The 57,671-nt window shown below is 48.4% G+C and carries 48 protein-coding genes and 1 pseudogene (2 of these 49 cut by a window edge); 22 read left to right on the top strand and 27 right to left on the bottom strand.

Annotated elements, in window-relative coordinates:
- The 6 genes and pseudogenes from JFC05_RS00450 to pilG form a co-directional block, all read right to left on the bottom strand.
- A protein-coding gene (locus tag JFC05_RS00450) for an Hpt domain-containing protein (RefSeq protein WP_198335310.1) crosses the window boundary here: on the bottom strand, nucleotides 1-3,266 show its start. The gene continues 3,721 nt to the left of window position 1, outside the view; only the first 3,266 of its 6,987 coding nucleotides appear in the window; its start codon is at nucleotides 3,264-3,266; its stop codon lies off the left edge, out of view.
- Between the two features lie 55 nt (nucleotides 3,267-3,321).
- Nucleotides 3,322-4,302 carry a CheR family methyltransferase gene (locus JFC05_RS00445; protein WP_198335309.1) on the bottom strand — a complete coding sequence of 327 codons (981 nt, stop codon included), beginning with the start codon at nucleotides 4,300-4,302 and terminating at the stop codon, nucleotides 3,322-3,324.
- Nucleotides 4,303-4,359: 57 nt separating this feature from the next.
- Nucleotides 4,360-5,433, bottom strand: a pseudogene (locus tag JFC05_RS00440) (methyl-accepting chemotaxis protein); the annotation flags it as partial.
- A 516-nt stretch (nucleotides 5,434-5,949) separates the two neighbouring features.
- On the bottom strand, nucleotides 5,950-6,480 hold the full coding sequence (locus JFC05_RS00435; RefSeq protein WP_198335307.1) for a chemotaxis protein CheW: 531 nt from the start codon (nucleotides 6,478-6,480) through the stop codon (nucleotides 5,950-5,952).
- 3 nt (nucleotides 6,481-6,483) lie between these two features.
- Nucleotides 6,484-6,846, bottom strand: coding sequence for a response regulator (locus JFC05_RS00430; RefSeq protein ID WP_192994920.1), 363 nt, complete (start codon nucleotides 6,844-6,846; stop codon nucleotides 6,484-6,486).
- 219 nt (nucleotides 6,847-7,065) lie between these two features.
- Nucleotides 7,066-7,443, bottom strand: a complete 378-nt coding sequence (gene pilG, locus JFC05_RS00425) for a twitching motility response regulator PilG (protein WP_075100386.1) — start codon at nucleotides 7,441-7,443, stop codon at nucleotides 7,066-7,068.
- A gap of 775 nt (nucleotides 7,444-8,218) precedes the next feature.
- On the opposite strand from pilG, the gene JFC05_RS00420 reads away from it, so the two are divergent.
- From JFC05_RS00420 to JFC05_RS00390, 7 genes are all read left to right on the top strand, one after another.
- Entirely contained in the window at nucleotides 8,219-9,517 is a 1,299-nt protein-coding gene (locus JFC05_RS00420) for an efflux RND transporter periplasmic adaptor subunit (protein WP_198335306.1), read from the top strand.
- Nucleotides 9,518-9,834: 317 nt separating this feature from the next.
- Nucleotides 9,835-10,557, top strand: coding sequence for a response regulator transcription factor (locus tag JFC05_RS00415; protein ID WP_058025471.1), 723 nt, complete (start codon nucleotides 9,835-9,837; stop codon nucleotides 10,555-10,557).
- Nucleotides 10,558-10,655: 98 nt separating this feature from the next.
- A complete protein-coding gene (locus tag JFC05_RS00410; RefSeq protein WP_198335305.1) occupies nucleotides 10,656-12,941 on the top strand; it encodes a sensor histidine kinase in 2,286 nt (761 codons plus the stop codon).
- A 287-nt stretch (nucleotides 12,942-13,228) separates the two neighbouring features.
- Nucleotides 13,229-13,999, top strand: a complete 771-nt coding sequence (locus tag JFC05_RS00405; protein WP_172953126.1) for a methionine ABC transporter ATP-binding protein — start codon at nucleotides 13,229-13,231, stop codon at nucleotides 13,997-13,999.
- Nucleotides 14,000-14,017: 18 nt separating this feature from the next.
- Entirely contained in the window at nucleotides 14,018-14,704 is a 687-nt protein-coding gene (locus JFC05_RS00400) for a methionine ABC transporter permease (RefSeq protein WP_198335304.1), read from the top strand.
- Nucleotides 14,705-14,872: 168 nt separating this feature from the next.
- Entirely contained in the window at nucleotides 14,873-15,832 is a 960-nt protein-coding gene (locus JFC05_RS00395) for a MetQ/NlpA family ABC transporter substrate-binding protein (protein ID WP_198335303.1), read from the top strand.
- Between the two features lie 511 nt (nucleotides 15,833-16,343).
- Nucleotides 16,344-17,192 carry an aldo/keto reductase gene (locus tag JFC05_RS00390; protein WP_105244133.1) on the top strand — a complete coding sequence of 283 codons (849 nt, stop codon included), beginning with the start codon at nucleotides 16,344-16,346 and terminating at the stop codon, nucleotides 17,190-17,192.
- A gap of 256 nt (nucleotides 17,193-17,448) precedes the next feature.
- On the opposite strand, the gene ccmE is transcribed toward JFC05_RS00390, so the two are convergent.
- The 5 genes from ccmE to ccmA form a co-directional block, all read right to left on the bottom strand.
- On the bottom strand, nucleotides 17,449-17,949 hold the full coding sequence (gene ccmE / locus JFC05_RS00385) for a cytochrome c maturation protein CcmE (protein WP_075100381.1): 501 nt from the start codon (nucleotides 17,947-17,949) through the stop codon (nucleotides 17,449-17,451).
- A gap of 392 nt (nucleotides 17,950-18,341) precedes the next feature.
- Entirely contained in the window at nucleotides 18,342-18,554 is a 213-nt protein-coding gene (ccmD, locus tag JFC05_RS00380) for a heme exporter protein CcmD (RefSeq protein WP_192994910.1), read from the bottom strand.
- Nucleotides 18,555-18,570: 16 nt separating this feature from the next.
- Entirely contained in the window at nucleotides 18,571-19,359 is a 789-nt protein-coding gene (gene ccmC, locus JFC05_RS00375; protein ID WP_198335302.1) for a heme ABC transporter permease CcmC, read from the bottom strand.
- Between the two features lie 197 nt (nucleotides 19,360-19,556).
- Nucleotides 19,557-20,270: a heme exporter protein CcmB gene (locus JFC05_RS00370; protein ID WP_420850540.1), complete on the bottom strand. Its 714-nt coding sequence runs from the start codon at nucleotides 20,268-20,270 to the stop codon at nucleotides 19,557-19,559.
- 60 nt (nucleotides 20,271-20,330) lie between these two features.
- A complete protein-coding gene (ccmA, locus tag JFC05_RS00365; protein WP_198335301.1) occupies nucleotides 20,331-20,960 on the bottom strand; it encodes a heme ABC exporter ATP-binding protein CcmA in 630 nt (209 codons plus the stop codon).
- A gap of 212 nt (nucleotides 20,961-21,172) precedes the next feature.
- On the opposite strand from ccmA, the gene JFC05_RS00360 reads away from it, so the two are divergent.
- The 4 genes from JFC05_RS00360 to JFC05_RS00345 all read left to right on the top strand — a co-directional run bounded on the left by JFC05_RS00360 (nucleotide 21,173) and on the right by JFC05_RS00345 (nucleotide 24,541).
- Nucleotides 21,173-22,288 carry a hypothetical protein gene (locus JFC05_RS00360; RefSeq protein WP_227697331.1) on the top strand — a complete coding sequence of 372 codons (1,116 nt, stop codon included), beginning with the start codon at nucleotides 21,173-21,175 and terminating at the stop codon, nucleotides 22,286-22,288.
- 141 nt (nucleotides 22,289-22,429) lie between these two features.
- Nucleotides 22,430-23,242: a YbjN domain-containing protein gene (locus tag JFC05_RS00355; protein WP_198335299.1), complete on the top strand. Its 813-nt coding sequence runs from the start codon at nucleotides 22,430-22,432 to the stop codon at nucleotides 23,240-23,242.
- Between the two features lie 118 nt (nucleotides 23,243-23,360).
- Nucleotides 23,361-24,278, top strand: a complete 918-nt coding sequence (locus tag JFC05_RS00350) for a histone deacetylase family protein (RefSeq protein WP_198335298.1) — start codon at nucleotides 23,361-23,363, stop codon at nucleotides 24,276-24,278.
- A gap of 56 nt (nucleotides 24,279-24,334) precedes the next feature.
- On the top strand, nucleotides 24,335-24,541 hold the full coding sequence (locus JFC05_RS00345; protein ID WP_198335297.1) for a DUF2905 domain-containing protein: 207 nt from the start codon (nucleotides 24,335-24,337) through the stop codon (nucleotides 24,539-24,541).
- Nucleotides 24,542-24,696: 155 nt separating this feature from the next.
- On the opposite strand, the gene JFC05_RS00340 is transcribed toward JFC05_RS00345, so the two are convergent.
- On the bottom strand, nucleotides 24,697-25,470 hold the full coding sequence (locus tag JFC05_RS00340; RefSeq protein WP_198335296.1) for a sulfite exporter TauE/SafE family protein: 774 nt from the start codon (nucleotides 25,468-25,470) through the stop codon (nucleotides 24,697-24,699).
- A gap of 93 nt (nucleotides 25,471-25,563) precedes the next feature.
- On the bottom strand, nucleotides 25,564-26,955 hold the full coding sequence (coaBC, locus tag JFC05_RS00335; RefSeq protein ID WP_198335295.1) for a bifunctional phosphopantothenoylcysteine decarboxylase/phosphopantothenate--cysteine ligase CoaBC: 1,392 nt from the start codon (nucleotides 26,953-26,955) through the stop codon (nucleotides 25,564-25,566).
- Nucleotides 26,956-27,097: 142 nt separating this feature from the next.
- On the opposite strand from coaBC, the gene radC reads away from it, so the two are divergent.
- From radC to JFC05_RS00320, 3 genes are all read left to right on the top strand, one after another.
- Entirely contained in the window at nucleotides 27,098-27,781 is a 684-nt protein-coding gene (radC, locus tag JFC05_RS00330) for a RadC family protein (protein ID WP_105244142.1), read from the top strand.
- Nucleotides 27,782-28,058: 277 nt separating this feature from the next.
- Nucleotides 28,059-31,142 (top strand): acyl-CoA dehydrogenase, encoded by a 3,084-nt coding sequence (locus JFC05_RS00325; protein WP_227697330.1) that lies wholly within the window; start codon nucleotides 28,059-28,061, stop codon nucleotides 31,140-31,142.
- A 668-nt stretch (nucleotides 31,143-31,810) separates the two neighbouring features.
- Nucleotides 31,811-33,187, top strand: coding sequence for a dicarboxylate/amino acid:cation symporter (locus JFC05_RS00320; RefSeq protein WP_198335294.1), 1,377 nt, complete (start codon nucleotides 31,811-31,813; stop codon nucleotides 33,185-33,187).
- A gap of 119 nt (nucleotides 33,188-33,306) precedes the next feature.
- On the opposite strand, the gene JFC05_RS00315 is transcribed toward JFC05_RS00320, so the two are convergent.
- Nucleotides 33,307-34,062, bottom strand: coding sequence for a TSUP family transporter (locus JFC05_RS00315; RefSeq protein WP_198335293.1), 756 nt, complete (start codon nucleotides 34,060-34,062; stop codon nucleotides 33,307-33,309).
- 499 nt (nucleotides 34,063-34,561) lie between these two features.
- On the opposite strand from JFC05_RS00315, the gene nhaA reads away from it, so the two are divergent.
- From nhaA to JFC05_RS00300, 3 genes are all read left to right on the top strand, one after another.
- The gene (gene nhaA / locus JFC05_RS00310; protein ID WP_198335292.1) at nucleotides 34,562-35,767 is read left to right on the top strand and encodes a Na+/H+ antiporter NhaA; all 1,206 of its coding nucleotides are present in this window, start codon (nucleotides 34,562-34,564) and stop codon (nucleotides 35,765-35,767) included.
- A 216-nt stretch (nucleotides 35,768-35,983) separates the two neighbouring features.
- Nucleotides 35,984-36,565, top strand: a complete 582-nt coding sequence (locus tag JFC05_RS00305) for a DUF2799 domain-containing protein (RefSeq protein ID WP_198335291.1) — start codon at nucleotides 35,984-35,986, stop codon at nucleotides 36,563-36,565.
- 40 nt (nucleotides 36,566-36,605) lie between these two features.
- Nucleotides 36,606-37,961 carry an oxygenase MpaB family protein gene (locus tag JFC05_RS00300; protein WP_198335290.1) on the top strand — a complete coding sequence of 452 codons (1,356 nt, stop codon included), beginning with the start codon at nucleotides 36,606-36,608 and terminating at the stop codon, nucleotides 37,959-37,961.
- A gap of 32 nt (nucleotides 37,962-37,993) precedes the next feature.
- Here JFC05_RS00300 and JFC05_RS00295 read toward each other — a convergent pair whose 3' ends face one another.
- Complete coding sequence (locus JFC05_RS00295) at nucleotides 37,994-38,731, bottom strand: NUDIX hydrolase (protein WP_198335289.1); 738 nt, start codon at nucleotides 38,729-38,731, stop codon at nucleotides 37,994-37,996.
- A gap of 529 nt (nucleotides 38,732-39,260) precedes the next feature.
- Here JFC05_RS00295 and JFC05_RS00290 point away from each other — a divergent pair.
- A complete protein-coding gene (locus JFC05_RS00290) occupies nucleotides 39,261-39,824 on the top strand; it encodes an NUDIX hydrolase (protein ID WP_075100367.1) in 564 nt (187 codons plus the stop codon).
- Between the two features lie 126 nt (nucleotides 39,825-39,950).
- Here JFC05_RS00290 and JFC05_RS00285 read toward each other — a convergent pair whose 3' ends face one another.
- Nucleotides 39,951-43,028 carry an insulinase family protein gene (locus JFC05_RS00285; protein ID WP_198335288.1) on the bottom strand — a complete coding sequence of 1,026 codons (3,078 nt, stop codon included), beginning with the start codon at nucleotides 43,026-43,028 and terminating at the stop codon, nucleotides 39,951-39,953.
- Between the two features lie 304 nt (nucleotides 43,029-43,332).
- Between JFC05_RS00285 and JFC05_RS00280 the strand changes: the two genes are divergently transcribed.
- Both JFC05_RS00280 and JFC05_RS00275 read left to right on the top strand, forming a co-directional pair.
- Nucleotides 43,333-43,794 carry a universal stress protein gene (locus tag JFC05_RS00280; RefSeq protein WP_198335463.1) on the top strand — a complete coding sequence of 154 codons (462 nt, stop codon included), beginning with the start codon at nucleotides 43,333-43,335 and terminating at the stop codon, nucleotides 43,792-43,794.
- Nucleotides 43,795-43,897: 103 nt separating this feature from the next.
- Entirely contained in the window at nucleotides 43,898-44,359 is a 462-nt protein-coding gene (locus JFC05_RS00275) for a universal stress protein (RefSeq protein WP_075100364.1), read from the top strand.
- Between the two features lie 125 nt (nucleotides 44,360-44,484).
- Here JFC05_RS00275 and JFC05_RS00270 read toward each other — a convergent pair whose 3' ends face one another.
- Nucleotides 44,485-45,420: a LysR substrate-binding domain-containing protein gene (locus JFC05_RS00270; protein ID WP_198335287.1), complete on the bottom strand. Its 936-nt coding sequence runs from the start codon at nucleotides 45,418-45,420 to the stop codon at nucleotides 44,485-44,487.
- 428 nt (nucleotides 45,421-45,848) lie between these two features.
- Here JFC05_RS00270 and JFC05_RS00265 point away from each other — a divergent pair, with 428 nt between their 5' ends.
- Nucleotides 45,849-46,934, top strand: a complete 1,086-nt coding sequence (locus tag JFC05_RS00265; protein WP_198335286.1) for a YeiH family protein — start codon at nucleotides 45,849-45,851, stop codon at nucleotides 46,932-46,934.
- A 206-nt stretch (nucleotides 46,935-47,140) separates the two neighbouring features.
- On the opposite strand, the gene cspE is transcribed toward JFC05_RS00265, so the two are convergent.
- From cspE to JFC05_RS00245, 4 genes are all read right to left on the bottom strand, one after another.
- Nucleotides 47,141-47,350: a transcription antiterminator/RNA stability regulator CspE gene (gene cspE / locus JFC05_RS00260; protein ID WP_025644841.1), complete on the bottom strand. Its 210-nt coding sequence runs from the start codon at nucleotides 47,348-47,350 to the stop codon at nucleotides 47,141-47,143.
- Between the two features lie 233 nt (nucleotides 47,351-47,583).
- A complete protein-coding gene (locus JFC05_RS00255; protein ID WP_198335285.1) occupies nucleotides 47,584-48,006 on the bottom strand; it encodes a YbaN family protein in 423 nt (140 codons plus the stop codon).
- 295 nt (nucleotides 48,007-48,301) lie between these two features.
- Nucleotides 48,302-48,784 carry a hypothetical protein gene (locus JFC05_RS00250; RefSeq protein WP_198335284.1) on the bottom strand — a complete coding sequence of 161 codons (483 nt, stop codon included), beginning with the start codon at nucleotides 48,782-48,784 and terminating at the stop codon, nucleotides 48,302-48,304.
- Between the two features lie 204 nt (nucleotides 48,785-48,988).
- A complete protein-coding gene (locus JFC05_RS00245) occupies nucleotides 48,989-51,946 on the bottom strand; it encodes a valine--tRNA ligase (RefSeq protein ID WP_198335283.1) in 2,958 nt (985 codons plus the stop codon).
- Between the two features lie 303 nt (nucleotides 51,947-52,249).
- On the opposite strand from JFC05_RS00245, the gene JFC05_RS00240 reads away from it, so the two are divergent.
- The gene (locus tag JFC05_RS00240; RefSeq protein WP_198335282.1) at nucleotides 52,250-53,296 is read left to right on the top strand and encodes a formate/nitrite transporter family protein; all 1,047 of its coding nucleotides are present in this window, start codon (nucleotides 52,250-52,252) and stop codon (nucleotides 53,294-53,296) included.
- Between the two features lie 233 nt (nucleotides 53,297-53,529).
- On the opposite strand, the gene JFC05_RS00235 is transcribed toward JFC05_RS00240, so the two are convergent.
- The 6 genes from JFC05_RS00235 to JFC05_RS00210 all read right to left on the bottom strand — a co-directional run.
- Nucleotides 53,530-54,453 (bottom strand): bile acid:sodium symporter family protein, encoded by a 924-nt coding sequence (locus tag JFC05_RS00235; protein ID WP_198335281.1) that lies wholly within the window; start codon nucleotides 54,451-54,453, stop codon nucleotides 53,530-53,532.
- Nucleotides 54,454-54,759: 306 nt separating this feature from the next.
- The gene (locus JFC05_RS00230; RefSeq protein WP_198335280.1) at nucleotides 54,760-55,233 is read right to left on the bottom strand and encodes a YbjQ family protein; all 474 of its coding nucleotides are present in this window, start codon (nucleotides 55,231-55,233) and stop codon (nucleotides 54,760-54,762) included.
- Between the two features lie 44 nt (nucleotides 55,234-55,277).
- Nucleotides 55,278-55,724 carry a YbjQ family protein gene (locus tag JFC05_RS00225; protein ID WP_198335279.1) on the bottom strand — a complete coding sequence of 149 codons (447 nt, stop codon included), beginning with the start codon at nucleotides 55,722-55,724 and terminating at the stop codon, nucleotides 55,278-55,280.
- 95 nt (nucleotides 55,725-55,819) lie between these two features.
- A complete protein-coding gene (locus JFC05_RS00220) occupies nucleotides 55,820-56,377 on the bottom strand; it encodes a YecA/YgfB family protein (RefSeq protein ID WP_198335278.1) in 558 nt (185 codons plus the stop codon).
- A gap of 267 nt (nucleotides 56,378-56,644) precedes the next feature.
- Complete coding sequence (locus tag JFC05_RS00215) at nucleotides 56,645-56,881, bottom strand: PA3496 family putative envelope integrity protein (RefSeq protein ID WP_105244160.1); 237 nt, start codon at nucleotides 56,879-56,881, stop codon at nucleotides 56,645-56,647.
- A gap of 198 nt (nucleotides 56,882-57,079) precedes the next feature.
- Nucleotides 57,080-57,671, bottom strand: partial view of a hypothetical protein gene (locus JFC05_RS00210; RefSeq protein ID WP_198335277.1) — the 3' portion only. It continues 935 nt past the right edge of the window; only the last 592 of its 1,527 coding nucleotides appear in the window; the start codon falls outside the window, past its right edge; it ends in the stop codon at nucleotides 57,080-57,082.

Genomic DNA, 57,671 nt, shown 5'->3' with positions numbered 1-57,671 from the left:
AACGCTTCGGCTTCATCGATGAAAATCTCACAGAAGGCTTGCTCTTCTTCGCTCTGCGGCGTCAAAATCACCGGTGCTTCTGCCATCATTTCATTGACAGAAGTAAGCGATTGCAAGGTACTATCTATCTCTATGGCCGCTACAGCGTCCCTTACCTCGCTGTCATCACCGTCATTACTGTCATCACTACCTTCATAGTCGCTCGCAGCCTCAATCTCATCGGCATCAGTCTCATCCCACCGCTCTGAAGCTAAAGCCAAGTCGTCTTTGTGAATATCAGACGCAGGCGTACTGCCCGTTTGCGCCAGTAAGGCTGGGTAACTAAAGTCCTGAGATTTTTGTTTGCTATAGGCGTTTGCACAGGCAATCCATAACGGTATCAGTGCTGGATACTCTTCACCACCTTGCTCAAAGGTAGCGAGCATCGCTGGGTAAGCGGCTAATACATCAGCCATTAGCTGAGTGATATCTGCTGTCACCTCAATACTGCGATCCAGTACACGATTGAGCATATTTTCAATAGCCCAAGCCAGCTCAGCGCTATAGTTGGCCCCGACCATGCGGCCTGAGCCTTTTAGGGTATGGAAACCGCGGCGAATATCTGTCAAGGCATCTAGGTCAGTAGGAGACATGCGCCAGTTTTCATACAAAGGCACGATTTCGCTCAATACCTCATCGGCCTCTTCGATAAATATCTCTTTAATATCAGGGTCTGCATCATTGGCATCGGCTGGTAGCTGCTCAGTATCTGGCATAAAGGGCGCAAGCACTGCTGGAACCTCAAGATCAAACAAAGACACCGTTTCGCCGCGCACTTCGGTATCGGCTGTATCCATACCGATCTCATTAGACGCAGCGGCATCATTACTCTGTGATGCAGCGACGTCAGCTGCAGCGCGCACTTCATCAGCCAGCATTTCCGCCTCAGCCCCTGACTCGGTGTCAGAGATGGCCAATGCAGACTCGCTCTCGGCCAATCCAGCGTCGACAGGTTGTCCGCTCAATAGATTACGGCTTTGCAGTATTGTGATAGCAGGATCCACACTTGGCGGCCGTTTGGCTTGAAAGTCGGCGACGAGAGTGGGCAGATGCGTTGTGGTTTGCGTGACCAGAGTTACCACGTCTTCGGTGACGGGCAAGGTTTTGTCCAACAATCGATTCAGTAAGTTTTCGATAGACCAAGCCATCTCACTGATGCTAAAAGCCCCCACCATGCGCCCTGAGCCTTTTAGAGTATGAAAACCTCTACGCACTTCTGTCAAGGGTGTCAAATCCTGTGAGTCTTGCTGCCAAATAGGCAAAAAGTCTTCTAAATCAGCGATCACTTCTGTGACTTCTTCGACAAATATCTCACAGATATCGGCATCTGCCTCAAAGCTATCAGGCTGCAACTGCGTGCGAGCCTCGGCCAATGCTTCACTATCCTTATGCGTAGCACTGTCATCTTGCACGTTGTCATCACGCATGTTGTCATCCTCTAGCGCATCATCGGATGGCTGGGCAGATAGATCATGACTGGCAGGAGCAATCTCACCGCTGTCATCATAGCGCAGCACGTCAGTTGCGGCAGGTGTCTGGGTATGAAAAGTATCACTAACCATCTCTGGCGCCTCAATATAAGCATCAAGCAGTGCTTCTGCTCTGGCCGTATGCTCACTTGCGAGCGTTAATAGTTGCTGATCAAAAACCTGCTGAGCCAGATAATCTAACAACAGCTCGATTGACGTTAGTGCTTCCGCCAAGGCTTGCGTCACATCCCAACTCAGCGCATCAATCTCGTGCGTTTTTAGCTGGCTAAAGATATGCGCGATCTGATCGGTGGTCTGGCAGATCGTTGGCAACCCCATATCATCAAAGGCTTGACCGATTTTTGCAAAGTCAGCAGTCGTCGGTAGCAGATGCACTTCTTGACGCTGTATATACTCATTAAAGCTTTGTTTGACGTCTTCGACAGCGATGCGCAGCTCACGCAGCCCTTCACCCGCCGACACAGCATCAGCACTTGTGACGGGTTGCTCGTTGGCACTGTCAAGTACATCAGAAAAAGGAACAAACGCGGCGGCCTCACCAATCTTTTGCGAGATCACTTGCTCCGTATTGTAAATGGCGCTGTATAGCTCTTGCAGCTTTTGTTCAATTTGCCATTGTACTTGAGTCAGCGCCGCCTCAGACGCCAGCGCCTGCTCTATCTCGGTCAGTATTTCTGCCACTTGTGCGGCATAATATGTCCAACCACGCCCCTCCAGCTGAGTTTGTATCTTTTGCAGCGGATACAACAGTGTGGTTGGCTTGTCTAAATGAAAAACCAAAGTCTCAAGTTCACTCAATATACGCGGTAAAAAACGCGACTCTACCGCCGAGCTTTGGGGCAAGTTGCTCAGTATCGACTGCGTATTGTCACTGCTTTGGTCGAGACCACTTAGCTCGATATAAATATTGGTTATAAGGCTGTTGATGACACTTGTCACAGGCGGTGTTTGCTGTACAAAAGCATCAATGATCTGATCAAGCTCGCTTAACAGAGGGGCATACTGCTTAGGCAATGGAGCGGTATTTTTCGCAAGCTCACTAAACCACAGCTCAGTCAAGTACCAGAGCCGCTGCAAATTTTCCTCTTGGCTCGTCTGCCGCAGGTATTGGCTGACTTTTTCTAGCGGGGTTAATAACGGCGGCTGATTACTATTAACACTTAACAGCACCTGTACTTGTTGTCGCCAGACGAGCAATAACTGCTGGTATTGTTGCTCGTCTAGATGCTCGGTGACGTCATCTGTTCGCACAGGTACGGCCAGCTCAAACCCATCCACAGCCGCATCTGTGTCAGTTTTTTGATGCAATGCGCCCTGCTGAATAGCGCTGGATGCCAATGATGACCCACTAGCCGCTCCCAATTGCGTTAGCACCTCAAGCAGTTGCTCCGCGGCGGCCGTGATTGGGGCGGTATGGTGACTGCCGATGCGAGCATACTGATTTAACGCTCGTTGCAACAATCGGTGCGCAAGCTGACCCACGCGGCGCGCCTCGCTAGCTAGGCCATCGCGGCCACCAACTTCTGCTAATGCGCTGAGCTTGTATGCCAGATCTGCCAATGCCGGTAGATTGCTCATGATGAGCGCGCCACCGAGCTGATGATAGGGCGCGACCATGTGCTCATAATTGATGGGATCAGCGTCTAATTGCCAGCCATCCGATACCTGTGATAATTGCTGATTAAATAGAGGGAGCAACCACTCAAGCGTCACTATGTCATTGGGCTGGTTTTTCATAGGGTCATCCTAACTCGTCTAGGCACTAATTTTGCCACTCATGAAGGCACGGGTTTTAAGTGTTGGTCTTTTGCCACACATTAACCTGTGGGTTCGCAATACGGCGCATATTTGCAGGACGCCAAAACAGCGCCTCACCCGGAGCCAATACAATGTATCCACCGGGAGCACACTGCGCTGACAGCCGCGCCAAAATATCACGCTGATCAAATTTGCGAAAATACAGCAGCATGTTTTGGCAAATAATCACCTGCTGCAGATGTGGCGTGGGTGGTTGCTGCTCGATAATATTATGTAAAGCAAAGCTTACGTGTGATTGCAGCGTTGGGGCAACTTGCCATGATGTCTGTATCGCTGTAGCAGGCATCGCGGTATCTGCCAAGCTCGATGTAGACGTTGGGCGGTTTGCTGATAACGGATACACATACGGCTGACAGTGCTGCGGAATCAAGGCCTGCTGACGTTTGTCATATTGCGCCAACCGTGCTTTTACCAGTGCTTGTTCACTAACGTCAGTGCCTAATATCACAAACCTCGTCAGCTGCTGCGCCGCCAGACTCATGGCCAGCGACCACACCTCTTGCCCACCGGCACAGCCCACACTCCAAATACGAAACAACTTATCTACGCCGCTTACCCCATTAGCACTTATCCTATCGGCGTTTAGGGCTAGGCGTTGATGCTCGGCGGCGCACTGGGTCACAAAATCTATCGAAGGCTGATGTCGAAAAAAACGGCTTTCGTGGATAAGTACTTTGTCCAGCAGCTGTTGACGCAGCGCATTGCTTTTGGGCAGCTGATACCATAGCTGCTTGACGCTTAAGCCATGCGACTGGGCGGTATGGTCAATCGCATTTTTTAACCATTTTAGCTGGACATCTGGTAGTACAAAGCCCGTTTCGAGCTCTATATACCGTTGCCATTGCTGCGCATCAAAATGATCGTTTTGCATTACCGTCTTACCCAGCGCAGCGCTGCTTGCTTTAACAAAGCTGCGGGTTGGTTGATTAAGATCGTCCACATGACCTGCTATCATTGTTATGCACCGTTACTGCACCTGTTTGCCGACTCAGGCTCTAGCACCAAATACTTATCAGACGCTCTCTGATAAAACCTCTTCAGACTCTAGCATATCAGCGTCCAACAACTCATCGTCATTTGAGATTTTAAACCCAGTGACAGACTCTTGTAGTGCGGCTGCCATCTCACTCAACTCACCGATAGAGCGCGCGGTCGCCATGGTACCTGATGAGGTCTGTGACGTAATGTCTTGAATGACGTTCATGGTGTGTGAAATATGGCCTGCAGATTCAGCTTGCTGCAATGCCGCGTTTGAGATGTTTTGGATCAAATCAGCGAGCGTGTTTGAAACGCTTTGCACTTCTTCTAGTGCCTCACCGGCGTCTTTTGCCAGACGTGCACCGCGTACGACTTCAGAGGTCGTTGATTCCATCGAAACGACCGCCTCATTTGTATCTGCCTGAATGGTTTTTACCAGTGTTTCGATCTGCTTGGTCGCATTGGCTGAACGCTCAGCGAGACGCTGAACCTCGTCAGCAACGACCGCAAAGCCTCGGCCTGCCTCACCTGCCATCGACGCCTGAATGGCCGCATTCAATGCCAAAACGTTGGTCTGATCGGCAATGTCATTAATCAAGCTAACGATATCGCCAATCTCTTGTGACGACTCACCCAAGCGCTTGATACGCTTTGAGGTTTCTTGAATCTGATCACGAATCACGTTCATACCTTCGATAGAGCGCTGTACCACCTCGGCTCCATTATAGGCAATGGCAACTGAGCGCTGGGCTACGGTCGCTGACTCTGAGGCGTTGTTAGACACTTGGTCAATCGACACCGTCATTTCATTAATCGCCGCCGACACGCCAGCGATCTCTTGTGCTTGGTGCTCAGAGGCTTCGGCCAACTCTACAGCGTTCATCTGTGTTTGCTCTGATGATTGCGAGACGCGCTCAGCGGTACTGTTAATGACCAGTACCAGCTGACGCAGCTGGTCGATGGCAAAGTTGACTGAGTCGGCAATCGCCCCTGTAAAGTCTTCTGATACAGTCGCATTGACGGTCAAGTCCCCTTCTGCCAAGTCACCTAGCTCATCGAGTAGACGCAAAATAGCGATCTGGTTACGCTCGTTTTCCTCTTGGATTTGACGAGCACGCTCAGACTCCGCCTCGGCTTCTTGACGGCGACGTAGGGTTTCTTTTTCGATCAAGATGCGCTCTGAGCCGCCCCGTTGTTTTAAGATTTTATATAGGGCAAAGAAAATACCTAGCATGCCTATGATCAACACCACCACAGGCAGAATGACCGATTGATTAAAGTCAGAGAAATACTGACTCACTGACGATACAGAGTTGCCTAGCCAAATCAAACAAGCCACGCTTATCGCCACAAACAGAACCAGCAATAAATTCCATTCACTATAGGCATCTTTGCCATCCGCTGTGGTTTTGGGCGTACCAGCTACAGGTTTTTTTATAACATCACTCATCTTACGTATTCCTTTCAAACAATCGTCAAAGTCTTATCGTGACTGACTTTGACAATCTTATTGTTATCAAAACAACGATCAACAAAGCCTGTATGAATGCTGACATCCAACCGCATCATGTCAGTCGCTAATCCTCTGTCTTTATGAATGAGACAGATTCTGTATTATCGACAGTTATATTGCCGCATCGCTATACTGCAAATCCTGCGCTAGTAAGCTTGGCATGAAAACATACCAATCTTGCTCATTTTTATAAAACTTACCGTGATTATAAGGCGCAAATGGTGAGCTTGGCTCGATGGCCTCGGCGCGATATTGGTCACTGGTAAACTGCTCAATACCGATCACCTGATCGACGAGCAAACCTGAAAACAGGTTGTCGTGATCGATGACAATGACCTTACGCTGACTCATTTGCGCCACACGGCTAGGTACTTGTAAAAACTGTGACAAATCCGTGATCGGTAATAAACGACCACGGATATTGGCAATACCTAGCATCCAAGGCTTCACTAAGGGTAAGCTGGTATATTCTGGCATGGCCAACACCTCCGATACCTGACCCATTGGCGCCACCAAACGCTGTCCGCCAATCTCAAATACCACACCTTGCCAGTCATATTCTTGCCCACTGCGGCGACCACTTTTGCGCGCGCGTGCCAGATCTGCTAGACGCAGAAGCTCAATAAACCCTTTGGAAGCCACAAGCTACTCCATTACTCGACGAATGATATTGACCAAGCTGCTCTCGTCAATCGGTTTGGTCATATACTCTTTAGCGCCTTGACGCTTACCCCACACACGGTCTGTTTCTTGGTTTTTGGTACTGATCATGATCACTGGGATATGGGCGGTGGTTTTGCCGCGGGTGATCTTGCGTGTCGCCTGAAAACCATTCATCTCTGGCATCACCACATCCATCAAAATCACATCTGGCAGATGATCTGCTGCCATCTGACAGCCCTGCTCCCCATTGTTCGCCTCTAACACTTGAAAGTTGTTTTTGGAGAGCATGTCGCGAAATTTCGCCATTTCAGATGGCGAGTCGTCAATGACTAAGACGGTAGTCATAGGATTTTCCTTTATTTACGAAGATGTCCATTTGGATATTCAAATATATTATAAAGACCAACTGCTAAAGCCTGTGCTCCAAATACTCATGATCACACGCCTCTCACCGCAGTGGTTACTCGTTGTCAAGCGGCTAGCAACAGCCGTACGTGATATCAAAACCTGCACAAAATATGCCACGCTCAAAGATAGTCTGGCACATTTATTTTGACCCTTTGTCTAGCGATATTGGTTGATCGCGTCAAACAGCTCGTCTTTACTAAATGGCTTGGTCAGATACTCATCAGAGCCAACGATACGGCCGCGTGCTTTATCAAACAAACCGTCTTTAGATGACAACATGATTACAGGCTTGTCGGCATAATCAGGGTTGTTTTTGATCAAAGCACAGGTTTGATAACCATCTAAACGTGGCATCATAATATCCACAAAAATAATATCGGGATTGTTATCGACAATCTTTGCAAGTGCATCAAAGCCATCAATAGCAGTTACAACTTCGCAGCCCGCCTTTTGTAACAAGGTTTCTGCAGTACGGCGAATGGTTTTGGAATCATCAATCACCATCACTTTTAAGCCATCAAAATTATTTTCCATTCTCATTGTCCTATGAACGACTATGGGTTTGTCACGCGATCTATCAACACAGCTGTTAGGGTATTCTCAATTGATCATTTATTGATTATGGGCTTGAGACGACCTCTGCCATCTATCTATATCGTAGCGGACCTATCTTTTCTTTTATGAGTATCTGGCTTTTATCAGTCCTGAGCAAAAGTAGCCCCGCCATCTGGGTCATGATAGGCAATTTATGAAGGCTGAATCGATTGACGCTCAATCCGGTGGCCAACCACCAACCACTGTGCTTAGCGTGTCGCCAGATAAAGGTATCTTAATGCATAAAAAACATTAAAGCACTTTGCCATAAACTATCGTCATCCTACTTTTTGATAAAAACAGGGCAAAAAATCCACCAACTTCATGATATTTCTGCATTATATAGAATCAACTACCACATTGCTGAATAATTTTCGATTGTGATAAAAATGTATCAATATATTTTGTTATGTTTGTTTTAGCACAGTTATTCATGCAATTCCAGTGATTAACAAATTTATGTTCAGACTGACCAGTCTCCTAGCTAATAACTTAAATAGCTATCCAAATAATTACCTAAATGGTTATCTAAATAGCTACCTATAGCCATACTCCAGTCATGCTTCTATCAGCAGGTTGTATGGCTTAGCATTTGGCAGTCATGATTGCATGACGACCGGCAATGTTTGGTCACTGCACAATCAGCTAGCGTACAATCGTTTCACCTCATAGGATTTCACTATATAATAAAACGACGATTATAACGGTGACTGCTATGACAGCTTTTCAATGGTTAAAAAAAAGCCCGTACTTACTTAGCGTTTTGCTGCTGCTGGCTTGTCAGCCCTCCCCGCCTACCGATGAGCCTGTCACAGCCGAAAACAGTGAGACAGTAGATAACCCACTGATCATCAGTGATAGCACGGTGACGATGACGCCAGACCATATTCTAAGTATCAAACCATCGCGCTATCAACCCAGCCTCGGGCTACAGGGCAATATACAGCCGATCAAACAAAGTCAGTTTGTCGCCGCCCAGCCGCTGTATGTCGAACAAGTACTGGTCAGTGAAGGTCAGCAGGTCGAAAAAGACGCGCCTTTGCTTATCGTCCGACGGCTGAACATGACCAGTCAAACACCTCCCAAACGCTCAGATGAGATAAATACAGAGGCCGATGGCAACTCAGCGCCACAAACCGAGAATGCAGCACCGCAAACCAAAAGTGCAGCAAAAGACCCAGCTACTGAAAAAACTTCACCTCGTCCGGATCAGACAAAACAAGCCACCATAGAGGACGCGGCCTCCGAGCCATCAGCCATCGATAGCAAGTCTACCTCTGCTAGCCAAGCCACCTCCGACAGCAACCCTGCCTCAGCCAAGCTGCCGCGCCAAAACGACGCGGATGCAGACGCTGCGACAGACACACCGGACGACGCCTCAAAGCATTCGTCATACCAACTTATCACAGTGCGTGCCAGCTTCGCTGGGCGGATCGCGCAGTTAAATGCCGCCGCAGGACAGCAGCTCGCTGCACGTACGTCCTTACTGCAGATCGCTGATGAGACCAAGCTATACTTTGTCGCAACCGTGCCTATTCAGGCAAAGCCGCAGCTATCGGTAGGACAAACGGTTAATTTTACAACCGCTGAGCTGACAGATCAGTTCACCGGTCAAGTCAGCAAACTGGTCGAAGCCCCGCACCCCAAAAAGCTGCTGGTCCATGTCAATGTGATCGATAACGAGAGCAGTCGCAAAAAACTGCTGCCTAAGATGCAGGTCACGGGGCGGGTCAACTATGGACAAATCGATGTCGGCACTATCGTGCCTAGACGCGCTTTACATGATGTGAACTTGACAGAATTGCATTCACCGCCATACAAACCTCTAAGGCCATTGGCGGCAAATGTGTGGATCATCGGACAAGATCAGCGTCTGACGCGCCAGCCTGTAGAAGTGATCGAGTTTAACCCCACCACTCAGCAGTATCTGATCGCAGGCATCAGTAATGATAGCTTGATTTGCTTGGCCGATTTACCCCTTGATTCTAAAGGCAAAAAAGTCATTGTGTCCTAATGGCTTACGCTGGCAGTTACATTATGCAGAAACATTAACAAAGCTTGTCTTGTTTTGTCACAGCAAAATTAGGCACTATGTCTTTATTATTAGCGGTCTTTATTATTAGCGCGTTTACAGCAAGCATACGTATTTAAGCGTATATATATTTACGAGATAGTACCTTTAAATAGTGCCTTTAAATAATGTCTTTAAATAGCACATAACACATTCAGACGTTTGACATAACAGCGGTCGCATCTGATGTATTTATCAGAATGACTGTACAGAGCTGTATAAACGCCTGACCCATGATAACAACAACTAGAGGATAACCCATGAGTAAACAGATCTTATTAATAGAAGATGATCCAGATTTAGCAGAATTGATCAGCGACTATCTGACCATGAATTATTACGACGTACATCACGCAGGGCTTGGTCAAGAAGGTCTTGACTTATTAGATACCAAAGAGCGCGATATCGATTTGGTGGTGCTTGATTTGATGCTGCCCGATATGGATGGTATGCAGGTCTGTCAAAAGATCCGTGGCAATAAAAACAACATGACCAATAAGGTACCTATTATCATGTTGACGGCCAAAGGTGATACCACAGATCGCGTGTTGGGCCTTGAGATGGGTGCCGATGACTATATCGCCAAGCCTTTTGAGCCGCGTGAGTTATTGGCTCGTATCCGCGCTGTGATTCGCCGTCATGAGCAACCAAACCAAGCAGACAGCCAGTCAGATAGCTTGACGTTTGGCCGCTTAAGCGTATTTCCTGACAGTCATGAGGTGACGATTGATGATGAGCCGGTACGTTTGACCACGCATCAGTTTCAATTACTACACTACTTTGCCACGCATTCTGGTAAAGTACTCAATCGTGAGCAGCTCTGGCAGGCGATGCCAAATGATGACAGCTCAGACAATATCGACCGCGCCATTGATGTACATATTTCACGTTTACGCGCCTTGATTGAAGACAACCCTCGCCAGCCCAAACGTATCATCACCGTACGCGGCGTCGGTTATCAATTTGCCACTGATCAGGTCTGATTTTTTGCTCATATTATGAGCGGCAGCACGCTATAAACGGCAGACCATATAGTAACCGTTTTGAATCGTTATAAACGTCTGATAATAGAGATGGTTTAATGCAGCACTTGGGTTTTCGCTCTTTATTTGCCAAGCTATTTGCCAGTGTGATGCTGGCGCTTATCTTATTTGCAGTGGCGATGGTGCTGTTGACCCAGCTGGTCCATGATAAAGATGCGGGAATTCGCTCCGAGGTATTGGCCACTCAGATATTAGGGCAAATCGATCCTTTTTTGCATGAGCTAAATACCGCCATTAGCAAAGACAACCGTTTGCAGTCGCGGTTTATGCTGGCGGTCGTCAAAAAAAGCTTTGATATTTTTGACGAGTCTTTACAGGCCAAAATGGGTCTGTATGACAGTGATGGTCATTTGCTGATGCAAACCGACCACAGCGATTTGCCATTAGAGCTGCCGCCAACCCCGTCTTTGTTATCACGCGTTTTCCCTTCTTTTTCTGATACCGCCACGACCCAGCAAGCACAAGTATATAGCAGCACAGGCTATACGCTGCTGTACGAACCGCGTTTACCGCCCAAAAAACCAGCCCTTTCTGCGGCATTGAACCTATTTACCGGCACCTTATTGCTGCTGCTTATCATGGCAGGGGTTTTGTGGATTATTGCTCGCACCATGACGTGGCGTATCAATCAGATGAGCCAGCAGATGACACAGCTGGGTGATGGTGATTTTACCGTGCGAGTCAATGCGCGCGGTAATGATGAGATTGCTTCCTTGGCGCGCGGTTTTAACCAAGCGGCACAAAAAATCGAGCATTTGGTCGATGCCAATAACTTACTGCTGGCGCACGCCTCTCATGAGCTGCGCACACCCATCACGCGTATTCGCTTGCAGATTGAGATGATGGACATGCTGGCAGGCGCGCTGCCCTCTGATATCAAAGAAAAGTTTGATAAACGCGCCCAAGCCATCAATCGCGATTTGTCTGGGCTCAATGACTTGGTAGAAAGCATCTTGCTGGTCAGCCGCTTGGATGCAGGTCATGCGTTGCAGCAAGTAGAGCGCCTAGATTTATACGATCTCATCAATCAAGAGCGCCAACATTACCCTGAAGCGACGTTGATCGGCGAGCACATCGTCATCGATGGGCAGGCCTCTATGCTAACCCATTTGATTCGCAATCTATTGACCAATGCGATGCTACATGGGGTGCCGCCAGTGACCGTACTGCTATATGGCGTACAGACCATTGACGAGGCCGATAGCATCCCAGACTACCTGCTGCAAACCCTCATTTGCAGTAGTTTCGCCGACTATAATAGCTCAGACTTTGACTCCTATGATGAGACCGCGGCACCAACCCGAGAGGATGGCCGGGCGGCATCAGCGCAAGGCGACGATACCGCGCTCACAGATACCGCCGCGGCTGAAGCAGACATGACAGAGAGGGTCATGGCCCTGCCTGCACCGCCTATCTACAAAAACGGCGAAACGCTCGTTGACGAGGCCGCTGTCGTTAATGAGGCAGATAATACTGATGCTACTCACACTGCGGTCGACACGACAAACGACAACGCTGCTGACCGTCCTAACCACGATGCAACACCAAGCTGCGAGACGCATAAGATTAAGATATCTGCAGTAGGGGCGGATGACACGCTTGCAACGGAGACGGATGATAACGCTCTCGCTTCGGCCAATAACCATACCGCTCTTAAACCAAAGGACGCGCGCGCATCGCTATCTGTGATGACAGACTATCAGCGCTTTACCTCTGGGTTTGCGGACAAAATCAAAAAAGTCATTTGGCGTGCGGTACCTGAGAGCGCGGCACAGGCTGATAGTAACCAACCCCCTCTCCTTGACGCGGCAGCAGCGGATAGTGACATTACAGTACAAAAAACCAAAGACAGTCTGATGAGCAAAGGTATCAATGCGCTAAAAAATGGCCACAGCCAAAAAAGCGCCATCGCCGATAGTACAGCCACTAGCGATGATAGCAAAAAGCCAAAAGACCAAAAATTTAGTAGCAAAAACGCGACGCAGCTTGACGGGGAGGCTATGGACGAGCCGCGCAAAGAAGGCTTGTTTACCAAGCATCTCAAAAAAACCAAAACAGAGCCTGAACGTCCTCTGCCCAAATACGCGGTACTGGCCGTCATCGACGAAGGAGCTGGTATCCCTGAAGAAAAGCGTAAAGAAGTGTTTAGCCCATTTGTGCGTTTGCAACAAAAAAACAAAGGCTCAGGGCTGGGGTTATCACTGGTATCACAAATCGTCACCGCGCATCAAGGCCGTATCATCACTGATACCATCAATGGCCATACAAGGTTTTTGGTCATACTGCCAGTCAAGCATAATCCGCACTATCATCCAAATGACTAGGACGTATTCTTATCTTGCTAGCGCAAACTCCTCTATTAAGTGTGCCTATCTAGTCTTCTTGTCAAAAACCGCTCTTATTATCTGCCTCTTTTCCTCGCCTCCCCCGCCTAATCACTATTCATCATAAGCGGGTCGCGGATGCGCATATCCAAAGTACCCGACAATATGCTATATTAGCGCCCCTTATTATAGGGTTATGAACGATTGTTTTTTTACCTCTTAGATGACGATAGAGGCAAAACAAGGCGTTTGTGACATTAAAAAAACCATTGAATTTTGAGCCCTCCATGAATGACATGATTGTCTTAAACGATGTGACCAAAAGTTTTTTAAGTGACCGCTCAATCAAAGACAAAGATGGCAAACCTCACTGGTTTACTGCTGTCGAGCCGACGTCACTGTCCATCCAGCAAGGTGAAATCTTTGGCCTAATGGGCTATTCTGGTGCCGGTAAATCCACCTTGTTGCGCCTGATCAATATGCTCGAGCGTCCAGATTCAGGTCAGGTCATCATCGATGGCACTGATTTGACCACCTTATCAGCCAGCGACCTACGAGTGGCGCGCCACAATATCGGTATGATATTTCAACAGTTTAATCTCATGTCCAATCGCACCGTCTTTGACAACGTAGCCTTTAACCTGATGGTCGCAGGCTATCCGCGTCGTGATATTCATCAGCGTGTCATGGACTGCCTGGAGATTGTCGATCTGACTGATCGCGCCGGTCACTATCCAGCGCAGCTCTCAGGCGGCCAAAAGCAGCGCGTTGGTATCGCCCGCGCGATAGCGCCTAGTCCAAAGGTGCTACTGGCCGATGAGCCGACCAGTGCCCTCGATCCTGCGACAACTCGTAGCTTGCTCACCTGTCTGCGTGATATCAACGAGCAGCTAGGCGTGACCATCGTCATCGTCACCCACGAGATGAGTGTGATTCGCAGGCTTTGCGACCGCGCCGCCTTATTACACCAAGGCAAGCTGCTTGAGGTTGCAGACGTAAGAGATGGTCTGATTCAGGCCACCACCCCGATTGGCCAAGGCTTAGTCGTTGAGGACTAATGAGGTAGGAGAAATAATATGTTAACTGGTACGGAACTATCCGCCTCGATCGACAAGCTGTTTGCGCTGCGTAAAGAGATTGTGACTGCGTTTATTGATACCTTTATCATGCTGGGTATCTCAACGACGGTTGCCATTTTGATCGGTGGGCTATTTGGAATATTCTTATTCTTATCCAGCGATAGACAGTTTTTGCAAAATAAAACACTATATGCTGTGTTAGGCGGCATCACCAACTTTATGCGCGCCTTCCCGTTTGTGATTTTAATGATTGCGATGAGTCCATTTACCAAAGCCATCGTCGGTACAGGTATCGGACCGATTGCCGCCTCTTTGGTGCTTGCGATTGCCGGCTCGTTTTATTTTGCCCGTTTGGTCGAGCAAAACCTGCGTGAAGTCCCGCGCGGTATCATCGAGGCCACCGAGTCGATGGGCGCTCGCCCCTTTACCATTATCAAAGTCTTGCTCAACGAGGCGCGCTCAGGGCTGGTGCTGTCAGTGACTATCTTGTGTATCAGCTTGCTGTCATACTCTGCGGCGGCGGGTATGATCGGCGGCGGCGGTTTGGGCGATTTGGCCATTCGTTATGGTTATTATCGTTACCAAACTGAGGTGATGATTTTTATCGTGATTATGCTATCGATCATGGTCATTGCTATCCAAGCGTCTGGTAACTGGCTGGCCAACCGCCTAGACAAACGTTAAGCCGCTTTGGCAAATACTTGACATTGCCAGCGACTCGGTTTATTTTTGGCAGTAATGAATCCTCTTAGCTCTTATCATAAAAAGCAGCATTACTATGTAGAATGTTGCTTTTTTAATGCTCAGGCGCGACTCACATAACCCAATCCCATGTACGAATAAGGAAATTTTATGAAATTAACAGATATCAGCCGTCAGTTCGCCACTGCCTTTGCAACCGTTGGTATGACAGGGCTTGTATTGGTGGGCTGTAACAACTCATCAGCGCCAGAAGCCAACAAAGAAACGGCGACTGAAAACACCACAGCCCAAACGGCAGACAGCGATATCGATCCTGAGCATAGCAAAATCGTCATCGGTACCACTGAAGGTGACTTTGCCGACATGGTACGTAACCAAGTCAAAGGCGCGCTAGAAGAACAAGGTTATGACGTTGAGCTCATCGCATTTACCGACTATGTGCGTCCTAATTTGGCGCTGGCTGAAGGCGACTTGGATATCAATATCTTCCAGCACAAGCCTTATCTTGATACCTTTAAAAAAGAAAACAATCTAGATTTGGTTGAGGTATTCCAAGTACCGACCGCCCCGCTTGGTCTTTATTCAGGTAAAAAGACCAGCCTTGATGAAGCCTACAAAGGTATGAGTGTCTCAGCACCAAACGATCCAAGCAACTTTGCGCGTGCCCTTGTGATGATGGACGACCTTGGCTGGATTACGCTAAAAGACAATATCGATCCGTTGACAGCCTCAAAGACTGATATCGCGGATAACAGCAAATACGACATCAATATCGTCGAATTAGAAGCCGCACAGCTGCCACGTGCCCGTGATGAAGTTGATTTTGCGGTGATTAATGGTAACTATGCCACCGACTCTGGTATCAAATTGACCGAAGCACTGTTTCAAGAGCCAAGCTTTGCTTATGTCAACTGGTCAGCGATCAAGTCTGCCGATACTGGCAAAAAATGGGTAGAAGACGTCACCAACGCCTATAACTCAGAAGCCTTCAAAAAGTACGCGCATGAGACATTCCCTGGCTACAAATACCCAAAAATCTGGGGTGAAAACACCGCCGACGCAACCAAAGCCCCTGAAAATGCGGCTGTAGAGACCGAAGCGGCGCAGTAATTTATAACCGTGCTTCCGCGTCTATAAAAGCACCCAGTATCAATCGATATTGGGCGCTTTTTTTGCTTATCTCTCATCCGTCCGCTACGCTTCTTACGCCTTGACTCTACTGTCTTTTCTGACTCTCGTGATTACACTGACAACGTTTATCCATAAGTCAGACAGCTTTAGAGCGTGCTTTCATCTCAAAAATAATGATAAAAATGACGTTACAGCCTGTTTGTCCTTTGTAGGAAAGCGTCAACCGACCTTTTACTTTATTCTATTTTTTTCTATAGTAGCTGGGTTGCCGAGTTGTTCTGTTAGGGCAAGTTCTACAATCAACACTATGATACGACTGTTATTTATTCAGTTTTAAAAGTTTCTCACTCAGGTGGTGATATTTATAGGTAGTGACATTGATAGGTAGTGACACTGAATTCAGTGCTTACTTGTTTGGAGAACAGTTATATAAAGAACACTTATATAAACAGCCATAAAACCACACTCAACACATAATAAGGATAATAATATGAGCAAGAAAACTTATAATATTCGTACCGCAGGCCAAGCCAATATTCCTGTGCTAGGGCTAGGTACTTGGCAATCAACAGGCCAAGACTGTATCGATGTTGTCAGCCAAGCGTTAAAAATGGGCTATGAGCACATTGATACTGCGCAAGCTTATGACAATGAAACAGAGGTCGGAGAAGGTATCAAGCAATCAGGCGTGGCGCGTGATAAGTTCTTTTTGACCACCAAGATTTTCCCTGATGATATGAAGTTTGAGCCAGAAAAGCTGATAGCCGCCGCCAAGCGCTCATTAGAAAACCTAGATACCGATTATGTCGATCTACTGCTATTACACTGGCCTGATGATCGCGTGCCATTGTCTGAGACCATTCCTGCGCTGTGTGAACTGCAAAAACAAGGGCTGACGCGCCATATTGGAGTTTCTAACTTTAATATCGCTCATATCATCGAAGCCAAAAAACACGCTGATGTGCCTATTGTCGTCAACCAAGTAGAGTTTCATCCGTTTATCAAACAAAATACCTTGCAGACTTTTTTGAATAACCATCATATTTTATTAGAAGCCTATTCGCCACTGGCGCGCGGTGATGTGTTTGACAATGAGGTCATCAAAGAGATTGCGGATAAGCATGGCGTGACACCTGCGCAAATATCACTGGCTTGGATATTATCGGACAAAAACCGTGTGGCCATTCCCAAGACCTCCAATCCCGATCATCTACAAGGCAACTTGGATGCCATTGATATCCAGCTTAGCGCCGATGAGTTAGAAAAAATCGGCAACTTGGCCCGTAGCGATGGCCGTAAAATCGAGCATCCTGACTATACGCCTGAATGGGATGACTAGGGCGTATCCTCGATTCAATCGATAGCCATCTAAATGGGCCAAAAATAGCTAAATCTGGCCAAACGGTGTTAGATAGCTGACTACTATCTCGATAGTATCTGCGCTATTTTCCTTGTTTGACGGCGATTTATCTCGTTTTTATCGCCATTTTCAAAATGAGGACACGCCCTAATATTTTTATCAAAACCCACATAAAAAAGCGCCGCTAAACAAATATTAGCGGCGCTTTTACGGTCAGTGTGGCTATTTTTGAACGCTACTGCTGCAGCGTTTGGGTCTCATGGATTGGCTCTGCTGGATTGTACTGCTCAGAAGGCGGCGTCAATCCATTGCGATTGTTTTCTTTCATAGATTTGGCAACCTCAGGCGGCATGTAGTTTTCGTCGTGCTTAGCCAGCACTTCCCCTGCGACAAAGGTCTCGCCTTGCATTTTACCTGTAGCAACCACGCCTGAGTTTTCAGCAAATAAATCTGGCAAGATACCTTGATAAGTCACAGGCACCGTCGATTCAAAATCGGTAATCGCAAACTCCACACTCAGCGGATCATTTGGTGCTCGCTGCACGCTGCCAGCGACGACCATACCACCAGCACGGATACGCTTATTTTGCGGCGCTTCCCCTTGGGCGATGGCCGTTGCATCAAAATAGTAGTCAGTCTGCTGCCCAATGGCATAGATGACCAACGCCACGGCTATCGCGGCTCCTGCCAGCGTAAACATCACCCACATCAGTTTTTTGCGACGAACTGCGTTCATACCACTACCTCATTGATGAGTCACTGTCTTATAGTCAAACCATTCTAAAAATAACATAGTGCTATTGAGATAAATGTTGCGAGCATCGAACGATAACAGCACGCAAGTAAAATTTATACCAGTAGCGTGTTTAAATCTAAAGCGGTTTTACTTTGAACTGACCATATCAGTCATATCCAATGCAATATAAACCCATAAAACAGAAAATATTAAAGAAACCACCATTAGAAAAACCTTTTTTAAATATTTTTCTAATCGTACTTTCTAATAGCTATATAGTAGCATTTTTTGCATCAATCAATAAGCCCCCAAGCCTTCATATCGCCATATAGTGACGATATAGACACCCTAGTCTTGCGAGCTAAACTGATGATATTCAGATGGTTTTTTGACTACTTGGTTGTAGGACTGGAGGTGTTGGCAGTACGCTGTGCTTGCCGCGCTTGCTGGATGGTCAATTGCTTAATCAGCGCTTGTCGCTGTCTGCGGCTATAAAAAATAAAAGCCAGCACCACACCCACGGTAATCGCCCAACACGACCAGACAAACACGCCATGCTTACCCATGGCGATAAACTCAGACACGCTATAAAAATAAGGCTGCATCATCATCTCCTAGCCGTTATTTGTTTTGTCCACGAATATATTCTTTGACCCAAGCCTTGCCTTGATCGCGGTACAAAATCAAAGTATTGGTGCGATAAATCGCCAAGGTCGCCACCAGTAAATAGCTACCGACGACCATAAGCAGCAGCGGCATCCACATATCGGCTGACATTTTTGGTGCAGCGGTCAAGGTAAAAGTCGAGCCTTGGTGCAAGGTGTTCCACCACTGTACCGAGTATTTGATAATCGGCAGGTTGACCGCACCGACGATGGACAAGATAGCTGCCGCTTTGCCGCGGTTGGCGGTATGCTCAAAGGCGGCAAACAGCGCCATGACGCCCGCGTACAAAAACGCCAAAATCAGCATCGAGGTCAAACGCGCGTCCCAGACCCAATACGTCCCCCAAGTGGGTTTTGCCCAAATAGAGCCGGTGATTAAGCTGATCACACAAAGCAAAAACCCCAGCGGCACGAGCGCTTGCGCCACCAAGCTGGCCGTCTTGATTTTCCAAACCAAAAAGATAACCCCCAACACCGCAAGGGCAAAATAGATGGAGATGGCCAGACTGGCTGCCGGTACGTGGATAAATATAATACGGTAGCTGTTGCCTTGTAAGTAGTCAGGCGGCGCAAATGCCAGCCCCCAGACACTACCAATCGCAAGGCAAATACTGGCAAGTATGGCAAGCCACTTGACCCAAGGCGCAAAAATGCGAAAAAACTGCTTGGTACCAACAGTGGTCAAAAAGCCTTGCCAAATGCGCTGCCACAGGCTAGGAGATGAGACATTATTCAGGTTGGGCATGAGGATAAACCTATTTACACAGCATAGTGGTTTGACAGATAGGGCATCATGGACGCTACGACATCATGATTGCTACTATCCGCTAACCTGCCGGCGTTAAACACTGGATAGAATCTACAAGTGACTTGTTTGTATCGTTAATTGGCTATTATAGCAAAGTTGCCCGTTTTCAACATGCTGTTGATATAAAGGTTTTTTTAATTGAGCCACGCCATCTTTAAGGTCATAGCAATCACCCATGGCATCACCAGCACAGAGATGATGCTGCCAGCTAATAACAGCGCTAGTATCGGCAAACCATTGAGACCTGTGGCAAACAAATCCACCGCCCCAGTGGCAAAAATCAGTACCGGAAGTTGCATGGGCAAAGCTATCAGCGGCACCAGCACGGCACCGTTTTTTAATGACAGTGTCAAACTACTGGCAACGGCAGAGAGCATCAGCAGCATCGGACTGCCAGTGACGATAGAGGCTAGTAATATCCACGCCTCAAACCAGCTAAGCTGAAATAGCGGCACCGCCAATAAGCTAAGCACCGCCACAATACCGCTACTAAAAATCCAGTGTATGGCTAAGCGGATAAGTACCCAAAGCGGTAGCGATGCTCTGGCAACCACCAACTGCGCCAGCGTGCCATTATCGAGCGCGGGCTTAAACAGCCCATCAACCCCCATCACCAATGACAAGAGCGCAGCAATCCACACAGCAGACACGCCTAAACGCTGCAATAGCGCAGGCTCACTACCGACGGCCAGCGGAAACAAGGTAATAATTACTAAAAACAGTACGAGCGGATATAGCCACTGTACCGCTCCTTGCTGCTTGACCTGCCATTCGCGCCGCCAGAGCTGCCCAAAGCTGATACCGCGCGTACCGTCGGAGGTATTTGAGCGCGGCTTTGCTGCTTGCATTGGTGCAGACTGTACTGGGCTATCTGTCATGATCCATCCTTTTACTGAGACTCATCGCCCTTATACCATATAATCTGACAAATCGAGCATTTGATTGGCGACGCCGACGGCCTGATGACTGGTCATTAATATCGCACCGCCCGCACTGGCAAAGTCGCACAGCCTATTCTCCATTCGTGCCACCATATCGACATCCAGCGCGGTAAACGGCTCATCCAGCAGCCATAACGGTGTCACCGCAGGCGTCAATAAATACAATCTGGCAAGAGTAATACGCCGCGTCTGCCCAGCGGATAGATGGCTTGAGCTTACGGTCTCAAAGCCTTGTAACCCTACCCACGTCAGAGCAGCATCAATGTCAGTACTGCTTGGCGCGATGCCATATAGATTGAGCAAAAACGTCAAGTTTTGTGCGACTGTCAGATTGGGATGGATACCCAGCTGATGCGAGACATATAACGGCTGTACAGGTAAGCTCTCGACGCCTTGATAGCGCACGGTACCTGTCAGCACCGGCAGTAGTCCTGCCAGCTGCATCAGCAGTGTCGTCTTACCCGTACCATTAGCACCGATGAGATGGCAGATATCCCCTGTAGACAGTGTGAGCGCGACCTTTTCGCATAGGGGAGTCTCACCGCGCTGGACGGTCAGCTCAGCGAGCGCAAGTAAAGAAGCATCTACAGCGGTCATCCACATCTCTCATTATTTATTAAGCGTTAGCAATATTCATCACAACAAAACACCGCGTTCGTGACATAATAGTTGATGCGCTTACCATTCACAAAAACTTGTCCGTGCTTCCTAAATGAATAAAGCTGACACTGACAATCGTATTTTTTGGGGTTGATATTACCCCAACCACACAGTATAACAAATTGTCCATCACTATGACCTCAAAACCTATGCCGACTTCACAAGATAACCCTAGTTTAGAAACCCACCCTGCCCCCTCTCAGAGGCAAACAGCAGATGTCCAGCCAAACAGCCAGTCAAACACTAGCGCTGGCGCACCTCTCAGTCTTGATAGTATCATCGAGGCACAAGTTGGCTTTATGCAACAATGGCTTAGGGCACAAGCAGATACCTTAAGCGTGCAGGCATGTCAGTGGTTTGGCGAGCAGCCATTATGCCAGTACCTACAGGCTGATGATTTAAAGCGCCTCATCAATGACGGCTTATTACAGCAGCCGATGAGCGACGTCATGCGCACCGATATCCGTGATATCCTGCATACCGTTATCTACCATCCGATCAATGACAATGTCCCATTGTCTGAACTGATAGACGACACCCAAGTCGAGACCCTTGCCAGCTATATCGGCCGTCACGACGAGCAGCGCAATGCCCTTATTCATACGCTCATCGGCAACGAGACCTTTGCTGACCTACTCACCCAGACGCTTTATCACGCTATCAATGATTTTATGGAAAATACGCTCGATAAAGCAGGTGGCGTGGGCAAACTGATGAAGCTTGGCCGCAGCTCATTTGAAAAAGCCACCAATAAAAACCTAGATGATAAGCTGCAAACTTATTTGCACCGTAACATTAAAGACTTGACGCAGCGCGCAGAGACCAACGCTCAAACGCACTTGTCTAACGATGAGGTCACGCGGCTGTTGGTCATGGGCTGGTCACGTATCAAAGACCTACCGATCAGCGAGATACAAACATACCTAAATGACGAGGCCGATAATAACAGTATCGAGCATATCGAAGCCAGCATTCAGCAAAGCTATAACCGCTTGCGCTTATCGCCCTATCTGCGCAGTCTGGTAGCAGCCAGCATCGACACGTGGTACAGCAATCACCAGACAGACACCATTGCGGCAGTGGCGGCGAGCCTACCTATCGATACCTCGCTCGCCTCACCACTGAGCACAGCATTACGACCGATCATACAAGACGCGCTTGACAGTCCATGGTTTACCGCTCATATTCGTGAGATGCTACAAGCTTTTTATGCGCAGCCTGCTATCAAAGCTTCGTTTGCGGGGCACGGCGATGAGCCCCGCTAATCACCAGCGCGGTAGTTGATAAGGGCGGCGTAGCAAACAGTATGGTCATCGGCAAAGTGATATTATTGTCTTTACGGTATTATCTTTACTATATTGCCTTTACTGTAACGCCCTTACTTCTCTATCGGTCATGGCAATCTTATGAGTCAACGTAACAAACTCAGCTTATGGCAACGACTCAAGCGGCTGCTGACAGAGGCCGCGCCGCCTGCTGTCGTCGATGACGATAATGACGACTTTCGGCAAACCACAATCGATGATGAGCTCAATGACAGGCCGTTATCTAGCGACAGATCTGCCAGCCGTCTAGACAGCAATTCAAACAGCCATATAGACGCCTCTGATAATGACAGCAAGCCTATCGGCACCGCGCCTCCTCAACCTACGTCAGATAGCACTCATCAGTCGCCCGATCCTACCGACACTCATATCGATATTGTCGAGTGCTTAAAACAATACTTTGAACAAAAACAATGGCACTATGTCTACTATCGCCCAAGCAAAGGCGATCAGCGGCAGTCGCATCATTTGTCGCTAAAGATGCAACATAAGCAGCTAAGCTGTGGCTACTTGTTTCGCGTGCCAGCAGAAAACAAACTGCTAGCCGTATATGGCATATTGCCTTTTTTGATTCCAGAGAGTCACCAAAGTGCCGCGATGCTATTGATTACCCAAATCAACTATGACATGCTGATTGGTAATCTAGAGATGGATATAAACGATGGCGAGATACGCTATAAATATGCTATCGATGTCGAAGCCGTCGGTATCAATGACGATATCATCGAACATGTCTTACAAAGCGTCATCGCCATGACCACAGTCGCCCATGAGCTGTTTTATGATTTGATCAATCAGCAATATCCTGCCGAAGACATGCAAACGTTACTGACAGAGCTGCGTCAACAAGCAGATTCGCGCACCTTCTTTTTGCCAACTCAGTATGTTCAGTAATCCACTGATTCTGATGGCTATCCGCAGCTTTTACAATTCCTCACCAACCCCTTATTTTCAAAGCGTTTAAACTTATCTATCCTTAAAACACTTTTCAAAAAAGACATGCTTTAACACTATGCTAAAAATTGCCTATTCTGACGTGTTTCGTTATAGCGTGCCTGACAAGCACCGCTTCCCTATGCAAAAGTACACCATGATTCCTGAGCGCTTGCTTGAAGAAGGCACCATTACCCATGATAACTTTTTTGCGCCAAAACGTCTGACAGAAGAAGAAATCTTAACCACGCATACGGCGGACTACTGGCATAAGCTTAAAACCCAAACCTTGCCGCGCAAAGAAGCGCGACCTATCGGTTTTGAGATGACCGAAGCGTTAGTGGATCGGGGTCGTCATATCGCGCACGCCACTTATGAATGTGCATTATATGCCCAGCAGTATGGGGTGGCGATGAATGTCGCGGGCGGCACCCATCATGCGTTTGCCGATCATGGCGAGGGGTTTTGCGTGTTTAACGATGTGTGTATCGCCAGCAATTTATTATTAAGTCGCGGGCAGGCGCAAAAGATTTTAATCGTGGATTTGGACGTCCATCAAGGCAATGGTAATGCCAGCATTATGGCGGATGAGCCGCGTGTTTTTGTCTTTAGTATGCATGGCGCTAAGAACTATCCGTTTCGTAAAGAAATATCCGACTTAGATATTGAGCTGGACAACGATATGGGTGATGCAGAATATTTACAGATTTTGATGGAGACGCTGCCACGCCTAATTAGCGACGTCGCACCAGATATGATTTTTTATCAGTCTGCAGTCGATGTGCTGGCGACCGATAAGCTGGGTAAACTTGGTCTCACGCGCGCTGGCTGCAAAGCGCGCGATCAGTATGTGTTGCAGCAAGCAAAAGCCGCTAATATTCCAGTCGCTATTGTCATGGGCGGTGGTTATTCAGAAGATATTGAAGATGTGGTCGAGGCGCACTGCAATACCTTTCGCATCGCCCAGCAGCTGTATTTTGGTGAGATAGCTGGTTAAGGTTCAGCGCATGTATGGTGGAGACAAAAGAGTAAAATAAGATTAGCGAGGCTTATATGGCAAAGATATTGATTATTATAGGGGCTGTACTGATCATTGTCGGGGTTATTTGGCTGCTGTTTCCTAGCGCGTTTTCTTGGATAGGTAATCTGCCAGGCGATATTAAGCATACTTCAGGCCATACTCGGGTTTATTTTCCAGTGGTCACTATGATAGTGATTAGTGTCATCGCGACCATCGTGTTAAATTTATTCAATCGCTAACCTGAAAAACACTCCCTATAGTCAACTTACTTTAAACCGAGTCAGTGCTACTGGGAGGTTGTTTGTGCAGCATCGAACGATAGCAGCACGCAAGCAAGATTTATACCAGTAGTCCGTAATAGTTGATGGTTTGATTCTGTTTATTACTGACTATACTACAAAAACGCCATCACCCCCTGCCAGCCCACACGCAGCCCCAGTACGGAGAGAATCACTAAAATAAGCTGACGAAAGCGTGCTTGCGGCAAATAACGACGCAAGCGGATACCAATCAACAACGTCGCAACCGACAATACACTAAATACCGCTATCAGCTGCCACTCACCACGGCCAAGCGCCATGATTGGCTCACGCAATACGATGATTTGAGCGATTTTACCCAAAAAATAACACATATTGCCGACTTTGGCGATGGTGTTTTTATCATTGCTGGCAGAGAGCAAATACATCATCAGGATGGTCGACATCGCATTGGTCGCACCGCCAATAACGCCTGCACTAAAACCTACGATAATCAGTACTGGCTTGGTATCAGGCAGGCGGATTTGCTTACCGAGTAAGCTACTGACCACATAATAGCCAATGACCGCCGCCAGCAGTACTAAGATGTACGCGCTATCGACCCACAGTAGTAGCTTTGCCCCCAAAATACTGCCAAGCAGACTGGTCAACGCCAGCAGCCAGTAGCGTCTGCCATAATAGATAAAGTTTTGCCAAATACTACGGCCACCGCCCGCTAGCCACGTCAGCGCGTTGAGCAGTAATGACGGAAAAATAATCAGCACAATGGCGTATGGCAGCGGGTACATGCTCGCAAGTGCAGTGGTGGTGACCAAGGTGACGCCCAGCCCACTGATACCATGCAGCAGTGATGCTAGCGCAAAGATAGCCATCAGTAATACGGTCTGGGTACTTGTATCATCCATCATACCTACCACACCGCCTTAGCGCCCGATTTGACCCAACTGATCTGCATCACTATTCTGACATCACCATATAGCTGTGCCGTGATTGAGCTATCACTAAGCATCGTACCGATGCCAGAGGGTCTCACCGATAATACGGGTCAACTGCTCAGCGATTTTATCCTTGCTTGCTTTTTCTAACGTGACACTGTCGTGCTCATAACGCTCGGAAAAAAACACTTGCATAGCGTTATCATCACTGGCAAATCCAATATCCGCGCGAGACACATCATTGCAAGCAATCAAATCCAAGTCTTTGGAGACAAGCTTACCACGTGCATAACGCTCGACATCTTGCGTTTCTGCTGCAAAACCCACGACAAACAGCTCAGGATGCGCAAGCGAGATAGTCGCTAAGATATCAGGGTTTTTTACCAAGTCTAGTGTCATCGACTCTTGGGTTTTTTTGATTTTTTGCGGCGCCGCGTCTCGGGTACGATAGTCAGCGACAGCCGCAGTGGCGATAAAGATATCAGCGACTCTAAGCTCGTCATCAGTGACATGGTCGTGCATATGAGTGTGACCACCTTCGTGCTCATGCGTCTCACCGCAGCCACAGTCATCATGATGTTCGTGCGAATGGTCATGAGAATGCTCAGAAGGGTGTTCATGCTCCTCTTCGGACATATACTGTAATGCCGTATGCGTACCTGCCACACACTGCTGAGCCGTCAGCAACATCTCTTCGGCAGACAGCACATCGATACGCGTGACATTGAGCGGCGTCGGTAAACCCACCTTGCCACCTGCTATCAAGACCACCTCGGCACCGGCGGCCACGCAAGCGCGCGCTAACGCAAAGCCCATCTTCCCTGATGAATGATTGGACAAGTAGCGCACTGGATCGATCGCCTCGACCGTCGGCCCTGCAGTAATGACCACTCTTTTACCAGCCAATAGCTGCGGCGTGGTCTGCATGGCATTGAACAATAGCACCTCGGCCAACAGCGCCTCAGGATCAGGTAAGCGGCCGGCTCCCACATCACCGCACGCTTGCTCACCGCTGGCAGGGGCAATGATTTGATAGTTCATATCGCGTAGGGTCTGTACATTGAGATTGACCGCAGGGTGCGCCCACATCTGCTGGTTCATCGCTGGCGCAACCAGCACCGGCGCGCTCGTTGCCAGACAGACTGTGGTGAGCAAATCGTCCGCCATACCCATCGCTAGGCGTGCCAAAGTATTGGCAGACGCAGGCGCGATGACGACCAAATCTGCCCATTTTGCCAGCTCGATATGCCCCATACCCGCCTCCGCTCGCTCATCGAGTAAAGAGATATGCACCTCGTTACCCGTCAGCGCCTGCAATGTCAGAGGCGTGATAAAGGCTTGCGCGCCGCTGGTCATGATGACGCGCACATCAAAGCCTGCTTTGACAAGCAAGCGAGCAAAAATAGCGGATTTATAAGCGGCGATACCGCCGGTGATAGCGAGCACGATATTGGACATAAGCATGGCATCAATAAAAAAAGTGGAAAGATAAATTGCGCTTATAGTAACAATTATGAGATAAATTGGGTAAAAATTTACGTATTTCGCCCATTTATCGATACGGGCGTGTTTATCAAAATAGCACTTTTAGGAAATAATAATGGCAATCAAGGACTGGCACGAAGACGACCGACCGCGTGAGAGACTACTCAAAAACGGGGCAGCAAGCTTGTCTGACGCTGAGATTTTGGCGATATTTTTACGTACGGGTACTCAGTCACAGTCGGCAATCGAGCTGGCGCGACACCTTATCGACCAATTCGGTAGCCTCGCTGAGCTGTTGGCCGCCCCGCAAGACACCGTCCTCGCCTGCCATGGCATCGGCCCTGCCAAGTACGCCCAGATACTGGCCTCGCTTGAGATGGGGACACGCTACTTGGACAGTCAGCTAAAAACAGGGCAAGCGCTTGGACGCTCTCAAGTGGTCAAAGACTATATCAGCACCCAGCTACGCGGCGAGCACCGCGAGGTCTTTGCCGTACTGTGCTTGGACAACGCACTCAATTTATTAAATTTTGAGATACTGTTTACAGGCGGTATCTCCTCTTGCTCTGTCTGTATCAAACACGTCCTACGCCATGCGCTGAGTCATGCAGCCAATCAGCTTATCATCGCCCACAATCATCCGCACACCGATGCGACCCCATCGACTGCCGACAATGTGCTTACCTATGAGCTAAAAAAAGCCTGCGACCTAATCGACTTGTCATTGGTGGATCATATAATCGTAGGGCGCAACAACACGTTGTCTTATGCCGAAAACGGCTTTGCGCCTTTTTCTTAAATGATAAAAATATTGATAGTCATCCCATAATCGCCATACCTAGCGTCTTATGATACATATTTTCGACACAGCGTAGCACTTTCGCTATTGATAGTCATCGACAACTGTTTCATATTGATGGCTAACTGTGTTTTTCGTAGAGATTTGACTCTCAGTATTTTGGCACACGGTCATAAATAACACTTAAAAACCCACGTCAGAAAAACCATAACTATATGTATCTGACCTGCATTCACACATTTTTACGCTATTGTTTGGCGTTATAAAGGAGACAGTCATGGCAATTGGCTTATTTATTTTGGCAATATTCATTCAATTAGCCATGGTCTTGGCCATCTTTTTGATGTCCTTATCACGTGTCACCGGCAGTATCGTCGCCCTTGCCACCGTTATCATCACTGCTGTTATCAGCCCGTGGTCGCTTGTTTTGGGTATTCCAATAGCGGTGTTGTGCTTGATACTGCTTATCTCGCCGCTGCGGCAGTCCCTTATCACCAAGCCGGTCTATAAGACGCTGGGTGGTGCGATGCCCAGCATGAGCGATACTGAGCGAGAAGCGCTGGATGCTGGCACCAGCTGGTGGGAAAAAGAGCTGTTTATGGGTGCGCCCAATTGGGACACTTTTGCCAAATATCCTTATCCAGAGCTGTCAGATGAAGAGCAAAGTTTCATCGATAACGAAGTAGAGACGCTGTGCGCCATGCTTGATGAATGGAAAATTCAGCATGAGGATAAAGAGCTTTCGGCTGAAGCCTGGCGATTTATCAAAGACAATGGCTTTTTGGGTTTGATTATTCCAAAAGAATTTGGTGGCCGAGCGTTTAGCTCTTATGCCCAAAGTCGGGTGATGAGCAAAATCGCCTCACGCTCGCCGACAGCAGCAGTGAGCTGCATGGTGCCAAACTCACTCGGCCCAGGCGAGCTGCTCATGCATTATGGTACCGATGAGCAAAAACAGCGCTGGCTACCGGGACTGGCAAGCGGTGATGAAGTGCCTTGTTTTGGTTTGACAGGGCCTGAAGCAGGCTCTGACGCAGGCGCGATACCGGATACTGGTGTGGTGTGTTATGGCAGGCATGAAGGCGAGCACGTGCTTGGTCTACGGATGAATTTCTCAAAACGCTGGATTACTCTGGCTCCCATCGCGACAGTCGTGGGCTTAGCCTTTAAGATGCACGATCCAGAAGGCTTGCTTGGGGATGCTAAAAAGACCGACTATGGCATCACTTGTGCGCTGATTCCCGCCGATCACGAGGGCGTGGTCGTCGGGCCTCGTCACAATCCTATTGGCTCGCCCTTTATGAATGGTACGGTCGATGGCAAGGATGTCTTTATTCCGCTGGATTATATCATCGGCGGCGTCGAAAACGCGGGGCGCGGCTGGCGTATGCTGATGGAGTGCTTGGGCGTCGGCCGCGGCATCTCTTTGCCTGCTCTGTCCACGTCGGCCAGTGAGATGACCTATCTGTCTGTCGGTGCCTTTGCCAAAGTCCGCGAGCAGTTCAAAATCTCTGTCGGTAAGTTTGAAGGAGTACAAGACGCCACCAGCCGTATGGCCAGTCATACCTATATGTTAGAGGCGTTTCGTCATCTCGTCACCTGTGGTCTCAACCAAGGGGGCACACCATCGGTCATGACGGCCATGGCAAAATACTACGCCACCGAAACCATGCGTGAAGTGGTCAATGACGGTATGGATGTGGTCGGTGGCCGTGCGGTACAGATGGGGCCACGCAACTTTTTGGCGACGCCTTATCAGGCAATCCCTGTCTCTATCACCGTTGAGGGTGCCAATATCTTGACGCGCTCACTGATGATATTTGGTCAAGGAGCGATGCGCTGCCATCCTTATCTGTTTGATGAGCTACAACTGCTACAAAGCGAGGACAAACATCACGCTATCCGCGAGTTTGATACTTTATTCTTTAAGCATTTGGGTTATACCTTTAACCGCGGGGCAAAAGCCTTTGTTGCAGGCTATGTCGGCGGCAGCAATCATGTGCCAAGCTTTGCCGATCGCTTTACCCGCCCTTACTATAAGCACATCAACCGTTTGAGCGCCAGCTTTGCCTTGACTGCCGATATGGCGTTGGGGCTGCTCGCAGGTGATCTAAAGCGTAAAGAGATGCTCTCTGGACGTCTGGCTGATATTCATAGTCATTTATTTATCGCGACGGCCATCTTGCAGTTTTATGAGCATGGCAGCAAGTCTGAAGCGGAGCGTTTGCATGCCGAAGTCGCTTTACAAAATAGCCTGTTCACCATCCAAGAAGCGTTTGAGTCATTTTTTGAAAACTTCCCAAATCGCTTTGCCGCAGCGTTGGTTGGATTTGTGACTTTCCCCAGTGGCCGCATCTTTACGCCGCCAAGCGACGAGCTAAAACGTCAGCTCGGCGATGCCTTTATGGGAGACTTTGAGGCCAATCCTTTTCGCGATTACCTCAAGACCATGGTCTATTACAACACCGATGAGGACGATGTGACAGGCCGTATGGAAAACGCCTATCAGACCTTATTGGGTATCGAGCCGCTGTGGCAAAAATTTAAAAAGGCAGAGCACAAAGACAGCTTTGCCGGTCTGAGCTTTGAAGACCATGTGGTCTATGCCAGCCAAAACGAAGATATCACCGAAGAAGAAGCCGAAGTGCTTATTCAATACAATGCCATACGTTTTGATTCACTATTGACCGATGTCTTTGACAAGCATCTATCACAAGCGCAGCCACGCTTTAACCCTCATACGCTCGAAAATGCGGTCAATCAGTTGACTGACTATGCTGAGCGCAAACGTGCGGCGCAAGCTCAGAGTGACGCCGCGCCTTATGATGAGTCTGCTACCGACACAGTCACTGACACAGCAGCCAATAGCATAGCAGCGGGCGCAGCTCACAATGCCGTAGCGGCAGAAGGCTTGCAGGCCTCAGCAGATGAGCCAACAGGCGATGATAATCCCAACCATGGCTATGAGCCTGATGGTGAGGTAGAAATGGTCGCAGAGCAAGACTCTCAAAAAGAAGCACAGGCTCAGACTGACTTTGATGACTCTCATCCTGAGATTGAGGCCTTGGATGCACGTCACCGTGACGCCGCCTCGCACCTCAATGAGCGTATGGGCAACAATCATCGTAGCACAGCCTCAGAGCGCGCTGAGCCAGACAGCGCTCAACTGCATGGCACCCAGCTAACGGACAATGCCGACCAGATAGATACTGACCATGCCAATACTGATGGCATCAATCACGACGACGTCAATCAAAAAGACAGGGCGCACAAAACGCAGTCTATCGACGAGCACTTAGACGAGCTGGGCGATAGTGAGCCATGGCAAGACAAACATCGCCACGGGGAAAGCAAAAACTAAGCGATGGACTATTTAGAAAGTGCTTCTTTAGAAAGTGCTTCTTTAGAAAGTTCCTCTTTAGAAAGCACTGTTTTAAAGCACGGTTGCTTATTAGCGCGTGACCTCATTTAGAGAGCTATCGATAGAATTAAGAATACGCCTAGCCTCTCATCTTGATAGACTTATGTTTTATAGCAAGGTAATTCTTACCAGTGGCCTGAAACTTAACCATTGATATATTATCTGTCATTTTTACAAAAGACTGCCGCGGTTAGGCAGTCTTTTTTTTGTCCGAGCGTTTTTGGTCATCGCACCCTTTTGATGATGACATTTAACAAAAACGCGTTGGTGCTGGCTTAAATGTCGATATTTTAGCGACGTTAACCTAATGATTATGGTGCTTTTGGCGATTTATAGCATCGGATCTGTTTTTTGCTAAGTGATTATCTCAGCCAATTTTTTGACAAAAAAGCTTAAACCGCCTTTAATCAGTTATAGATTATTATTTAAGTTATAAAAAAATCTTGCAGTAACCTTAACAATTATTTTATATTGTCGAATAGCCTGACATGAAATGACAGACAAAATTTTGCAGATGCAACACCATCAGGCGTAAGGATGGCAATCATAAACGCATTGGTTTAGTAGCACCCTTGATACTGAATGTTGCGGATAAAAGGATAGAGTTTATGTGGAAAAATATGGGACTAACGGGCAAGATCATCGTTGCCATGGTGCTCGGTATCATACTGGGATTATTTATCAACTATTTAGGACTGAACGCTGAAGGCGGTTTTGTTAGTACATATATCACCAATGGGTTTTTGGCCATCATCGGCAAGCTATTCGTAAACTCCCTCAAAATGCTGGTCGTGCCTTTGGTACTTATCTCGCTGATTTGCGGGGTGTGCGGTATTGGTGATATTCGCTTGCTTGGACGCATAGGTACCAAGACTTTCCTAATCTATATGATGACGACCGCGCTTGCCATTGCAACTGCTATCGGGCTTGGGCTTTTATTTGGTATCGGTAAAGGCATGGAGGTTGAGACAGAAGCGGCATTTGAAGCCAAGTCTGCGCCACCTCTACTCGATGTTTTTGCAAATATCGTTCCGTCAAACCCCATCAGTGCGATGGCAAATGGCGACATGCTGTCGATTATCTTCTTTGCCATCTTGATCGGTATCAGTATTTTGATGGTCGGCAAACCTGCCAAAGGGTTGGTACAAAGCTTGGAGCTGATTAATGAAGTCATCTTAAAGATGGTGACCATCATTATGAATCTTGCGCCTTATGGGGTTTTTGCGCTATTGACCAAAGCCATGGCGGAGCTGGGTTTAGACCTGATTTGGTCGTTGCTCGGTTATGTTGCGGTACTGATTGGCTCACTGGCTTTCCACTTTTTTATTACTATGATGATCGTGCTAAAGCTGTTTTCTGGTCTGTCTATTAAGACGTTTTTGGCGAAAATGCGCGAAGTACAGATTTTTGCTTTTAGTACCTCAAGCTCGAATGCCACCATTCCGATCACGCTGCGTACCGTCACCAAGCGTATGGGTGTCAACAACTCAGTAGCCTCGTTTACCGTGCCTTTTGGGGCGACCATCAACATGGATGGTACGGCCATCATGCAAGGTACAGCGACCATCTTTATTGCCAATATCTATGGTATTGATTTGGGTGTGACCGAGTATCTGACAGTTATCTTGATGTCGGTGCTGGCCTCTGTCGGTACCGCAGGCGTCCCTGGTGTGGGCTTGATCATGCTGTCTATGGTGTTTGCTCAAGTCGGTCTGCCTATCGAAGGTATCGGTCTGATCTTGGGTGTGGATCGTATTCTTGATATGCTGCGTACGGCGGTCAACGTCGGCGGCGATGCAGCAGTGACAGCAATCGTGGCAAAATCTGAAGAAAAAATGGACGTCGCTATCTACAACGATCCTGCGGCGGGCACCAAAGACGTCTTTGATGGTCACATCGATGAAGACAATGAGCGTGAGTTCTCTCAAGTGTTTAGTGATGGCATCATGGGTAGTGAGTACGATGATATTGATCGTCGCCGCTAATCGATAAAGCGTTTATTTATTCATTTATAAAAACCTTAGTTCACTTTGAACTGAGGTTTTTTTATGGCTGCACTGCCTATAAACAGGCTGTATCGATACTCAATAAATCACAGCTTGCGTTAGCCAATCACATACTTGGTAATCATGGCAAGGCAGACCAGCACGATGACAGGACGAATCAGCTTGCTTCCCCCTTTGACCACCATATGCGAGCCAAAATATGCCCCTACCGTTTGTCCGACCATCATTGCCAGACCGACTGTCCACAACACATTACCGCCCAAAATAAAAAAAATCAGCGAGCCAATATTGGTCGATAAGTTCAAAACCTTAGCCGCGCCTGTTGCCTCGATGATCTGCCGACCACGTAGCGCCACATTACCCAGCGCAAAAAACATGCCCGTCCCTGGCCCGATATAGCCATCATAAAACCCAATCAATGGCGCCACAATTTTTTGCCACTTGCCCTCTGAGATACGCGGCGCCGCTTCCACCTCGCCAAGCTTGGGCGCAAACAAAGTATAAATCCCAATAGCGGCAATCAAAAACGGAATCAGCTTTTCGAGTAGATCCGGCGGCGACATCTGTACAGCGATGGTACCGATGACTGAGCCAATAAAAGCCCCGACAATCGCCACCTTTATATTTTTAGGGCTGATGACACCTTTTTTTATCATCGTAATCGAGGCCGCTAGCGCACCCGAGGCGGCTTGTAGCTTGTTGGTACCAAGCGTGAGCACTGGCGGGATATTGGCAAGTAGCATGGCTGGTATGGTGAGTAGTCCACCGCCGCCTGCGATGGCATCGATAAAACCGGCTATTGCGGCCACCGCCGTAAGCATTAAGATGATCTCGATAGAGAGGGATAAGTCCATGACGCTGACCTGCAAAATTGATAAGAAAAATCAGCCTCGATATTGAGGCTGCCTGTACCGCTATCTATCAGCGGATACACTGACCTGCTGACACATTTATACCCATAAGTGGCACTATAGAGTGCCGCTCATTATAAAGATAAAAACATAAAAAAAAGCCAAAAACGTAAAAAAGTCTGCTAGATTTGTCTAAGGCCTGCCCTCGATTCAATCGATAGTCATCTAGATCGGCTAAAGATAGTGACGCGCGCTGGGTAGTCAGTAACGACTTATCACTATATTTACCAGTGTTATCATCGTTATAATATCGCTATTGTGGATATAGCAAGACGTGCTTATGACTTTGGGTTGACGTATTTTGTTGTCTATATGAATCAGAGTATGAGAAACTGTTGCTATCTGTTTGTATGGCGCGCTAAGCGGCCGCATCGATATTTGAGGTTATTGAATTGTTTGGCAATTCGTTTTTAGTAATTTGTATTTAGGAAATGAGGGTAATATGGCAATACGAAGGATTAAGGCATTTTTTGAATTTGAGGCAGCAGGCGGCATCGTGTTAGCACTGGCTGCCATTGCTGCAATGATCATTGCCAACTCCCCTCTAAGCACATGGTATGAAGGCTTTATCCATGCCCCTGTTGCCATTCAAATCGGTGATTTTGCGATTGCCAAAGACGCCCATCATTGGATCAATGACGGCCTGATGGCGATTTTCTTTTTTTTGGTCGGTCTTGAGCTCAAGCGCGAAGTGCTCATCGGTGAGCTGTCCAATGTCAAACAAATCATTTTGCCAGCGGGCGCGGCCATCGGCGGGATGATCATGCCCGCTGTAGTCTATCTGATCTTTAACTATAGCGAGCCTGAGTTTTGGAAAGGTTGGGCCATTCCTGCCGCCACAGATATCGCTTTTGCCCTCGGCATCTTAAGCCTACTTGGCAATCGCGTCCCAAACTCTCTCAAAGTATTTTTGGTATCGATTGCTATTTTTGATGATATCGGCGCGATTTTGATCATTGCCTTGTTTTATACCAGCGAACTATCCCTTGAGTCATTGGCCTTTGCAGGGCTATGCTTGCCATTTTTATATTTGCTAAACCGTCGTAACGTGACCAGTATCACTCCCTACCTACTCATCGGCGTTATCATGTGGATAGCCGTCCTCAAGTCGGGTATCCATGCGACATTAGCGGGCGTGGTGTTGGCGTTGTTTATTCCTATGTTTGATCGCACTGACCCTGAGCACTCCCCTGTCGAAGAGCTAGAGCACGACCTACACAACACCGTGGCTTTTGGTATCTTGCCACTATTTGCCTTTGCCAACTCAGGCATCTCGCTCAAAGGCGCAGGGTTTGCAGAGCTGTTTCACTCTGTACCGCTGGGGATTGCCGCCGGTCTATTTATCGGTAAGCAGTTGGGTGTCATGGCGATGTGCTGGTTGATCTTCAAGCTCGGTATCTCAACCATGCCAAAGGGCATAAATTATAAGCAAATTTATGGTGCTGCGTTGCTTTGCGGTGTAGGTTTTACCATGAGCTTATTTATCGGAGGCCTTGCTTTTGCAGGCGACACCACGTTATTTGATGAACGTCTAGGCATCATCATGGGCTCTATCGTCTCTGGGGTTGCAGGTTACCTCATGCTCAAAGTCAGCCTAAAAGACAACGTCAGCGGCACCTCAGTCGATTTGACGCGGCCTCAGCCATAATCCATCATCAGAAAAAGGCGAGTTATTTTGCGGTTATTTAGCCAACACATAGCTCACCGCTTTCTTCTTTCAACCCTAACAGTAAAAACAATAACCGCAGAAAAACAGCATCGCAAGCCATGTTTGGATAAAGGCGGTAAGCGCAATGACACCTCGCCTCGTGACATCTAGATGCACACTGGGCGCAACTGATAGCAGCAGTCTTAGGAGATGACCATGCAGGGACTTATCAGACCTATATCGCTTAGTCTGCCTATCCTTGGCAGTATGTTTTTACTATCATGCGCGACTCTCTCCAAACAACAATGCCTGATTGGTGATTGGGAAACGATAGGCTATAACGATGGCGTAGCAGGCTACTCCTCAGAGCGCCTCGCCTCACACAGCAAAGCCTGTGCCAAAGCACATGTGACCCCTGATTATCTTGCGTGGGAGCGCGGCCGCAAGCTTGGTTTGCAGCAATACTGTACGAGCAACAATGCGTACAATGTCGGTCGCCGCGGGCGCAGGTTAAACAACGTCTGCCCTGCTGCTATGATAAACCACCTCCAACAGGCCAATCAGCACGGCCTAGCTTACTATCGTCTAGACAACCAGCTCGACACAGACAGACGCCTATTAGATGAGTATCAAACAGAATTTGATCAGCTTGAGAGCGGCGCAATGCTAGACTTTGCCAACGAAAAAGACGCTCGCAAACGGCTGTTGTTTTTGGCCGATGAACTTGGGTCGATCAAACGTCGCCTCGATGACACACAAAGGCAGCTCGATATGCTCAACCACACGTCTAAATATTAGGCCATCATAAAAAGCCTACTGATAAAGGCATTTGTTACCTATGGATCCAAACAATACAGCCCAGACACAGCCAGCGCGCGCGTCCAAATCGAGCCAACCTACCTTTGCATCGTATCAGCGTCATGGGCGTACCACAGCGATTGATGATCATCATGACCTACAGGTCTTAAAGCGGATCAAGCGCTATTTGCTGCCCAAAGATTTTGTCATCTCGCAAGATTTATTAGAGGAGATGGTCGCAGGCTACGACATCGGCGACCCCCTGACAGATACGCTCGCGGCTGACGGCCTGCGTTTTGCCAAACCCTTACAGCAGCTTATCCTCGATAACAAAACCGACAGTAAACTCGCAGCTCATCCGTCCTTTTCTGCACTGGCTGAGCAGTTTAGCGACCATCCTACTTGGTTTGATCCACAGCTTGCACAGACTGGGGCCGTCGCCTATCGGCGCTATCCGCTGATGCTGATTTGGCTGCTGCGAAATGTGGCATTGATGGCAGGTTATAGCATCCCTGCCCTATCGCTGCCACTGATCCAAACCGGCGCGTTGATGCACGATGCCCTGCCAAGACTCATGCGCACTTATGCTTATATTTTGGCTGTCTCTGAGCATCCATTATTGCCCAAAACAAGCACACGTATGCCGCGCGCACGAGGGCCTATCGATAGCGTTTTGGCGATCGGCTCTGAGGGTTGGCGTCAGTCGATTCAGGTGCGGCAGATTCACACGCTCGTACGGCAAAACTTGCTCAGTGGCAAAAACAACGCGGCAAAAGGCGTCGCCACAGAGGCCGATCAGCATCGCAATCCCGATGGCAGCTGGAACACTGCTTATTGGGGTGTACCGATCAACCAAACTGATATGATTGCCACTCATCTGCAGTTCTCGTTACTGATTATGCGCGGGCTACGACTGCTTGGCGCGCGTATCAGTAGCGAGGAGGCCGAGGGAATTTTGCATTTATGGAATCTTGCCAGTTACTGGATGGGTGTGGATTTAGAGCGCCTACCAAAGGATGAGGCCGCCTGCTGGGAGTGGCTCTACACTTACTTGTCCATTCAACAGCTAGACTTTGAGATGGGACAACCTTTAGCAAAAGCCCTACACGATCTGCCGCGGCAACTGATGGGCGAAGACAATCGCCGTGGGCGTTTTGTAGAGATGGTCAATGCCAGTGTGACACGTACTCTGGTCGGTGATGATATCGGAGACGGCTTAGCGCTACCAAAATCAAAGTTTCGGTTTGGTGTCTTATCCTCCGTGCCTATCTTGTTTGCGCTCGATACCGCCCGTCAGCACAACCAAACGGTAGCCACCAAACTAGAAGCCTTTCGCGCCAAACGTCAAGACAATATGAACTGGTGGCTCAAGAAAAACGACGCCTATTATCAATGACGCAGCAGCTGTCGGCTCAGCTCATTACAATCTTACAATCGGCTGTCTTGCACGCGGTAATACCATTCTAACTGCCGACCAAAAGCTGTCTCTAATAAGCTGGCAATGACGCGGCCTGTCAGCCCCCAGACCGTCTCGCCATCGACTTGCCAGCTGGGCGTAAGTATCGTTGCCACCTGATCTTGCATGGCATATTCTATCGTGTACTCAACGGTAGGCTGCGTGAGTAATGCCTCAAAATCTGCCCAAAAAATACGTGATATCTCACCGATCTCAGGTACCAGTACCAAATCAGGCGCGATCAAAGCCACGATTGGACGCACGCTCATGCCGCTTTTGGAGGTCTGAATGGGTAGCTGACCGATTAGCTGTACCTTGTTGGGCGGGAGAGCCGTCTCTTCACAGGCCTCACGTAGCGCTGTAACGACGTTATTACCATCCCCTATCTCGTATTTACCGCCAGCGCAAGATACCTCGCCTGCATGGCTATTCATGTGCGCGGCGCGGCGCGTCAAAAGCAGCTTGGGATGGCGCTCATGGGTGATGGCCACCAGTATCGAAGCATCGGCAATGGGCGTCTGGTATAGACTGTCTAAGACACGCGCGCTGCGAGAGCTTTGCTGCGCGGTATGCAGCGCTGAATCGGCCAACGTATTTAACGTCTCTTGCTGAACCCGCTCGGTCAGTTGCCTGAGTGTCGGATAGCGAATAAAAGGTGGTATAGCAACCGACTGCTCATCTAACTGCACAGTCTGGGAAGGGAGTAACATGATCTTGCCCTATGTTTTTATCAATATGTGGCGTGACTAGCTGTAGACTAGCGTACTCTTCACGCAGCTGCATGCTATTTGTGTGACTGTTCATTTGTCAGGAGGTATTCGTCATGAGGTGTTTGTCATGAACGTCTCAAATCGCATCGACAGACATGCGCCGCGTATTGTCTTCTTAATTTTATAAGTCAACGTGTTTTATGAATTAGCGTGACCGCTTATGACAAACGGCGGTGATGGCTTGCCACGATGCCACGGGGCTTTGCTGTCATTTATCGGACTATGATCCGCCAGCGATATGCAGCGTTACTGTTATCATGCTGCGCTACGAGCAAAATGTGTGCTATCTTAAGGCGGTGCTTGCTTATTAGAATAACATCTTGCAGCACCGCTTTACCGGTATCCTGATAGCACACACAAAAACCAACGTACGAAGGGCGGGCGCGTCTGACAATGACGGGGTGTTTTTGCCATTAGGAGTCCTGACTCTTTATCTCTCACGCTTACTACATTTATAAAGGCAGTTGATATGCGCTATTGTCTCCAATGCGGTCATCAAGCAGAACGAAAAATACCAGCCACGGATAATATGCCGCGTTTGGTATGCCCAAATTGCAACTATATTCACTACGAAAACCCAAAAGTCATCTGTGGGTCGCTGGTCGTACATAAAGACAGAGTGCTGCTATGCCGCCGCGCGATAGAGCCACAATATGGTCTTTGGACGATACCGGCAGGCTTTATGGAAAACGGGGAAACCATGGCAGAGGGCGCCGCGCGTGAGAGCTACGAAGAAGCGGATGCGGTGGTGTTAAACCCTCATCTGTACTGTATCTACGATCTGCCAGACATCGGACAGATATACTCAATTTATTTGGCCGATCTCAAAGACGGTGCATATGGTGTCGGCTCTGAAAGCCTTGACTGTGCGCTGTTTAGCGAAGAAGACATCCCGTGGGATAGTCTCGCCTTTGAAGCGGTGCGCCGCACTTTACGAAGCTACTTTGCCGATCGACAGCAGTTTAGCCAATTGTCTGAGTTTCCTATTCATCAAGATATGATTGGCAAAGACTTGAGTATCAAACGTTTTTAAACGCCTTTAAACGTTGACTCAATCATCAGTCTTTTTACTAAGAACTATAAAAGCAGACAATAACCTAGTATTGTCTGCTTCATAAATGCTCACAGTCACAGATTGGTTTTTATCCAAAAAACACCATTAGCTCTTTATTTTGCAAACGTTAAAGCCGAGGTTTTTCACGGTTTCTTCTTTATCATAAGGCGCTAGTACTGCACGTACATGCTGTTGCCCTTGCAGGTATTGCTTGGCCACGCGCTGTAGGTCCGCCACCGTCACATCCAATATGGCGGCGCGCATCTTACGTTGCCAGTCAGCACCGCGATGGTGCAAATCAGCAAAGCAGGCTTTGACTGCCTCGCCAGCTGGAGAGCCTGGCTTATCCATACCCGAGATGATACCTAAGATGGCTTCTTCTAGCTGCTCATCGGTCTGCGGCTCATTTAGTAACCACTCAATACTGGCCTCAAAATGCGCAAAGGTCTCAGCACACTGCGGGTCGCGGTAGCTAAAGAATTTAAAAGCGCAGGCATTGGCGTCATAGCCTGCACCGCCGCCGTAAGCACCGCCGCGCTCACGGATGGCGCTGTGCAAGTAGCCATTGCGCAGATACGGCGCTAATACCATCAAAGCAGCGGTATCAGGATGATCGGCCGCTGGCACACGATAAGCGCTGGCATTATGATAGACGTTGGTCGGTACTAGCCATACCAAGTCCCCAACATCGAGCGCAGCGCTGCTCTCTCGTGCCTTGATGGTGTCTGTCTCGCCATTTAACGCTGCCGCAAGGTGCAGCTCGGCAAACTCACTTGGGATAGTGTCTTTGATAGTCGCATCAGAGACACCCAATTGCGCGGCAAGCGCTGGCGCTTGACTGTCTTTCCAGCTCTCGACAATTAAGTCGCTTAAGCGCTCGGTTTGCTCAGCTTCACAAATGATCACGGCATGCTTGGGCAAGCTGATCACACGCTGGTGCAAGTCCATCAGGCTGGTTGCCAATTTATCCCACTGCGTGTCATCATCACTGGCATGCGCCAAAAAGTCTTTTAGCGCGTTTAGTGCAGGCAAGCCACTACGCACATACTCAAGCTGCGCTTGACGGCTCATACCGCGGCTGGCGGTTTGCATGGCATAAGAATGCCCAGAGCTTGCCAAATTCGACTGCCAGCCCGCTTGACGCTGCTGCAAAATTTCTTTGATACGGTCATGCTCGCTAAAGACGCTATGCTCCATGACTTCTTTGAGCAAATCAATCGCTTCAGGCTTGCGGTTGAGCGCACGGGTCGCCACCACAAAATAACTGCTGATCGTTTGGCTATCATCGATACTGGTGCGCTGGCTGATACGCGCCGTCACGCCAGAAGAATGCGCCGCTTGCTTGGCCTGCATCTCATGAGCACTCATCGAGTCAGTACCCAGCTCTGATAGTAGGCTTAAATAAATCGGTAGCAATGGATGATTGATCACCTCGTTCACAGGCAGACTGCTGGTGTCCTGATTGCCAATAGCATCGGTCAACGGCACAATCACTTGATAATAATACAAGCCATTGGTGCCTGCTTCATATTCAAACAGCGTACTGTCTTGCCCGCTTAGGCGCACTTGTTTTTGTGTGCCTTGCTTAAAGCTGATATCGGTCGGGACATCCTCCAGTCCGACTTTTGGCAATAGGCTTAAATCATCAGGCGCTGCTTGCCGCGCTGCCAAATCAAGGGCTTGCTGTTTTAAGATGGCTTTATCATCAGCGCTCAAGTCCATCGCGATGGTATCAAGACGGGTCTGCTCTGCTGCGGCAAGGCGCGCTGATTTTTCACTATCTGGCGTCAGCGTCACGCGCACACGGTGCTGATTGTCGAGCAGATGGGTTTTGATAAGGTTTGGTAGCCACTGTGCGTCTTTTACTTGCTCACGCAGCCACTGTAAATGCTTATCCACTTCCCAGACGTCGATCGGGTTGCCATCATGAATGGCCGTGCTAAAGCCTTCGAGCATCAAATTTAAACCATAAGGGATACTATCGCCGCCGATATGGCGCTGATCGATCTCGATCTGATGCAAAATGGTCTCAATCGTATCATCATCGATCGGTTTACTGGCCACTTCAGTCAGTAAATCCATAATACCCTGCTCTACTGCCTCGGCATGCTCAGGGTTGGAGCCGCGTAGACCGGTATAAAATACCATCTCATAATGGCTGTCATCGAGTCCCAACAGCGGACTTGGCGCTTTGCCAAGCGGATGACTGTCGAGATACGCACGCAATGGCGAGCCAGCATGCTCGACCAACACGCCTTCTAATAGACGCAAAGCCAGACGCTGCTTGGGATCGGTGATTGATGGCAGCAGCCACGCCACCACATGATGGGTTTGGTCAGGGCCCGCCTCGTCAGCCGTATAAGTATCGATAGCGCTGATTGGCGCAGGCAAACGCTGCTCTGGACGTGAGGCGTGTTTTTTACCCGCTTCAAACTGGCTCAAAGCATCGTCATGGATTTTCGCTTGGGTCTCGGCGACCGGAATATTACCAAAGCTCATAATCACGCTGTTTGATGGATGGTAATGGCTTTGATGGAACTCAACGAGCTCGGTGTGGGTCAAATCAGGAATATCCGCAGGATCACCGCCCGAGTTATAATGATAAGTGGTCGTTGGGAATAAATGATGGGCGACCGTATGATAGAGCTGGTCGATCTCGCCGCTCATCGCACCTTTCATCTCATTAAAGACAATACCTTTAAACTGCGGTTTGTCATTCTCGTCCAATTCTACGCGGATACCTTCTTGAGCAAAATCAAGCGGATGAATATTGGGGAAAAACGACGCATCAAGATACACAGCAAGTAAATTGAAGTAATCGTTTTTATTTTGTGTGGCATACGGATACGCTGTCCAGTCGGCCGCGGTCATGGCGTTCATAAAGGTGTTTAATGAGCGCTTAATCATCGAAAAAAACGGATCACGAACCGGAAACCTTGCCGAGCCGCAAAGTGCCACATGCTCCAAGATATGTGCCTCGCCCTTTGAGTCCATCGGCTGAGTACGAAAGCCAACCAAAAAGGCGTTTTCATCACTTGGGTGCGCCAAATGATAATGCATCGCGCCGGTTTTGACATGCTGACTGATCAGCACGTCCATTGACAACGCCTCGATATGGCGATGCTCAATCAACTCAAACGCTGGATGCAACGTTAGATCGGCGATAAATGGCGTGTCAGTCATAGTGATCCTTATCAAATTATAATATATAGGGTGCCGTAGTAGATGGGGCTGCTGTTTTGATAAGTCAAGCGATCTGAGCGTTAATATTCTACGTCGCCCCTTCTCTTTATGAGTCGATTGACAGGTTGTTTTGTAAGTCGCTTGATCAATAAAGTCTTATGGGCTGTCTGTTAAATGCTAAATTACTTAGGGAGTTATAAAGATTGTCTATCTGGGAATATCCATAACAAAATAATGGATTTAACCCTTAACAAACACCGCCACCACTGCTACTATAAAATAAACGTCTTAATAGGAGCTGATGATGGGCTATCAACATATTTTACTGGTCACCGACTTGTTGTCTGATGCAGATGCCGTCGCACTCAAGGCCAGACGTATCCTTGCAGGCTCTCCTGAAGCGAAGTTGTCTGTATTGCATATCGTCGAGGACGACATGGTGCGCTTTGGCTTTGAGCTGGTGCCAGCCTCCAGCCTATCAGGCGATGTCGATGGCGAGCACTGGCAAGAAGCACGAGAAAAACTGGCGCAGTTTTTGGCGCGTAATGAGCTGCATGCGGTCAACTCTGAGGTGACATCTGCTATCTCGAACAGTAAGGGTATCGTCAATTATTGCCGCGACCATCAAGTCGACTTGCTCATCATCGGCCGCCATGAGCGTCACGGTATCGCCGCATGGTTGGCCAAAGCGACAGCCGACAGTATCTTGCCAAATATTCCTTGCGACAGCTTGGTGGTCAAGCTCGACCAGCCCTTTGCAGAGTAAGTAATACGCCGCCTGCGTCATCTGTATGATGACACCTGATGACGACTTAACAGCGCTCTGTAGTAGTGCTATAGTAAATACTATCTGACATGAGGAAGACGCTATGAGTTACGAACACATACTACTGGTCACCGACTTACTCTCTGATGCCGATATCGTCGCACAAAAGGCCAAACGTATCGTCGATAACCGCCCCGGCGCTAAGCTATCCGTACTGCACATCGTCAAAGACACCATGGTCGGTTTTGGTTATGAGTTGGTCCCCGCCTCGAGCTTATACGATGAGATCGATGATGAGCGCTGCCAAGAAGCACGGGCAAAGCTGGCGCAGTTTTTGGCGCGTAATGAGCTAGACGCCGTCAACTCGCAAGTGACCACCGCCATTTCTAGCAGCGAAGGCATCGTCAATTATTGCCACAAACACGACGTCGATCTCTTGGTCATCGGTCGACACAAGCGCACAGGCATCGCCGCGTGGATCAGCGGTGCTACGGCGGACAATATCCTGCCCAACGTCCCATGCGACAGCTTGGTCGTAAGACTCGACAAACCCGTATCCAAGTAGCGCCAATAAAACGTAATAGTGCTCAAACAATAGCGCTCAAACCGTAACGCACAAATAGTCGCGCTCAAAACCTCAAACGCTAAAAAAGCGCGGTGTATCTACGACGCCGCGCTTTTTGTGTTTGCTCAATCGTCTTGTATCATATCTATAAAAGTCTGCCAAATCGGGCTTTGATGGCGGGCTTTGTGCCAGACCAACCACCACGTCCGTGACAAATCGATACCTGCGACTTTTACTTGTACCAGCTTTCCTGCTGCCAGCTCCGCCTCGATGACATGCTGAGACAGGCAGCCAAGACCGATATCGGCACTGACCATATGCTTGATGGCCTCCGACTGCTGAATTGCCATAATCACCTCGGCCTCTGGCAGATGTTTGAGCAGCTGCTCATCGATGATCTGCCGCGTGCCCGACCCCGCCTCTCGCACCAGTAGCGGCAGTTTGGCCAACTGTGTAAGAGTCATATGATACAGACGTTCAGTCTCTTGATAATCTGCAAGACCTGCCAGCCATCTGCTATCGGGTTTGGCAAATATCATCAAAGTATCTGTCCGCCATGCGCGCTGCTCGATGGTCTTAATATCTGTGGGGCGCGGCATGCCCTCTACCAACGCGATATCGATATTTAACTGCTCAACCTCCGCCACCACCTCTTGCGTATTGGCGATATACATATCGACACGAGCGTCTGGCAGCACCTGATACAGCTTGGCCAGCAGCGGCGGCAAGGCATAGTTACCGATGGTGGTGCTGGCGCCAATATGAATCTGACCGGCTTGATACTTATGATAATGCTCCAGCATCAACGACTGCTCTAAGATCGCTTGCGCTTGCATATAAATAGGATGAGCATTGGGGTGCTGGTTGAGCCTGCGTCCGACCCGCTCAAATAACGGCATCTGCAGACGCGCCTCCAGCTCACTCAGCGCACTACTGACGGCCGACTGCGAGAGATGCAGCGCTTCACTAGCGCGGCTGGTGCTACCAGTTTGATAAATACTCACAAACACCGCCAGTTGCTTTAGGGTAATCTTCGGTAGCGTTTGCGTGGCTTTTTTCATTGTCTCACTTGCCTTATATCCGTCTGTAGATGTATGTCACACGACCTATATTTTTTAATACACAACAGATTTAACAATCTGTCTTTTACTATAGCGAATTCAGTATAGTAAAAGACACAGTGGGACTGGAATAAATTTTTCGCAGCCTCTGTCTGGGTAGGTACAGCACGCAAGGAAAATTTAGACCAGTTCCACCTTGATATATAATGTATCTGTTTTATTTAGGATCGACTATAAGCTTGTTTTAACAACGCCTTCGTCACTGCTGGCACCTCTGCTTTTAATAGAGGTGTTTTTCACGCCATTTTTACCTATATTTTCGATAGCTTCTATCTTATTAATCTGTTTTTATTATAAGTTAGCTTACCTTATACTGTCTACTCATAAGCTTATGCTTATTTTGATTATAGCCATGAGGACGACGAGCCATGTATGCTTTTACACAGTCAATGAATCACTATTGCCCGCGCAACCGCCACTTAGCAGGGCTGGTGGTGGTGTTCTTTGGTAGTTTGCTGTGCTTGTGGTTGGATGCCAGCATCGATAGTTGGTCAAATGGCCGTATCGTTGGCCTCTCTCCGTTGACGCTGGCGATATTGCTTGGCATGGTACTGGGCAATACCGTCTACCCGCAGTTCGCGGAGCGCTTACAGGTGGGCGTGGCCTTTGCTAAGGGGCAAATATTGCGTCTGGCCATTATCTTTTATGGCTTTAAGCTGACCTTAACACAAGTCTCCAGTGTCGGAATGCCAGCAATCATGACCGATGCTCTAGTCTTAACCTCGACGTTTTTATTGACTTACTGGCTCGGTACCAGATGGCTAAAGGTCGATAAGCAAACGACACTACTGATTGGCTCAGGGGTTAGCATTTGCGGGGCGGCGGCAGTCATCGCCGCAGAGCCTGTGGTCAAGGCCGAAGCGCACAAGGTGACGATCGCTGTGGCGACGGTAGTGGTATTTGGCACCATTGCCATGCTGCTTTATCCATTTTTATACCATCTTGGCTGGCTGCAGCCGTGGCTCGACGCTCAGCAATACGGTATTTATACCGGCTCCACCATTCATGAAGTGGCGCAAGTGGTGGTCGCGGGTAACGCGGTGAGCACCGAGGTCGGCAATACCGCGGTCGTCACCAAAATGATACGGGTCATGATGCTCGCGCCATTTTTGCTTATTTTATCATTCGCCTTGACCTCATCTGGTAGCGGTCAAGCTGACAAACCTTCCCTAATGAGCCGTGTGCGACAAGTGAATGTCCCTTGGTTTGCTTTTATCTTTATCTTGGTGGTGCTGTTGCACACTTGGATACCGATGTCCGATGGCTTTGAGCAAAGTATGGTGATGTTAGATGATGTGATGCTGACGATGGCGATGTTTGCGTTAGGCTTAACTACACATATGAGCGCTATCAAACAAGCTGGCGTCAAGCCACTGATTTTAGGAGCAGTGATGTTTGCTTGGTTGCTGCTCGGCGGCGGAGTGATCAATATCGCTATCAGCTCATTTGGTTAACCTGCAGCTCATTTACCTAAAACTAGAAAGACCAACGATAGTGAAGTCGTTGGCCTTTTTTATTGCTCGTCCGTATAAGCGATGATAGCCATCATAGACGACAACTATCTATAATCCCATAACTTACGATCCTTAACTACAGACGAAAAAAAACGAACCCAAAGGCTCGTTTTTTTATTTTGCTCTATTCATCTATAAAAGACAAATTAGATAGCAACGATGTTGTGTGCTTGTGGGCCTTTTTGGCCTTGAGTTACAGTGAACTCAACTTCTTGGCCTTCAGCCAAAGTTTTGAAGCCTGAGCCTGAGATTTCGCTGTAATGAGCGAAAACGTCTGCGCCGTTTTCTGGAGCGATGAAACCAAAACCTTTAGCTTCGTTGAACCACTTAACTGTACCTTTTTGAACGTCTGACATAGTCATAACCCTGATATTTAATTTATTTGTGGTCTAATAGACCGATAACGCTTGCAAATAGCTACTGAACGATAAATATTAAAACGAAGGATTATAACTAATACTACGAGGTAATGATTTGGTGCAGAACTGCTCTTAAGCTTGGATGTATTATAGGGGGAACATCCTAGTATCGCAAGCCTTATCTCAGGTTTTATGTAACTGGACTTAACTATTGCCCTATATTGGCGACTTTATTTGGCATTTGGCAGACGAAACAAATAGACTGCAACCCCGCTACAGACCAACGCTACCAGCCATGCCGCCCATGCCATATCAGCGGGCAGACGATAAAACAACATGGCAGTCGATATCGCCATCATGATGGTCGCAAGCCACTTAGCATAAAGCGGTACTGCATGACTTTCTTCCCAATCACGGACGTATTTGCCGAAGTATTTGTGATTGATCAGCCAAAAATGAAAGCGCCGCGAGCTACGTGCCCAGCACCCTGCCGCCAGTAATATAAAAGGCGCAGTCGGCATCACTGGTAATACTACGCCAATGATACCCAGTACAAAAAACAACCAGCCTAATATGACAAATGTCCAACGCACTGTCGGGCTTTGGTGCTGATTGGTCTTTGGGCGGTAGTAGAAGTGCTTTTTTTGGCTCATAAAGGATGTCGTTGGATAGTGTCAGATAATCAGGTTTTGGCCGGCAAATTTATGACAAAGACGGCGGCTTATAGAACTCACTAAGGATGCCGTATCAGGAGATATGCTACAAGACTATTTTTATGAGGGTTTTGCTAGCAATCGGTATGTTTGGTTAGTGATTGGGTAAATTGAGTCTATCTCCCTATCGCAAATAAAGCAAAAAGACCGCTGCTTTATGATGATAGCGGTCTTTAACACATGTGTCATATAAATGGATTAATTATCCATCTACTCAGCAATATCTATAGCGTCATTACAATAAACACACTGGCTCTAAAGTTGGCTTGTAGGTGTAAGTGAACTCTTGACCATTTGGATAGGCCTGCTGCAACTCAGGGTCGCTAAAGCTTTGGTTGAGTACCAGCGTTTGTTTGGGTGCCAGTTTTATGACCTTAACTTGGGAAAAAACTGGCTCGTTTTCATATTGAAGCCCTACTGCGGTACGGTTGGGCTTTAGGTTATATTTTTCTACGGCCGCTTGCTGATAGCTACCATCGGTATAGCATTTAAAGCGATAGTTGTAACTTGTGCCATCTCGGCGAAAGTTGACTACAGCAGCTTGACCGCCCATCCCTGCTGTCATCGCCCAATAGCCGTCGTAGATCTGTTGTGGCAACTGGTAGGTGTTATTGACCTGATCGTTTGGGTGCGATGGCGACATGCCAGTACTGGCACAGCCGGATAAAAACAACGCGCCGCCTAGCATGGCAGCGGTAATCTTAAGATAATGGCTCATGGCTCGTCCTTTAGTTATGAGTGAGTTGATGGGTTATAAAAGTTATATAAATGGTTTACCTTAGCACTTTAAGACAGATAGCATATCACTCTTTAATCATGGCACATTGGTCGAAACATGAGAATGAGCATTAACAATATTCACAAAAAAACGCCATCACAATCGTGACGGCGTTTTCTACTTATGCAGATATTTCTATGCTAATTACAACGCTTTTAACTGCTCCATCTGCGCCGTCATCGCGGTCAACTGCCCCTCTAGCTCAGCCAGTTTTACTTTTTCCGCATCAACCACTTGCGCTGGCGCTTTACTCACAAAACCTTCGTTAGAGAGCTTACGCGAGATACCTTCGGCTTGCTTTTGTAGCTTATCAAAAGATTTGCCCAGACGTTTTAGCTCAGCGGTTGGGTCAATCAGCCCTTTCATGGGTACCAGTACGCGTAGCTGACCGACCATGCTCGATGACGATAGTGGCACCTCATCGCCGTCTTTTAGAAGGGTTAAGCTCTCCACTTTCGCTAATGCCTTAAATTGATTGGCAATGCGCGATAGGCGCTGCTCTTCCTCATTAGTGATATTTTGTAGTAGCACAGGCAAGCGCACCGCGTTACCGAGCTTCATCTCGCCTCTGATATTACGGACGCTAGCGATTAGTTCTTGTAGCCATGCCATGTCCGCCTCCACCTGCTCACTGATCTGCGCATTATCAGCTTGAGGATAGGCTGCGACGACGATGCTGTCAGTATCTTTACGGTTCAGCAGTGGCGCGACAGTCTGCCAAATCTCTTCGGTCAGATACGGCATGATTGGATGGGTGAAACGTAGCGCAGTCTCTAACACGTGTAGCAGTACATAGCGGATTTGCGCTTTACGCTCGTCTGTCACCGAGTCGTCATTGAGGCTGGCTTTGGCAAGCTCGACATACCAGTCGCAGTATTCGTTCCAGATAAACTCATAAATGTCATGGCTGACCATATCTAGGCGATACTGGGCAAAGTGCTGATGGATATTGCTAATCGTCGAGTTGAGACGGCTCATGATCCATTTTTCTGGTAACTCCCAAACATCTACGTTGGCTGCTTGGTCGATAGGTTTGGCGTTACCGTCATTATCGATACAGTTCATCAGTACAAAGCGGCTGGCGTTCCATATTTTATTACAGAAGTTACGATAGCCCTCAACGCGCTTGAGATCAAAGTTAATGTCGCGGCCAGTACTGGCAAGAGAGGTGAAGGTAAAGCGCAGCGCATCAGTGCCGTAAGCTGGGATACCCTCTGGGAATTCTTTACGCGTTTGTTTTTCAATCTTCGCCGCGTCTTTGGGGTTCATCATATTGCTGGTGCGTTTTTCGACCAGCGCTTCTAGATCGATACCGTCAATCAAATCAATCGGATCTAAGACGTTGCCTTTCGACTTAGACATTTTTTGACCATTGCCATCACGTACTAGGCCATGGACATAGACGGTCTTAAACGGTACTTGCGGCGTACCATCTTCGTTTTTGACAAAATGCATGGTCATCATGATCATGCGCGCTACCCAGAAGAAAATAATGTCAAAACCAGTGACTAACACGCTGGTCGGGTGGAAAGTCTGCAGCACGCGCGGATCGGCCTTAGGGTCTGCCCAATCTAGCGTACTAAAGGTCCATAGCCCTGAGCTAAACCACGTATCGAGCACATCATCGTCTTGGCGCAATGCCACATCATCGCTGAGATTGTACTTAGTGCGAACCTCCGCCTCGCTACGTGCGACATACACCTCACCTGCCGCATCGTCGTACCACGCTGGGATGCGGTGACCCCACCACAGCTGACGGCTGATACACCAGTCCTGCAGGTCAGTCATCCATGCCATATACATGTTTTTGTACTGTGCAGGGACGAACTCAATATCGCCATTCTCGACCGCATCAATCGCTGGTCCCGCCAGCTTATTGACGGCGACATACCACTGATCAGTCAGCCACGGCTCGACGATGGTACCACCGCGCTCGGCACGCGGCGCTTTTAGCGCGTAGTCTTCGATGTCTTCTAGCCAGCCTTCGCTACTCGCTTGCTCGACCAGTTGCTTGCGCGCAGCAAAACGCTCAAGCCCAGCGTATTCGCTCGGCGTGGTCTCAAGCGCAGGCTCACGCGTTTGCAGATCAGCATAGACCTGCATCTCAGGCAAAATGTTGGCACGCTCATCTAAGATGTTAATCAGTGGCAAGCTGTGACGACGGCCCAGCTCATAATCATTAAAGTCATGGGCAGGGGTAATCTTGACACAGCCTGTACCAAAGTCGCTTTCGACATAATCATCGGCCACGATCGGCACCACGCGGCCTGTGATTGGCAAAGTAATGGTCTTGCCGATCAAATGCACATAGCGCTCATCGCTTGGGTTGACGGCCACAGCGGTATCACCCAATAATGTCTCAGGACGGGTGGTGGCGACCACCAGATAGTTTTTGCCGTCTTGGGTGGTGATGTCTGTATCGGTAAAATAGTAACGGAAATGCCACAAGCTGCCTTTTTCATCGACGTTTTCTACTTCTAAATCAGACAGTGCGGTCTGGAACTTAGGGTCCCAGTTGACCAAACGCTTACCGCGGTAAATAAGACCTTCATCAAACAGACGCACAAACACTTCTTTGACCGCATTGGATAAGCCATCATCCATGGTAAAGCGCTCACGCGACCAATCCACCGAGCTACCAAGACGGCGAATCTGACGGGTGATGTTGCCGCCCGACTCTTCTTTCCATTCCCAGACTTTATCGATAAAGTCTTCGCGCGTCATATCACGGCGGCGGATGCCTTGCGCCTCTAGGCGGCGCTCAACGACCATCTGCGTTGCGATACCAGCGTGATCGGTGCCCGGTTGCCAAAGCGTATTGTCACCATCCATACGGTGATAGCGGGTCAGCGCATCCATAATGGCATTGTTAAAGCCGTGCCCCATGTGCAGCGAGCCTGTGACGTTCGGCGGCGGCAAGGCGATAGAAAACGACTCGTCCTTATCAAAAGTTGGGGCAAAATAACCGCTCTCCTCCCAGCCTTGATACATGCCCGCTTCGACATCCTTTGGGCTGTAAGCGTTTTCTAATTGACTCAAGGCGGCTTGAATAGACTCGGTCAAGTTGGTCGTGCTGTTGGTATGATTCTCAGGATTGCTCATAATAGAATAATCTTTTATTAATAATGAATGAATTCGGTCAAACAAATAACATGAAACGTAAGCGATGGGATTGATAGAGTGATTTTAACGCAGATGGCCAGATTTTGTTAGATGCTAAGGCAATTTATCGGCTTTTCGGCTTTGAAGCGCATCCATTAAACAATTAACGAACAGCAATCCCCCCTCTGGCAAATATAATGCGTTATAGTCATGCTATAACATATAACGTCTGTCCATATATTGGCCGAGACCTTCTGCCAGTCGGTAGCGCCCCATCATTGTCCCATAACCAGCGAGTTTACTGTGCCCAAAGATACCGAGAATAACAATGCCTACCAAGCCGAGCCATCACGCAATAAGCCTACCGCAGAGGATATGGCGCGCCCTGACGATACGCCAGACAATGACGCCGCCGCAGACCACTACCCGCCAGACGACAGCGAGGTACAAGCAACTAAGACCCTAAAGAATGAAGACCTACCCAAAGAAATCAGCGATGAAGACAAAGAAACCATCAAAAAAGTCGCAGGCGATGACAATCTAAGCCAAGCAAAAAGCTATGCCAGTATCTTGGTGGAGCAAGTGATACATGCCAAAGAAACCTTTGAGCGCTCTTTAGGCTCATTATTTACCAGCGCCTTTACCGCAGGGTTTGAGATTGGCATCAGCTTTTTTATGATTTTATCAGCCTTTACGCTACTGAGCGCCGTCATACCTAGCGAGTATGCCATCGTCCTCGCCTCCTTGCTGTATCCGGTGGGCTTTATCATCGTTGTCATCGGCCAGTCGCTATTATTTACCGAGCAGACCTCCCTCCTAAGCCTGCCTGTCTTAAACAAAATCGAACCCTTGCACAAGCTGCTAAGGCTATGGGGCATTGTTATCGCAGGTAATATCGTCGGCGGCTGCCTGTTTGCCGCCTTGATGATTGGCCTTGGCCTGAATATGCAGCTGTTTGGCGCCAGTGATATCGATGCTTATGCTGAGCATATTTTGGGGTTTAGATGGTGGGTCATCTTTGGCAGTGCCGTACTGGCAGGCTGGATGATGGGCATCGCGGCATGGCTTGTGACCTCAGCGCGCGATACCATTAGCCGTATCGTCTTGGTAACGCTAATCACCGGTAGTATTGGTTTTTTGGGACTGCATCATAGCATCGTCGGCAACATCGAGATTTTCTCCGCCCTGCTGTATGGCAATACCGTCAGTCTATGGCGCTATTTGCTGTTTTTGATAGTGGTGCTGGCTGGCAATACGGTGGGCGGCGTGGTCTTTGTCGCGATACTAAAAAACCGCGCTTTTTTATTTGAAGTGGAGCGTGTCAAAGAGCAGACCGACGACAAAATATAGTCAGTCCGATATGACATTGGCACACTTTATGTCATATGCCACTGGTATGTATTTTTCGCAGCATCGAGCAGCATCGAGCAGTATCGGCACAGCGCGCAAAGAAAGCTAAACACCCGTAGCGCTGTCCCTATTTTAAAATAGATTACTTATAAGTATCGATGCGCGTGGCCTTAGCGCTGGTCAACACCCTATAAAACCAATACAGGGCGACTCGGATCGCTTTGAGTAGCCAGTTATAAGCGGCGAGCAGCTAAGACACTCATCTCCACCTCTGAGCGCTTTACTTGACGATATTTGGCGCCAAACACTCTGACCAAGATACCAGCAGTCAAAAACATGATGAGGGTATAAATCGCAGGCGTCATCGACATTTTATAATTGGCCAATAGGGTCAATGCCATAAAGAGAGATAACGTGCTGTTTTGTAGGCCGACTTCTAAGGTTACCGACGTTCTTTGCGCCAAATTTAGGCCAAACCACTTACTGCTATAGTAGCCAAGCGCCATGGTCGAGAGGTTAAGGAGCAACGATACCGGGCCTGTCGCGAGTAGCGCCTCGACGAGGATATCACGCTGGACATAGCTTAAAAACACCACCAAAAACGTCAAAAATATCACCCCAAATCTCGACACATAGACCTGAGAGTGATCAGCGATACGCGGCGCATAGCGTTTGATCAGCATACCGAGGCTGATAGGCACGATGGTCAACACCACCAACGTCAGCACGGTTTTTAGGACAGGTAACTCAAACGCACTACCAGCACCCATAAAATAAATCAGCGAAAAGCTCAGCACCACAGGAATGCTAAAGACTGTGATGACACTGGCAATCGCTGTCATCGTCACTGACAACGCCACATCGCCTTTGGCCAGATAGGTAAATAAATTGGAAGTGGTGCCTCCTGGGCACAGCACCAGCAGCATGACACCGACGGCGTATTCAGGCTCTAGAGGCATGATATTGGCCAATGCAAAGCCGATGAGCGGTAATAACAACAGCTGATTGGTCAAACCGATACCAACTGCCTTGGGATATGTTAAAACGCGTTTAAAATCATTGGCGACGAGAGTGAGACCCATACCCGTCATAATCAAAAACAAACAAATGGGGATGATAATTGAGTTGACTAAAGTGACAATTTCCAGACCGTCCATAACCACATCCTTGTAGATACTACCCGCCCAAAACCCGCAACAGCAGCCACCTTCACATCAAAGCGTCAGCACCTGTGTATTGTTTTTTGACCGGATATAAGACCCTGCGTGGGCCAGTGTATGACAGCATTCCATGCCATCGTGTCTATACGCCCCCTCATGGAGCAGTATAAAAAAGTATATCGTTGTAAAAGCGGCTTTATCTGTTTTATTCAACGACTCATCAGTCAGATGTGACGGTCTAAGAAAGGAGAGCAAACTAGGAAGGAAAATCAGGAAGGCAAATAAAGTGTAAAAATAAGACAATTAGGGCGTGTCATCGATACTATGCACCGCTGTGCCATAAGCAATGGCCTCCACCATGCTACCGAGCTGGTTGACATTGGTCACCTCAAGGCGTAAACCATAGATGTGATTGTAGCCTTTGGCATGTGCTTGAGTGCGCATACGTACGATGGCCTCGCGGCGCGCGCGATCCAGCAGCGTCTCATAAGTGGTTAGGTTTTTGCCAAAGATGCTCAGCACCCGCGCGACGATCATTTTAAAATAATCCTGCGCGATCACGACGCTGCCGAGCACCAGCTCACCTTGCGTGTCCGCCGCCAGTTTGGGACGATAAAACCGCTCGCTTGAGACCACAATATGACCCAGCGTTTGCTCAGATTGGCGTAGCTGCGCTAGATGCTGACGCTCATGACGGGTGCCAAAAAACCACCCCACCACAAACAATACAAGGAGCGGCGCATAGTTGATAAGCATTTGGGTGAATGACTGGTTCATGACACGTCTCTTCTTATAAAAAAGCAGATAGGCTTTTTAGGTGGTTAACCAAAAGGGTTGAAACGTGGTAAGTTATCAGCTGGCACCGCGCTTGGCTGGGTGGTCGTGGCTTGCGGTGGGCGTGATGAATCATCGTGACGATTGGAAGGCTGAGGCGCTGGATCCGGCATCGGTACGGCCTTGACCGCCGTACCATAGACAAACAGCTCGGAAGCCCCTTGAGCGATACTAGAGGTCGAAAAGCGCAAGCCCACCACCGCATCTGCGCCCAGTGCTTCGGCCTTGACCACCATACGATCGATTGCCTCTTGGCGCGATTCTTCTAACAGCTCGGTATAGGCAGTCAGCTCGCCACCGACGATGTTTTTTAGCCCAGCAAACAAGTCTTTGCCGACGTGTTTTGAGCGTACCGTACTACCATAGATCACATCCAAACGCTCAGTGATCTGATACCCTGGTAGATGCTCAAGATTAGAGAGTTGCAAAGCCATGATATTACCTTATGCATACAAAATAACAGCGGCAGCTGTCTGTTAAAACAGCTGCTATTTAAAGAACTGACGCGTGGGACGATCTAGGTACGGTATCAGTCGTTGGTATGAAACAACAAAAACAGCTCGGTCAGATTGCCTTCGATACTATTGGCCATCTGTGCCAGCTTGTCTTCATCATGGCGCATGGCGGCCAGCTCAGGATCTTCATCATCGATACCACTGAGCACAATCATCGGTAGCGTCAATACCGCCACATCCTCGCTGGTTTCTTCATCTTCAAACCAATCACTGGCTTCCTCGCCATACATCGCATCGACAAAACCAATCGACCAAGCGACGATGTCTGACTCATCGGAGAAATCTACCGCCACTTCCTCATCACCAGCGTCTTCGTTGAAAGGCAACTCGATGGGTGTCTCGTTTTTTAGCTCAGCCATGATAGCGGCACGCCAGCGTTTGATACCATCGACGACGTTTTCTGGAATCTCGCTCACATGACCTTCAAAAAACGCATCCAACCAATTAGGCAGCGGGCGACCGATAACGGTGGCGGTCAAAAAACCATGGGCGGCGACACTATCGAGGACGTAGGGGTTTTCTTGGGTGTCTAAGTAGTCTAGTAGTTCGTCAAAGCTTAATGGATCACTCATGAGTAAAAGTCCTTAAATGAGGGGTGTCAATCGCAAAACGATCGAAGATAGGCATGATGATGGAGGGGACAAGAAAGCGACTGTTAAAAGTTACGTATCCAAACCGTCATGATAAAAAATAAAAGCAGGCAACGCCAAATCTCGATAGAAAGATGAAGCGCTGCTGTAAAGCGGTCATTAAAAGGCTTTAGTTGACAAACATACGGCGCTAGAGCGACAGACGAATGCTGCTGGCAGAAAAAAATGCCGGCACTATGACGTAGCCGCTCAGATATCGTCGTCGTCCCAATCATCGTCGTCTTCATCGAAATCGTCGAGATCATCGAGATCGTCTTTTAGCTCTCTTGCCAAACGCTTTTCTTCGAGCAAGTTATCGATCAATCGACGCTTTTCGAGGCTACTTAAGCGTGTGCGCACACTTGTCTCAGCCTCTTCTACTATCTTTGCGTCATCATCATCGACAAAGTCATCATCAAAATCGTCGTCAATATCAGCATCACTCATGACAAACTCCTATCAGTTTTAGCAAAGGTATAAAAAATACATCAATATATATATGCCTTATAAAGTCTCTGTTGAGAGTTGTCAATCCTTTTTGTCAATATGGCATATTTCCCAGTCCCAGCCAAACCTCTTTGCTAAGCGGTATTGTAGGCAATTGTACAGACTACATCGGTACAAGACAGCGCTCTTGATAAGCACTTATGAATAAGAAGCCTCTTGATTGTCGACCATCAATACCGCATTACGCACATCCGCCAACCGCTGAATCATCGCATCATTGCCCCCCTCAAATATCGCACACTCACGCTCATGGACGGTCGTTGGGCGCATGATGCTCTGTACCTGTACATGGTGGCTGATTTGTTTGAGACCTGCATTGGGCAATAAGATCAGCATTTGCTCTTTTTTGCCGATACCATGCAGCAGATGCATCATGGCTTCACTTTGTGCATCATCACTGACGCCTGCTTTGGCAGGCAGTGCAAAACGCGACAGCTCGATATGCTTATCATGGATAATTTTGTTTAGCATCAAATACAGCTTGCCCAGCATCACGCCTGCCAGCGCCACTTTGGCATGGCTGTTGTCGGCTTTGAGCAGCACACTGGCTCCTTTATCATCAAAACTTGGCTCATTTATCACGCTGACACCGAGCAGTAGCGGCTGTTTTAGTAGCTCGGTCGTCGCTTGATTGAGCAGCTGTGTGCATAGTGCCAGATATGGTAGGCGCTGGGCGGGCGCTAGACGCTCAAGCATATTAAACTCATCATGAAAGACGATTTGTACCCTG

Source organism: Psychrobacter celer, from assembly GCF_016107555.1.
In the GTDB taxonomy this organism is placed as follows: Bacteria; Pseudomonadota; Gammaproteobacteria; order Pseudomonadales; family Moraxellaceae; genus Psychrobacter; species Psychrobacter celer.
This window is presented reverse-complemented; position numbering and strand designations above follow the sequence as displayed.

What these genes read in the sequence shown, in the direction of transcription:
- JFC05_RS00445 (WP_198335309.1), bottom strand. Translation starts at nt 4,302, where the DNA reads ATGATAGCAGGTCATGTGGACGATCTTAATCAACCAACCCGCAGCTTT.
- JFC05_RS00430 (WP_192994920.1), bottom strand. Translation starts at nt 6,846, where the DNA reads ATGACTACCGTCTTAGTCATTGACGACTCGCCATCTGAAATGGCGAAA.
- pilG (WP_075100386.1), bottom strand. Translation starts at nt 7,443, where the DNA reads ATGGAAAATAATTTTGATGGCTTAAAAGTGATGGTGATTGATGATTCC.
- JFC05_RS00420 (WP_198335306.1), top strand. Translation starts at nt 8,219, where the DNA reads ATGACAGCTTTTCAATGGTTAAAAAAAAGCCCGTACTTACTTAGCGTT.
- JFC05_RS00415 (WP_058025471.1), top strand. Translation starts at nt 9,835, where the DNA reads ATGAGTAAACAGATCTTATTAATAGAAGATGATCCAGATTTAGCAGAA.
- JFC05_RS00410 (WP_198335305.1), top strand. Translation starts at nt 10,656, where the DNA reads ATGCAGCACTTGGGTTTTCGCTCTTTATTTGCCAAGCTATTTGCCAGT.
- JFC05_RS00405 (WP_172953126.1), top strand. Translation starts at nt 13,229, where the DNA reads ATGAATGACATGATTGTCTTAAACGATGTGACCAAAAGTTTTTTAAGT.
- JFC05_RS00400 (WP_198335304.1), top strand. Translation starts at nt 14,018, where the DNA reads ATGTTAACTGGTACGGAACTATCCGCCTCGATCGACAAGCTGTTTGCG.
- JFC05_RS00395 (WP_198335303.1), top strand. Translation starts at nt 14,873, where the DNA reads ATGAAATTAACAGATATCAGCCGTCAGTTCGCCACTGCCTTTGCAACC.
- JFC05_RS00390 (WP_105244133.1), top strand. Translation starts at nt 16,344, where the DNA reads ATGAGCAAGAAAACTTATAATATTCGTACCGCAGGCCAAGCCAATATT.
- ccmE (WP_075100381.1), bottom strand. Translation starts at nt 17,949, where the DNA reads ATGAACGCAGTTCGTCGCAAAAAACTGATGTGGGTGATGTTTACGCTG.
- ccmD (WP_192994910.1), bottom strand. Translation starts at nt 18,554, where the DNA reads ATGCAGCCTTATTTTTATAGCGTGTCTGAGTTTATCGCCATGGGTAAG.
- ccmC (WP_198335302.1), bottom strand. Translation starts at nt 19,359, where the DNA reads ATGCCCAACCTGAATAATGTCTCATCTCCTAGCCTGTGGCAGCGCATT.
- JFC05_RS00370 (WP_420850540.1), bottom strand. Translation starts at nt 20,270, where the DNA reads ATGCAAGCAGCAAAGCCGCGCTCAAATACCTCCGACGGTACGCGCGGT.
- ccmA (WP_198335301.1), bottom strand. Translation starts at nt 20,960, where the DNA reads ATGACCGCTGTAGATGCTTCTTTACTTGCGCTCGCTGAGCTGACCGTC.
- JFC05_RS00360 (WP_227697331.1), top strand. Translation starts at nt 21,173, where the DNA reads ATGCCGACTTCACAAGATAACCCTAGTTTAGAAACCCACCCTGCCCCC.
- JFC05_RS00355 (WP_198335299.1), top strand. Translation starts at nt 22,430, where the DNA reads ATGAGTCAACGTAACAAACTCAGCTTATGGCAACGACTCAAGCGGCTG.
- JFC05_RS00350 (WP_198335298.1), top strand. Translation starts at nt 23,361, where the DNA reads ATGCTAAAAATTGCCTATTCTGACGTGTTTCGTTATAGCGTGCCTGAC.
- JFC05_RS00345 (WP_198335297.1), top strand. Translation starts at nt 24,335, where the DNA reads ATGGCAAAGATATTGATTATTATAGGGGCTGTACTGATCATTGTCGGG.
- JFC05_RS00340 (WP_198335296.1), bottom strand. Translation starts at nt 25,470, where the DNA reads ATGATGGATGATACAAGTACCCAGACCGTATTACTGATGGCTATCTTT.
- coaBC (WP_198335295.1), bottom strand. Translation starts at nt 26,955, where the DNA reads ATGTCCAATATCGTGCTCGCTATCACCGGCGGTATCGCCGCTTATAAA.
- radC (WP_105244142.1), top strand. Translation starts at nt 27,098, where the DNA reads ATGGCAATCAAGGACTGGCACGAAGACGACCGACCGCGTGAGAGACTA.
- JFC05_RS00325 (WP_227697330.1), top strand. Translation starts at nt 28,059, where the DNA reads ATGGCAATTGGCTTATTTATTTTGGCAATATTCATTCAATTAGCCATG.
- JFC05_RS00320 (WP_198335294.1), top strand. Translation starts at nt 31,811, where the DNA reads ATGTGGAAAAATATGGGACTAACGGGCAAGATCATCGTTGCCATGGTG.
- JFC05_RS00315 (WP_198335293.1), bottom strand. Translation starts at nt 34,062, where the DNA reads ATGGACTTATCCCTCTCTATCGAGATCATCTTAATGCTTACGGCGGTG.
- nhaA (WP_198335292.1), top strand. Translation starts at nt 34,562, where the DNA reads ATGGCAATACGAAGGATTAAGGCATTTTTTGAATTTGAGGCAGCAGGC.
- JFC05_RS00305 (WP_198335291.1), top strand. Translation starts at nt 35,984, where the DNA reads ATGCAGGGACTTATCAGACCTATATCGCTTAGTCTGCCTATCCTTGGC.
- JFC05_RS00300 (WP_198335290.1), top strand. Translation starts at nt 36,606, where the DNA reads ATGGATCCAAACAATACAGCCCAGACACAGCCAGCGCGCGCGTCCAAA.
- JFC05_RS00295 (WP_198335289.1), bottom strand. Translation starts at nt 38,731, where the DNA reads ATGTTACTCCCTTCCCAGACTGTGCAGTTAGATGAGCAGTCGGTTGCT.
- JFC05_RS00290 (WP_075100367.1), top strand. Translation starts at nt 39,261, where the DNA reads ATGCGCTATTGTCTCCAATGCGGTCATCAAGCAGAACGAAAAATACCA.
- JFC05_RS00285 (WP_198335288.1), bottom strand. Translation starts at nt 43,028, where the DNA reads ATGACTGACACGCCATTTATCGCCGATCTAACGTTGCATCCAGCGTTT.
- JFC05_RS00280 (WP_198335463.1), top strand. Translation starts at nt 43,333, where the DNA reads ATGGGCTATCAACATATTTTACTGGTCACCGACTTGTTGTCTGATGCA.
- JFC05_RS00275 (WP_075100364.1), top strand. Translation starts at nt 43,898, where the DNA reads ATGAGTTACGAACACATACTACTGGTCACCGACTTACTCTCTGATGCC.
- JFC05_RS00270 (WP_198335287.1), bottom strand. Translation starts at nt 45,420, where the DNA reads ATGAAAAAAGCCACGCAAACGCTACCGAAGATTACCCTAAAGCAACTG.
- JFC05_RS00265 (WP_198335286.1), top strand. Translation starts at nt 45,849, where the DNA reads ATGTATGCTTTTACACAGTCAATGAATCACTATTGCCCGCGCAACCGC.
- cspE (WP_025644841.1), bottom strand. Translation starts at nt 47,350, where the DNA reads ATGTCAGACGTTCAAAAAGGTACAGTTAAGTGGTTCAACGAAGCTAAA.
- JFC05_RS00255 (WP_198335285.1), bottom strand. Translation starts at nt 48,006, where the DNA reads ATGAGCCAAAAAAAGCACTTCTACTACCGCCCAAAGACCAATCAGCAC.
- JFC05_RS00250 (WP_198335284.1), bottom strand. Translation starts at nt 48,784, where the DNA reads ATGAGCCATTATCTTAAGATTACCGCTGCCATGCTAGGCGGCGCGTTG.
- JFC05_RS00245 (WP_198335283.1), bottom strand. Translation starts at nt 51,946, where the DNA reads ATGAGCAATCCTGAGAATCATACCAACAGCACGACCAACTTGACCGAG.
- JFC05_RS00235 (WP_198335281.1), bottom strand. Translation starts at nt 54,453, where the DNA reads ATGGACGGTCTGGAAATTGTCACTTTAGTCAACTCAATTATCATCCCC.
- JFC05_RS00230 (WP_198335280.1), bottom strand. Translation starts at nt 55,233, where the DNA reads ATGAACCAGTCATTCACCCAAATGCTTATCAACTATGCGCCGCTCCTT.
- JFC05_RS00225 (WP_198335279.1), bottom strand. Translation starts at nt 55,724, where the DNA reads ATGGCTTTGCAACTCTCTAATCTTGAGCATCTACCAGGGTATCAGATC.
- JFC05_RS00220 (WP_198335278.1), bottom strand. Translation starts at nt 56,377, where the DNA reads ATGAGTGATCCATTAAGCTTTGACGAACTACTAGACTACTTAGACACC.
- JFC05_RS00215 (WP_105244160.1), bottom strand. Translation starts at nt 56,881, where the DNA reads ATGAGTGATGCTGATATTGACGACGATTTTGATGATGACTTTGTCGAT.